Annotated in this window: 39 protein-coding genes and 1 pseudogene (1 of these 40 running past the window's edge); 32 read left to right on the top strand and 8 right to left on the bottom strand. The window is 50.5% G+C overall.

Annotated elements, in window-relative coordinates; genetic code table 11:
• A protein-coding gene (locus tag AB4Z33_RS15115; protein WP_442050691.1) for a carbohydrate-binding domain-containing protein crosses the window boundary here: on the bottom strand, window positions 1–567 show its start. It extends 1650 nt beyond the left edge of the window; only the first 567 of its 2217 coding nucleotides appear in the window; its start codon is at window positions 565–567; its stop codon lies off the left edge, out of view.
• A 255-nt stretch (window positions 568–822) separates the two neighbouring features.
• Here AB4Z33_RS15115 and AB4Z33_RS15110 point away from each other — a divergent pair, with 255 nt between their 5' ends.
• Together AB4Z33_RS15110 and AB4Z33_RS15105 are read left to right on the top strand one after the other, a co-directional pair.
• Complete coding sequence (locus AB4Z33_RS15110; protein WP_442050690.1) at window positions 823–1257, top strand: SRPBCC family protein; 435 nt, start codon at window positions 823–825, stop codon at window positions 1255–1257.
• Between the two features lie 150 nt (window positions 1258–1407).
• Entirely contained in the window at window positions 1408–2790 is a 1383-nt protein-coding gene (locus AB4Z33_RS15105) for a hypothetical protein (protein WP_442050689.1), read from the top strand.
• Window positions 2791–2878: 88 nt separating this feature from the next.
• Here AB4Z33_RS15105 and AB4Z33_RS15100 read toward each other — a convergent pair whose 3' ends face one another.
• Both AB4Z33_RS15100 and AB4Z33_RS15095 read right to left on the bottom strand, forming a co-directional pair.
• Window positions 2879–3460 (bottom strand): hypothetical protein, encoded by a 582-nt coding sequence (locus AB4Z33_RS15100; RefSeq protein ID WP_442050688.1) that lies wholly within the window; start codon window positions 3458–3460, stop codon window positions 2879–2881.
• Between the two features lie 2 nt (window positions 3461–3462).
• A complete protein-coding gene (locus tag AB4Z33_RS15095) occupies window positions 3463–3942 on the bottom strand; it encodes an RNA polymerase sigma factor (protein ID WP_442050687.1) in 480 nt (159 codons plus the stop codon).
• Window positions 3943–4215: 273 nt separating this feature from the next.
• Between AB4Z33_RS15095 and AB4Z33_RS15090 the strand changes: the two genes are divergently transcribed.
• The 4 genes from AB4Z33_RS15090 (at window position 4216) to AB4Z33_RS15075 (ending at window position 9221) form a co-directional block, all read left to right on the top strand.
• Window positions 4216–5169: a carbohydrate ABC transporter permease gene (locus tag AB4Z33_RS15090; RefSeq protein ID WP_442050686.1), complete on the top strand. Its 954-nt coding sequence runs from the start codon at window positions 4216–4218 to the stop codon at window positions 5167–5169.
• Window positions 5166–5993, top strand: a complete 828-nt coding sequence (locus tag AB4Z33_RS15085) for a carbohydrate ABC transporter permease (RefSeq protein ID WP_442050685.1) — start codon at window positions 5166–5168, stop codon at window positions 5991–5993. The genes AB4Z33_RS15090 and AB4Z33_RS15085 overlap by 4 nt, the downstream gene beginning before the upstream one ends.
• Before the next feature lie 78 nt (window positions 5994–6071).
• Window positions 6072–7481 (top strand): ABC transporter substrate-binding protein, encoded by a 1410-nt coding sequence (locus tag AB4Z33_RS15080; protein WP_442050684.1) that lies wholly within the window; start codon window positions 6072–6074, stop codon window positions 7479–7481.
• Between the two features lie 543 nt (window positions 7482–8024).
• A complete protein-coding gene (locus AB4Z33_RS15075) occupies window positions 8025–9221 on the top strand; it encodes a multidrug effflux MFS transporter (protein ID WP_442050704.1) in 1197 nt (398 codons plus the stop codon).
• Window positions 9222–9345: 124 nt separating this feature from the next.
• Here AB4Z33_RS15075 and AB4Z33_RS15070 read toward each other — a convergent pair whose 3' ends face one another.
• Window positions 9346–12852 carry an RCC1 domain-containing protein gene (locus AB4Z33_RS15070; protein WP_442050683.1) on the bottom strand — a complete coding sequence of 1169 codons (3507 nt, stop codon included), beginning with the start codon at window positions 12850–12852 and terminating at the stop codon, window positions 9346–9348.
• 278 nt (window positions 12853–13130) lie between these two features.
• On the opposite strand from AB4Z33_RS15070, the gene AB4Z33_RS15065 reads away from it, so the two are divergent.
• From AB4Z33_RS15065 to AB4Z33_RS15000, 14 genes are all read left to right on the top strand, one after another.
• A complete protein-coding gene (locus tag AB4Z33_RS15065; protein ID WP_442050682.1) occupies window positions 13131–13736 on the top strand; it encodes a TIGR00730 family Rossman fold protein in 606 nt (201 codons plus the stop codon).
• Between the two features lie 338 nt (window positions 13737–14074).
• Window positions 14075–16834, top strand: a complete 2760-nt coding sequence (locus AB4Z33_RS15060) for a beta-galactosidase (RefSeq protein WP_442050681.1) — start codon at window positions 14075–14077, stop codon at window positions 16832–16834.
• A 152-nt stretch (window positions 16835–16986) separates the two neighbouring features.
• A complete protein-coding gene (locus AB4Z33_RS15055; protein ID WP_442050680.1) occupies window positions 16987–18015 on the top strand; it encodes a LacI family DNA-binding transcriptional regulator in 1029 nt (342 codons plus the stop codon).
• A 758-nt stretch (window positions 18016–18773) separates the two neighbouring features.
• Window positions 18774–20174, top strand: coding sequence for an ABC transporter substrate-binding protein (locus AB4Z33_RS15050; protein WP_442050679.1), 1401 nt, complete (start codon window positions 18774–18776; stop codon window positions 20172–20174).
• A 135-nt stretch (window positions 20175–20309) separates the two neighbouring features.
• Window positions 20310–23216, top strand: a complete 2907-nt coding sequence (locus AB4Z33_RS15045) for an extracellular solute-binding protein (RefSeq protein WP_442050703.1) — start codon at window positions 20310–20312, stop codon at window positions 23214–23216.
• A gap of 45 nt (window positions 23217–23261) precedes the next feature.
• Window positions 23262–24194: a carbohydrate ABC transporter permease gene (locus AB4Z33_RS15040; RefSeq protein WP_337104418.1), complete on the top strand. Its 933-nt coding sequence runs from the start codon at window positions 23262–23264 to the stop codon at window positions 24192–24194.
• Between the two features lie 5 nt (window positions 24195–24199).
• Window positions 24200–25063: a carbohydrate ABC transporter permease gene (locus AB4Z33_RS15035; RefSeq protein WP_337104415.1), complete on the top strand. Its 864-nt coding sequence runs from the start codon at window positions 24200–24202 to the stop codon at window positions 25061–25063.
• A gap of 20 nt (window positions 25064–25083) precedes the next feature.
• Window positions 25084–26532, top strand: a complete 1449-nt coding sequence (locus AB4Z33_RS15030; RefSeq protein ID WP_442050678.1) for a gluconolactonase — start codon at window positions 25084–25086, stop codon at window positions 26530–26532.
• Entirely contained in the window at window positions 26510–27133 is a 624-nt protein-coding gene (locus tag AB4Z33_RS15025; protein ID WP_442050677.1) for a YIP1 family protein, read from the top strand. The genes AB4Z33_RS15030 and AB4Z33_RS15025 overlap by 23 nt, the downstream gene beginning before the upstream one ends.
• 19 nt (window positions 27134–27152) lie before the next feature.
• Window positions 27153–29744 (top strand): DUF5696 domain-containing protein, encoded by a 2592-nt coding sequence (locus tag AB4Z33_RS15020; RefSeq protein WP_442050676.1) that lies wholly within the window; start codon window positions 27153–27155, stop codon window positions 29742–29744.
• Window positions 29741–30640, top strand: a complete 900-nt coding sequence (locus AB4Z33_RS15015; RefSeq protein WP_337104411.1) for a carbohydrate ABC transporter permease — start codon at window positions 29741–29743, stop codon at window positions 30638–30640. Before AB4Z33_RS15020 ends, AB4Z33_RS15015 begins: the two co-directional genes overlap by 4 nt.
• A 59-nt stretch (window positions 30641–30699) precedes the next feature.
• Window positions 30700–31716, top strand: coding sequence for a carbohydrate ABC transporter permease (locus AB4Z33_RS15010; protein ID WP_442050675.1), 1017 nt, complete (start codon window positions 30700–30702; stop codon window positions 31714–31716).
• Between the two features lie 9 nt (window positions 31717–31725).
• Window positions 31726–34419, top strand: a complete 2694-nt coding sequence (locus tag AB4Z33_RS15005) for a glycoside hydrolase (RefSeq protein ID WP_442050674.1) — start codon at window positions 31726–31728, stop codon at window positions 34417–34419.
• 186 nt (window positions 34420–34605) lie between these two features.
• Window positions 34606–38508, top strand: a complete 3903-nt coding sequence (locus tag AB4Z33_RS15000; RefSeq protein WP_442050673.1) for a discoidin domain-containing protein — start codon at window positions 34606–34608, stop codon at window positions 38506–38508.
• A 51-nt stretch (window positions 38509–38559) separates the two neighbouring features.
• On the opposite strand, the gene AB4Z33_RS14995 is transcribed toward AB4Z33_RS15000, so the two are convergent.
• The gene (locus AB4Z33_RS14995) at window positions 38560–38778 is read right to left on the bottom strand and encodes a hypothetical protein (RefSeq protein WP_442050672.1); all 219 of its coding nucleotides are present in this window, start codon (window positions 38776–38778) and stop codon (window positions 38560–38562) included.
• A gap of 704 nt (window positions 38779–39482) precedes the next feature.
• On the opposite strand from AB4Z33_RS14995, the gene AB4Z33_RS14990 reads away from it, so the two are divergent.
• From AB4Z33_RS14990 to AB4Z33_RS14945, 10 genes are all read left to right on the top strand, one after another.
• Window positions 39483–40439 carry an ABC transporter permease gene (locus tag AB4Z33_RS14990; RefSeq protein WP_442050671.1) on the top strand — a complete coding sequence of 319 codons (957 nt, stop codon included), beginning with the start codon at window positions 39483–39485 and terminating at the stop codon, window positions 40437–40439.
• Window positions 40440–40449: 10 nt separating this feature from the next.
• Window positions 40450–41337 (top strand): carbohydrate ABC transporter permease, encoded by an 888-nt coding sequence (locus tag AB4Z33_RS14985; protein ID WP_442050670.1) that lies wholly within the window; start codon window positions 40450–40452, stop codon window positions 41335–41337.
• 92 nt (window positions 41338–41429) lie between these two features.
• Window positions 41430–43043 (top strand): extracellular solute-binding protein, encoded by a 1614-nt coding sequence (locus AB4Z33_RS14980; RefSeq protein WP_442050669.1) that lies wholly within the window; start codon window positions 41430–41432, stop codon window positions 43041–43043.
• Window positions 43044–43117: 74 nt separating this feature from the next.
• Window positions 43118–45346, top strand: coding sequence for a helix-turn-helix domain-containing protein (locus tag AB4Z33_RS14975; RefSeq protein ID WP_442050668.1), 2229 nt, complete (start codon window positions 43118–43120; stop codon window positions 45344–45346).
• Between the two features lie 27 nt (window positions 45347–45373).
• Window positions 45374–47458, top strand: a complete 2085-nt coding sequence (locus tag AB4Z33_RS14970; RefSeq protein ID WP_442050667.1) for a glycosyl hydrolase 115 family protein — start codon at window positions 45374–45376, stop codon at window positions 47456–47458.
• A 184-nt stretch (window positions 47459–47642) separates the two neighbouring features.
• A complete protein-coding gene (locus tag AB4Z33_RS14965; protein ID WP_442050666.1) occupies window positions 47643–48536 on the top strand; it encodes a helix-turn-helix domain-containing protein in 894 nt (297 codons plus the stop codon).
• A gap of 183 nt (window positions 48537–48719) precedes the next feature.
• Window positions 48720–49727: a zinc-dependent alcohol dehydrogenase gene (locus AB4Z33_RS14960; protein WP_442050665.1), complete on the top strand. Its 1008-nt coding sequence runs from the start codon at window positions 48720–48722 to the stop codon at window positions 49725–49727.
• Between the two features lie 16 nt (window positions 49728–49743).
• The gene (locus tag AB4Z33_RS14955) at window positions 49744–50580 is read left to right on the top strand and encodes a sugar phosphate isomerase/epimerase family protein (protein ID WP_442050664.1); all 837 of its coding nucleotides are present in this window, start codon (window positions 49744–49746) and stop codon (window positions 50578–50580) included.
• A 17-nt stretch (window positions 50581–50597) separates the two neighbouring features.
• Window positions 50598–51431, top strand: a complete 834-nt coding sequence (locus AB4Z33_RS14950) for a sugar phosphate isomerase/epimerase family protein (protein WP_442050663.1) — start codon at window positions 50598–50600, stop codon at window positions 51429–51431.
• A 36-nt stretch (window positions 51432–51467) separates the two neighbouring features.
• A complete protein-coding gene (locus AB4Z33_RS14945) occupies window positions 51468–51713 on the top strand; it encodes a DinB family protein (RefSeq protein ID WP_442050662.1) in 246 nt (81 codons plus the stop codon).
• Between the two features lie 70 nt (window positions 51714–51783).
• Here AB4Z33_RS14945 and AB4Z33_RS14940 read toward each other — a convergent pair whose 3' ends face one another.
• Window positions 51784–52866 carry a helix-turn-helix domain-containing protein gene (locus tag AB4Z33_RS14940; RefSeq protein ID WP_442050661.1) on the bottom strand — a complete coding sequence of 361 codons (1083 nt, stop codon included), beginning with the start codon at window positions 52864–52866 and terminating at the stop codon, window positions 51784–51786.
• A 276-nt stretch (window positions 52867–53142) separates the two neighbouring features.
• On the opposite strand from AB4Z33_RS14940, the gene AB4Z33_RS14935 reads away from it, so the two are divergent.
• Window positions 53143–54558 (top strand): MFS transporter, encoded by a 1416-nt coding sequence (locus AB4Z33_RS14935; protein WP_442050660.1) that lies wholly within the window; start codon window positions 53143–53145, stop codon window positions 54556–54558.
• Between the two features lie 17 nt (window positions 54559–54575).
• Window positions 54576–56600 (top strand): hypothetical protein, encoded by a 2025-nt coding sequence (locus tag AB4Z33_RS14930; protein ID WP_442050659.1) that lies wholly within the window; start codon window positions 54576–54578, stop codon window positions 56598–56600.
• A 73-nt stretch (window positions 56601–56673) separates the two neighbouring features.
• Here the strand turns inward: AB4Z33_RS14930 and AB4Z33_RS14925 are convergent, their stop codons facing one another.
• A complete protein-coding gene (locus tag AB4Z33_RS14925) occupies window positions 56674–57072 on the bottom strand; it encodes a VOC family protein (RefSeq protein ID WP_442050658.1) in 399 nt (132 codons plus the stop codon).
• 61 nt (window positions 57073–57133) lie between these two features.
• Window positions 57134–57671, bottom strand: a pseudogene (locus AB4Z33_RS14920) (hypothetical protein); the annotation flags it as partial.

Raw genomic sequence — 57671 nt, 5'->3', positions numbered from 1 at the left:
CGCCACATACGATCCGTTCACCGTGTTCACCGTACCGTCGGCGATAATGACCTGCGCGCCGGCCTTGCTAAGATCAACAACGCCTTTCGTATCCTCGGTGTCGCTGTAAGGCTCGTAGACGTTATAGAAAATGACCCCGGGCGCGACAGTGCTCGTAATGTCCGCTCCGTCCAAAATCAGAGTGACACGCGCGTCGGGATCGCTTGCCGCTTCCTTGCCTAGGTCGATCGCCAGCTGGCCCTTGGAGAGCTGGCCGGATACGCGATAGGTGCCCGGCTCCGTGATGGTAACGACCGTATGCGCGGAAGCCTCCTCCGCGCTATGCGCATCGGATTCGGTTCCTTCGCCATAGCTGCTGCCGCGTCCGGACTCGTAATAAACGATGTCCGCGCCTGTATACACTGCGCTTGAAGCATCGGTGGAAGCAGCTTGTCCGTCTACCGTTACTCCGGCATCGGAGAGCGTGATGACCGTCTGCTCGGCAGATTGGGCGGATACGGCTTGAATCATAGTCGTGAGTGCCAGCACGATTGCCAGCATCAACATCGTCGTTCGTTTCAATAACATAACTTCACTTCCTTTCGGTTGTTTATGACATTGCCAGATTACAGATGTTTCCTTAAGCGTACCTTAAACCGAATTGAAAGCTTGTTGAAAGCTGCTTGAACGAAAATTTATTTCGGCGATGTCGATTCATCCATTCCCTGTTCGTCGTTCCATATATCAGGTCATATGATAGCGCTTCAGACATATCGACTAGCGATGAATGATTATGGTATTATTTGAGAAAAATAGATTCATAGCATATGAGGAGGTTAAGTAATGGGAACAAGCAGTCCGGTAACGATAACGGTGGAAGCGATCGTTCATTCTCCCGTAGCAAGCGTATGGAAATTTTGGACGGAACCGAAGCATATCAAGCAATGGAACAATGCTTCCGATGACTGGCACACGCCGATCGCGGAGAACGATCTTAGGGTCGGCGGTGCATTCGTCTCGAGAATGGAAGCCAAGGACGGAAGCTTCGGATTTGATTTCGGCGGCGTTTACGACGAGGTGAGCCTTAACGAGAGCATCGCTTATACATTGGGCGACGACAGGAAGGTAAGCATCGCTTTTATTGCCCAAGGCGACGACACCAAAATCGTCGAATCGTTCGAGGCCGAAGAGACTAACGCCGTCGAGATGCAGCAAGCCGGATGGCAGGCGATTTTGGATAATTTCAAGAAATACGCCGAATCGGCGAAAGAAGAATAGCAGAATATTCGCAGCCTTAAGAGCGCATGCCGGCATTGGCATGCGCTTGTTATATTTTTTCGTTGACATCATTAACCAAGCGTTGCTATACTAGGTGAAATTACATACCCGATTATTTTTATCGGAATTATTATAATGGAGGTCAAGCCCATGAAACGAACAGCACTATTCAGCACCAAGATGCTTGCTGCCTTTTTGCTCTCATCATCTCTATTATTTACGCAAGCAACCGCATTTGCCGCAACGCCGGTGGCGGTGCAAGCCGTATCGACAGCTCCTTCTTCAGTCTCTGCAAAGGACGGAGCAGCACAATACAAGCAGTTTTTGCAGGAGAAATACGACGTTCAGCTTTCCGGTAAAGTAACGAAGGGACAGCTCATCGAAGCTGTCGCCGACATTTTCGATTATAAGCCTTCCGGCAAGGATGTAACCTTTACCGATTTGACTGCGGACGCGCCGGTGTTCAAAGCCGCTGCCGCTCTTTATGAGCAAGGCATTTTGGCTGGTCCGTCCATTCAGGCCGATCAGCAGCTTACGAACTACGTGGCGGTCGCGATCGCGCTGCGGGCGGCGGACTTGAAGGAGCTTGCCTCCACTTACCCGGCTGCGAAGGCGGATAACGTGCTCGCCAAGGTTCAAGTCAAGAAAGGCACGCTTGGCGTTAAGGCCTCCCAGGAGGTTGCTGCCGCAATCGACACGGGCTTGCTGCCGGCTTCGCTTGGCCAAGGCTTTAAACCGAACGCCCCTGCGAGCGACGAGCTGATCCAAACGCTGCTCGGCCAGGTTCTGATCACGAAAGGTCTATACAAGAAATACATCGGCTACACGAGCGATTCCGATATTTACGCAAAGCTTTCCACGGCTTACGAGACATCGGATTTGATCGACGCTCCGAAGCTGCAGAAGCTGGTGAACGCGGGGCTTGAGAAGGAGCTGTTCACGGGCTACAACATCAAGGACACCCGTTACGACGCCAACTTCATCGACTCCTTGTCGCTTATTTACGGTCATTCCGACTTTAAGCATGCCCAGCAGCTGATCGGCTTGCTGCGCAGCGAAGGCATCGACGCGAAGGTGCAATTCGAGCCGAAAACGTCCGCGTTTCTGTTCTTGGCCGACTGGGGCGACCCGGGTCCGAATGTCGTGCAAATCGCTAACGGCAACTATATCGCATTCGCGAAGGAATATGATCTTGCGTTCGAATTCGCGACGGCGGCCGACAAAGCGGCATTCGACGGCATTATCGAGAAGTTCGCGAAGAAAAACGTTGCCGATCAGCAAGGATTGATCTACGGTTCGTGGTGGCAGCCGTTGTACTACTCGAACACGGAGCTTGCCAATTACGAAGTCATTACGAACAATCTGATTTCCGATCCGGACAGCACGTACACGGTTAACCCGTTCTCGCTGAATGAGGATTCCGCGAAGGTTGTGGCAGGACTTAAAGCGATTGATCCTACCGCGGTCATCACGCCGTTCGAATTCTGGGTAGATAAGCCGTTCTTCCGTTACCTGCACGGAGAAGCGTCATAAGTCGCTCATACGGATAAATGAAAAAGGCTCTCCCGCTCAGCTGATTCATGCTGAGCAGGCGAGCCTTTTTTGATATGATGTTTAAAGCTTAGAAATTGTTGTAAATCACATTAGCCGTTACTTTGCCGCTCGCGACGTCTTCCGAAGTGAAGCCGGATACCGTGTTGCCGACTTTAAATTCCTTGCTCACCAGCTGCTCGGAAGCATCCGGTGCCGTCGTGTCCGATATGCCGTAAGTCGTGTCTTCGGTTACTGTCACCCAAAGCTCACCGATTCGGAAGCTTTGACCGTCAGCGCTTACCTCTTCAATAACGCCGTCAATGTTGACCCTTTGTTTTGCCGACGAGCCTGCCCCAGGACCGTTATTTTCGACGACGGCGCCATTATTTGGGTTGTTCGTGGCAGGATCAGGGGCAGTACTGCTTCCATTTTGGTTAACCGCATAGATGCTCAACGTTAAGACTGCGCATGCAGCAACGCTCGTTGCCCAGATGAATACCTTGTTTTTCTTTACTGCCGGATTAGCTGTTTTCATGTGATTATCTCCTTTTCGCTTATCAATATCGATTATGTTGCGGCTTTCCTTGCTTAGCCGTTCAAGCGTACGATGCTCAAAGTCTTCGCTTGTTTTCAATTTGGACATGGCCGATTTATAATCTATTTTCTTCATTTTCACAAATCACCGCCTATTACTTCTTTAAGCTGATTGCGCCCGCGGGCAAGCCAAGTCCCTACCGTTGCAGGTTTGGCGTTTATAAGGTCAGCTATTTCTTCCAATGTGTATCCCTCGTAATAATGCAGATGGATCGGAACGCGGTATTTCTTATCCAATGACAAAACAGCCTGCAAAACCATGTATTCATCCTTAGGAAGGTAAGATAAGTTGTCCGGTATCGGGTTCCGACTTCTAAACCAGCCCGTCTTGAGCAGGTTTTTGCATTTATTTATCGTCGTTCGAATTAACCATGCTTTCTCATGCTCGTCGCTGTCAAAAACGGGGGTTTTTTGGAGATAGGCGAGGAATACTTCCTGCGCGACTTCCTCCGCATCGGCAACGTTTTTGAGATAGGCGAACGCTATCTTGACCAGGCTGTCTGAATAGTTGACCACGGCTTTGCGAACGGATTCATTGAGCTCATATGAATCGTGCACCTGATGTCCCCCTTTCACTAGTAATACAATTGAGGAGGCCGTTATTTTTCACGTTGCCCAAAAAAAGTTTGGGACAATGGTTATAAAAGGGCAACGCCGTTCCTATCAGTATCACCAAAATAACCGAAATGGTCATGTAATTGTTTTAAACAGATATATTTTTCTTTTGTGTATTCTCTTCCCCCGCGGAACAAAATCTTAGCATCCCTCTTACATTCACCGAACAAAGTAYCCGTATAGTTCAACTATGTTATGAAGAGGGTTGGTGATGGAATGAGCACGACGCATCGAGAGGTTTACAACAGCGGCATTCGTACCAAAAAAACCGTTGTTCGCAAAGGAGCAAAACGTTTATCGATCTGGAAGGAAAATGCTGCAGGTTACGCATTTCTTGCCCCTTCCTTAGTCTTGTTTTCCGTTTTTTTGTTTTATCCGCTGCTGCAGTCCATCTATCTAAGCTTTCACCTGACAGATCCGCGAGGTCAGGTAGCCGCTTTCGTCGGCCTCGATAATTTCAACCAATTGTTTGCTTCGCCCGCTTTCTGGAATAGCCTTAGCGTAACCATGAAGTTTACGCTGCTGACGGTTCCGGCTGGCATCGCTGCCGGGCTGCTGCTCGCAGCGTTGACGCATGCGAAGCTAAGAGGGATGAGTGTATTCCGATTTGTTTTTTCCCTGCCGGTTGCGCTGTCCGTAAGTACGTCTTCTGTTATTTGGATGATGCTTTATCATCCGACAACGGGGATGTTTAATTATTTTCTCTCGAAGCTGGGTGTTTCTCCGATTGGATGGCTGGTCGACCCGACCTGGGCGCTGATCTCGATCTCGATCATGACCGTCTGGATGAATTCCGGATTTAATTACATCCTGCTGCTAAGCGGCCTGCAAGGAATTAGCGACGACATTCGAGATAGCGCGCGTATTGACGGTTCCGGCCCGTTCCGTACTTTCTTTCTAATATTATTGCCGTTGCTGTCGCCAACCGTTTTCTTTCTGACCGTCGTGTCTGTCATGAACGCCTTTCAATCTTTCGGTCAAATTCATATTTTGACCAAAGGCGGACCGGCTGGCTCGACAGAGGTATTCGTTTATTCCATTTATAAGGAAGCATTCGTTAATTATCAATTCGGGACGGGGAGTGCGCTGGCGCTCGTATTGTTCGTCATGATTCTGATTCTTACATGGATTCAATTCCGGTTTGTAGAGAAGAAGGTGCACTATCAATGACAGCTAATCGATTGCTGCGTTCGTCGCTCCTCTATTTCGTCCTTATCCTTGCGGCGTCCCTAGTATTATACCCGCTGGCGTATACTTTTCTCGCTTCATTGATGACGCCGGAAGAATCATCGGTGTATCCGCCCAAGTTGTTTCCGTCCAGCCTGCATCTCGGGACCTTACGTACGGTGCTTGATCTGGTGCCGCTTCAATCCTTTATTATGAACAGTTTTGTGATCTCTGCGTCCATTATGATCGGACAAGTCCTAACGGCAAGCATGGCTGCTTACGMATTCGTATACGTCGCTTTTCGCGGCAAAGCGCTCTTGTTTGCGATATTCCTCTCGACGATGATGATTCCTTGGGAAGTCACGATTATCCCGAATTACTTGACGATCAAGTCATGGGAGTGGCTGGACAGCTACCAGGGATTGACTGTTCCCTTCATCGCTTCTGCTTTCGGAATATTTTTGCTGCGCCAATTTTTCATGCAGCTGCCGCGGGAGTTGTTCGAAGCGGCGAAGATCGACGGCTGCGGCCATGTTAGACATTTTATAAGAATCGTGTTGCCGCTGTCCCGTCCTGCACTCGCTTCACTGGCCGTTTATGCGTTTCTGAACGCATGGAATATGTATCTGTGGCCGCTCCTCGTAACGAGCAGCGACAAAATGCGCACCGTTCAGATTGGCATCAGCATGCTTCAATTCGAGGAAATGACATCTTGGAATCTCGTATTGGCGGGGGTCTCGCTTGTCCTGCTGCCATCTCTTATTTTGCTTATACTTGGACTGAAACAGCTGGTCGGAGGTTTGACGGCCGGTGCGATCAAAGGGTAATCAGCAATCGATCGTTGTGGGTACGTGGATATTGTCTTAGGACATTCCAAATAAAAAAGAGATTAAGGGAGAGAAACGATGAAGACAAACCGGTTCAAAATAGCCATGCTAATGGCTACGACAGCGATGATGGTGTTAATGACGGCTTGCGGAGACGGCGTAACGAACGGTAATACGGGTAATGAGCAGCCGAACAATACGGCAGCAAGCGAAGGAAACGCTTCGGAACAGGCATCGACGGATGCTCCAAAAGAGCCGGTTAAAGTGATCTGGTGGCACTCCATGGGCGGCGAGCTCGGTAAAGTGGTCACGCATCTTGCGAGCGATTTCAATGCTTCTCATTCCGACATCCAAGTGGAGGAAGTGTTCCAAGGCACTTACGATGAGAGCTTGAACAAGATGAAGGCTTCCATGGATGCCAAATCAGGGCCGTCGCTGATCCAAGTGTACGAGATTGGCTCTAAATTCATGATCGACTCCAAGGCAGTGACGCCTGTTCAAAACTTCATCGATGCTGAAAGCTATGATATATCCAACCTGGAAGAGAACATTCTTGGCTACTATAAATTTGACGACAAGCTGTACTCGATGCCGTTCAACACGTCTAATCCCGTTCTATACTACAACAAAGATATGTTCAAGGCGGCAGGACTTGATGCGGAAAATCCGCCTAAGACGTACGAGGAAGTCACAGCTGCAGCTAAGGCTCTGACGAAAGACGGCCAGACCGGCGCATCCTTCGCCAKCTATGGCTGGTTCATGGAACAGCTGTTTGCAAACCAAGGCGCGGAGTATGTCAACAACGGCAATGGACGTACCGCGCCTGCAACGGAGTCGCAGTTGAACAGCGAAGCCGGCATTCAAACGATTAATTGGATGAAGGAGCTGCTGGATAGCAAAGCAGCGCTTAACCTCGGACGTAAAACAGACGATACGAAAAAAGCGTTCCTAGCTGGGCAAGTGGGTATGACGCTCGATTCTACTGGAAGCCTGCGCGGCATCGTAGACGGCGCAAAGGGCAAATTCGAGGTCGGAACAGCACCTCTGCCGAAGCCGGCTGGCGCAACAACGGACGGCGGCGTTATTGTCGGAGGAGCGAGCCTATGGGTTCTGAACAATAAGTCGGATGCCGAGCAACAGGCTACTTGGGAGTTCATTAAGTATTTGGCAGAGCCGAAGACGCAGGCACAGTGGCATATTAATACGGGCTATTTCCCGATCAACAAATTAGCGTATGACGAGCAGATCGTGAAGGACAACCTCGTCAACTACCCGCAATTCCAAACGGCAATCGACCAGTTGCATGGAACAAAATTATCCACGGCAACGCAAGGTGCGGTTATGGGCGTGTTCCCAGAAGCTCGTCAAATTGTCGAAGGGGCGATGGAAGAGGTATTCACAGGTGCCAAAGACGCAACGAAGGCGTTGGAAGACGCCTCCAAGGCGATTACCGATAAGATTGCAACTTACAATAAAACCGTTCAATAATGCAGAAGAGGGCAGCCGATCTAACGTGATCGGCTGCGTTCTGCTTAATGATGTGAATCGTTTGGGCGGGGCTAGGTAAACCTAATAGTTGGAAAATGAGGTGATGGAGGCCAAACCGATTATATCCGATGGACATATCGAACATGCGCTGCTGCGCGAGACAGGCAAGGATCGGACTTGCTAATCGTGCAGGTTCACGCGGTTCGCGAGCAGTAAACCTAATAAATCCATAGATTAGCAACAAAGCTGACCTGCAATCCGTTTATTTAGGAGCTAGAGTGATGAACGGAGGGTATAGATGAGGAGACAACTCAAGAACAAGGCCATTGTAATATCCATTTTTATCGTCTGCTGCATTCCGTTACTTTTGTTATGGTTGTGGTATGAAGTGTTCAGCTCTATATGATGGTTAAAAGGAAATAAACGAGCTAAGGTAGACAGAAATGCTTAATTACATTTATATTAATGATTAATCAGGTAAAGTTAAGCAAAGCTCACAAGGACTAGGTTTTGCCGCTTACACAATAGGAGACTCACATCATGATGACCAGCAACAACAAACAGAACGTGTTCAGACTAGCTTTGCTGCTTGGATTATTTTCGACACTCGGCCCTTTTACGATCGATAYGTATTTACCTGCATTCCCGGAAATCGTGAAGCAATTCGAAACGACGGCTTCCCTGGTGCAGCTAAGCTTGACGGCTTGTTTGCTCGGACTTGGTATCGGGCAGCTCGTCATGGGTTCGCTGAGCGACGTTCATGGCAGACGCAACCCTCTGCTTATCTCTATGGCCGTGTATCTGATCGCTTCGTTGGCTTGCGCATTCTCGCCCAATATCGGACTGTTGATCGCATTCCGCTTCGTACAAGGTTTTGCCGCTTCGGCGGGCATTGTCATTTCCCGCGCGATCGCACGCGACCTGTTTAATGGTCACGAGCTCACTAAATTTTTCTCGTTGCTCTTGCTTGTCGGAAATTTGGGTCCGCTCGTGGCCCCGGTTGCCGGCAGCGGGATTCTTTCTTTCACGGATTGGAAAGGCGTATTTATAGCGCTGACGCTGCTCGGAATCTACCTGTTAACGATGACAAAATGGAGACTGCGGGAGACTTTGCCGCCTGATCGCCGGACACCGAGCAATTTCATGCAGCAATTGCAGAACTACGGATCGCTCTTGCGGGATCGCCAATTTGTCGGCTACATGCTGGCACAGGGCATTATGATCGCGGGGGTTTTCGCGTATGTTTCGGGGACGCCATTTATTTATCAAAATATTTACGGGGTTTCGCCGACCGTCTTTGCTCTATTATTCGGAACGAACGGTATTAGTCTGATCCTCGGCTCCCAGCTGGTCGGACGAATGTCGCATCGCGTATCGGAACACACTTTCCTGCTGTTCGGACTCATACTGGCCGGTTTGGCTAGCGTCGTTGTCTTAGTGGTAGCCTTCGTACACGGACCGCTTTTTGCCTTGGTAATTCCATTATTTGTATTCGTAGCTGCAATCGGCATTACATCAACGGCGGCATTCCCGCTTGCAATGGAAAGTCAAGGCGAGAAGGCCGGCAGCGCTGCGGCTCTGCTTGGCGTCATACCATTCTTGCTCGGAGCGGTCGTTACTCCGCTAGTCGGCATAGCAGGTGAAGACACGGCCGTACCGCTCGGCGTCATCATTTTATTGACGAGTGTCGTGGCGATGCTGGCTTACTTCTTCTTGATAAGAAGAGGACTTGCGAAATAGAAGAAAAAGCGTTTGTACAGCTTGGGATCGCCCGATTGGCATGCGAAAAGACCTCAACTTCCACGGTAAAGTGGAAGTTGAGGTCTTTTTTGTAGTCGAGGGAGGAGGTGAATGGATGGTCTGCTCAACCATCAATGAGTCCGCTTTGCTGGAGCAGTCGTTGCACGACAGCTGCAGCTTCCGCTCTCGTCAGATTGCTGCTTGGCAGGAATGAGCCATAAGTTCCCTTGAACAGTCCTAATTGGACGGTCAAATCGACCGATTTCTTGGCCCAGCTCGCGATCTGCTCTTCATCGCGGAAAGACTCTGAACGCGGGCCGGAATTCGCATCGTTCCAAGCGGTTTCCCTCCCGGTACGGGCAAGCTGCCAAGCCCTCGACACGATGACTGCCGCTTCTTGCCGCGTGATGGGGGCGTTCGGGCGGAAATTGCCGTCAGGTTCACCTTCTATAATTCCATATTGCTGCGCAATAGAGGCTGTGCCTGCGAACCAATCGCTGGAGGCGACGTCCGTAAACGACGAGCCTGCTCCGTTCGCAGGCAATCCTAGCGCACGTATCATTATAGCGGCGAATTCTGCCCGGCTTACGGCCCCGTTCGGGTTGAAGGAGTCGTTATTCACGCCGCTGACGATCAGTCGCGAGGCCATATCGTTAATGGCAGACTCGGCCCAGTGGGAGACAACGTCGCTGAATGATCTCGAATGCCGAATAAGGGCATAGCTGCTATTCGTTAAGCTGCTGGCAATCGCCGCATACCGGCCGTCCCGAACGATGAACCGCGTCGGCACGTGACGGATGTCTCCGTTCGACTCCAATACGACGGCAGTTACCGTCCCGTCCGGACTTACTCCTTCTGGCATTGGCAGCTCTCTTTCCGCATAGGCATCGAAACGATCGGCTTCGATTGTTTTGCCGCCGTAAGAAACCAACAAGCGGAAATCGACCGGCGATGTCAGAATGGCAAAGCCTTTGAGCGTCGACGCGGTTTGAAGCTGCGCCCTCCGATTGTCGTTGCTTGCCGCGATAACCAACTGGAATGAAACATCCTGAAGCTGCACATCCGTTCCGAATTGGTCGGATAACCAATCCAGAGGCAGATGTTCCGCAAGCAGCCTGTAGCTGCCATTCGCGGTTACGATCTCAAGCACGGCTTGCTTGTTTCTAAGCAGGTTCACGGATTGTCCGCCCAGCAACACGGACGTTTGATCAACGTCTGTTTCTATCGTCAGTCGAATGACCGGTTTGTCGTCCTCCAAGGCCAATTGCGCTGCAAGCTTATCCGTATCTACCGTTACATTTGCGGTTGTGCGTCCGTCGTCCGATTGCAGCGTTCCGGACGCCATGACATTCATCTCTTGGCCATTGAAGGTTACGTTCGCCACAACGGGCTTCTCGCCCTCAGCGGGAGATGGCGTTGTTGCTGGAGCAGAGCTTCTCCTCACGGTTATTTGGTAGATGGCTACCGAATGATCTTCGGCGGTAACGGTCAGCTCGATCCTGTTTTTTCCCGTTCTGAGTGGCAGCGGATCGCTTGCTTCTCCATCTGTTAAAGCAAGTGGACCGAATACGACCCGGTCCGCGCTGTCATAGACGCTCGTGGTCACGGTAGCATGGCTATCGCTTGCGGCTGCCGTAATCGTAACGGAAGCAACCGAATGCGCAACGCTGCCCGTATATTCAATAACGTCCGGAGCAAAAGCAGGGGAGAGACGCAGCGCTTTCGCTCCCGCGTTCACGATTAACGACGTCAACGTTGCATCATCGCTAGGAATCGGAATGCCCGTGTCTTCCTCTACGGCGAAGCTCCAGGTCGAAGGATCGCTAATGCCGGCAAATGCATTGCCCGCTAAGTCCTCGAAAGCACCCGCATCAATAAGGACATAATAAGCCGCATCGGATGGAAGCGGGTCCTCCAGTCGGACGCTCACTATCGCGCCGGATATCGCTACCTGTGTCGCGTCTGCAACGTCGATAGTCGCTGCCACGGCATCGTCATCTGCACGATGAACGACGATTTCTTTGTCGGCGACCGCTGCAACAGGCTCATCGAACGTCAGCGACAGATCTGCAACCGGATGCGAGAGGGAGGAGCCGTTAGCCGGAAGAAGGGACTGAACGACCGGCGCTTCCGTATCCGGTACTGTTTCAGGAGCCGTATCTCCTTGCTGCATCGCATAAGCGCTTATATTCCCGGCTCTGTCCAACACGATTACGTTAAAATAATAGGTCTGATCGGGTTCAAGGCCCGTTACCTCGATCGAATCGATGTCCTCCAGCATTGGGCCGGCTTCTATGCCGTTCATAAGCATCTGATTCACGGTTCCGATATTGCCGGCATCGGAGAAGAATACTTGGTAGAGCAAGCCGACCTGCGGAGACATATTATCGGCCGCTTTCTGCCAACTCACCGTTAAGCCGCTCGTCCCCGCGTCCGATACGGCGAGCGCGCCGTCAACAACCGCCGGAGCCGTTACGTCCATCACCGCCGAGTTCTGTACGGGCAGCGGGCGATCCGTTCCCGTCCGATCGCCCAACAATCCGCCGCTATTATAACCCCATGCCCAGCCCATTCCGTCCCGGTCCATGGCTAGACTGTGAAATTGCCCTGCGGCAACCATCCGCATATCGCTTGCTCCGGGGACCTGAATCGGCGAGTTCGTTTTCTCGGTTGATCCATTGCCCAGTTGGTATTGAGCATTGTACCCCCAACCCCAGACTGTGCCGTCATTTTTAATGACCAGATTGTGAAAAAAGCCTGCGGAAATGGAGGCGACGTTGTCCAAAGAAACGACCTTCACCGGCGTCCGGCGTTCCGTGTAGGTTCCGTCACCTACGGCGCCGTTCGTATTTTGGCCCCATGCCCACACGTCCCCGTTCTCGTCAAGCGCGAGCGCGTGGTTGTAACCTGCCGACACGGCGACGATGTTGCTTAAGCCGGTTATTGGCATAGGTATAAGTCTATTCTGGTCGGCAGTGCCGTCACCAAGCTGGCCCTGCTTGTTCCATCCCCATGACCATACTTGTCCGTCCGAGTCCAGTGCCATGCTGAAGAAGCCGCCAACCGCAGCTTGGACGATAGGGGGAAGTCCGGCAACCTCTACGGGGGTAAGCCGCTGGTCGGTCGTACCGTCGCCTAGCTGTCCGTCTTCGTTGTTTCCCCATGCCCATAGCTTTCCGTCGTTGCCTACGGCGAGCGTATGCAAGCCCGGGCCGCTGGATACCGAAGCAATGCCGGCAAGCCCCGACACCGCAACCGGCGAGAGCCGATCGCTTACGGTGCCGTCGCCCAACTGGCCTTTCTCGTTCGCGCCCCAAGCACGTACCGTGCCGTCGCTCTTGACGGCAAACGAGCTGGCGTACGTGGCGGCTATCGTTCGCGCGTCGGACAGGCCCGAGGCTTTAACCGGGGACGAAGAATTGTTCGATCGTCCGTTGCCCAACTGCCCTCTGCCTCCCCTTCCCCAAGACCACACTGTTCCGTCGCTGACCAGACCTACGCTGGAGTATTCGTTCGCGTAGATTTGGGGAACGGCCGTCGCTGCCGCTGCTTCTGCAACTTGTCGCGCCGGAACATGTATGGCGCTTAGCAGAATGAACGCGCAGAGCAGCATATAACCCAATCTTTTCATTGTCATTTTCCTCCTAAACGATTGCGGATCATTTGATCTTTCCTGTCATTTTACTAACAAATAAGGGCGGAAGAAATTAACGAAAGTTATCAATATTTCTCGAATTTGTTGGAAGGCGAACGCAAATGAAAATCTGGAGGGCCCTCGCCGCTAACGAAATGATTTATTTGGATTTTTTTGATATGGAAAATAGTTAAGGCGAAGAGTAGTATAAAGAGACTTAAACACCATCTGTTGAATGGAATCAAAAATGCAGAAGCAGAGGAGCAACAAACAAAATGAAACGAATTTGCGTCTATTCGGGATCCAATCCGGGAAACCATGTCGATTATGAAAATTCCGCAATCGCTTTAGGCAAAGCCTTGGCGGCCCAAAATATAGAGCTAGTATACGGCGGCGGCAAGCTAGGCCTAATGGGGCGTATTGCGGGCTCGGTATTGGAATCCGGAGGCAAGGTAATCGGCGTTATGCCGCGGGGGCTATTTAGCGGTGAAGTGATGCATACCGAGCTGACGGAGTTTTACGAGGTTGCCAATATGCATGAACGCAAGGCGAAGATGTCCGAGCTGGGAGATGCGTATATCAGCATGCCAGGCGGACTTGGAACATTCGAGGAACTGTTCGAGATGGCGTGCTGGGCGCAGATTGGCATCCACAAGAAACCGATCGGCCTCCTGAATGTAAGAGAATTCTACAATCCGTTGATTGACCTTCTGAAGCATGCGGTAAATGAAGGATTCATGAGAGAATCGAACCTTGATCTGTTCATTGTCGAGAGCGACCCCGATGTTCTGCTCGAGCGTATCGCCAATTACAAGCCATCGGAGCAATCGTTCAAATGGAGCGAAATCAGCCCGGCGCAGTCGGCAGTAGAGTCCGTATAGCATTATATCAAAGTAACAGTTCGGGGCATCAGCCTTGGACTGTTTTTTTGTTATGAGTTGAGGAAAATAGTTACAATCCAATTGTTGACAACGCTTACAGAGTAGTTTTATAATTTATATGCCTTTAATGAAACCCATTTCATAAATGATAGCAGCCGCTATGAAAGACGATTTTTACCGCTTTTCAATATATAAGAATTTATAAGTTTTCACTTATTCAGGTTCTTATATATCTCCACGAAACGAGCTTCTGCCGCTAAAGGACGGCGACAGCCGTTTACGCTTGTGATGTTTTTAAGAGTGCGACATGGCGTTCAAAAAGGAAGGAAAGTGAATTTATGATTACGGATAGCTTAGACAACACTGGATTACAGGGAACGCAGCTTCGCTATGATGCGAAGAGCTTTATCATCGGGGAGAAGAGAGTGTTTCTGAACATCGCATCGATTCATTATTTTCGAATGCCTAGGCAGGAATGGCGGGAAGTGCTTGTCAAGGCGAAGCTAGCAGGCATGAATTGTATCGATACTTACTTTGCATGGAACGTGCATGAGCCGGAGGAGGGCAACTGGGACTTCAGCGGCGACAACGATTGCGGGGCGTTCCTTGATCTATGCGCGGAGCTGGGACTATGGGTCATCGCGCGGCCGGGTCCGTTCATATGCGCCGAATGGGATTTCGGCGGTTTTCCGTATTGGTTGAAACATAAATCTAATATACAGTTCCGAACGAACAATGAGGTTTACCTTCATTACGTTAATCTTTACTTTGACCAGATTGTTCCGGTTATCCGCTCTCGCCAAATGTCGCAAGGCGGTACCGTTATTATGGTCCAGGTCGAGAACGAATACGGTTATTTGGCCGATGACACGGCAGGTGCGGCTTACATGAGGGAGCTGCGCGACGGCTTGCTCGAGCGTGGAATTGATATGCCGTTAATAACTTGCGAGGGCGGCTTAGAAGGAACGATCGAAGGGGCGAACTTCTGGTCGGGTGCAGACGGACATTATGAGAAGCTGATGCTTAAGCAGCCAGACGTTCCGAAGCTCGTAACCGAGTTTTGGACAGGGTGGTTCGAGCATTGGGGAGCGCCTTCTGCCACGCAGAAGACGCCTGAATTGTACGAGAAGAGGATGATGGAGGCGATTCGCGCCGGGTTTGACGGCATTAGCCACTATATGTTTTTTGGCGGTACTAACTTTGGAGGTTACGGCGGCCGAACGGTAGGAAGCAGCGATATTTACATGGTTACCTCTTACGATTACGATGCTCCACTGTCCGAATATGGGAGAGTGACAGCCAAATATAGAATGGCCAAAAAGGTTTCCCTATTCACGGAAGCGCTCAGCGCGTTTTTGCTGGAAGCGGAGCCGATGGAATCATGCGAGGCCACTTGCCCAGACGGAATAAAACTCCAAGGCAGACAGTGGAACAGGCAAAAGCTTTGGTTCGCCGAAAGCGCCAAGCAGGAGAAGGAAATGTACCCGATTACGCTCGAAAGCGGCCGAACGCTTCAGGTTTCGATTAAACCGGGTCAGATCGTACCGATTCTTGACCGGTATGAAGTGAGTCCTGGTTTGAAACTTACTTGCGGAGGGTTCGTCATTGGGAACGACCGGATTGGCGAGGTCCAAACGATTATTGTGGCTGGAGAAGACGGCCAGCGTACGCATATCGTGTTCGAAGCCGATCACGTGATTCAGTATGATAATGAAGCACAAATCCGACATGAAATGAGCCCGGATGGCCGGACGCTGCATTTAGACGTCTTCCATTTCCAAACGCCGCAGCGTATTGCATTGACGGTTGGCGGGCAGCGTATCGCAGTGATTGCATTAAACGGCTATATGTCGGACCGAGCATGGAAGCTTCGGCAGCAAGGTGGAGAAGCATGCTGGGCATTCGGCTGGGAGGACATGGACATAGACGTTGATGGCAACGTGAGCGGAGTAAGGGGCGGCCCTGAGAGCGAACCCTTCCTTATTGGAGACTGGGTGCAATCAAGCAACACCGCTCAAGATAGCGAGCCGTGGCTTCTGCCGAGCTTATCGAATTGGACTCGCAAAGACTTGAACCTGCTTGCGCTCGGAGCGGGCGAGCTTGCCGATACTCCGCGCGGATTCGCAGAGCTAGATAAGGACTTTGGGTATCTTATTTACACGAGTGAAGCGGAGTGCGATCGGGATCAAGAAAGCACAATGGTGTTGTCAGCCATTCAAGATTCTGCGCGTCTGTTCGTCAATGGACAAGAGCAAGCGATGATCCGCCAAGTAGGCGCRGCGTCGGCGGTCGTACGCCTGAACAAAGGACGCAATAAGCTGCAACTGCTTGTACAGCATATGGGCAGTCTTAATTTCTCGCCGAATTTGGGCGAGGAGAAAGGCATATTCGGTCCAGTCTATATGGACGGCTCGGTCATCGACCTACGCAGAGATTGGCATTGCGGTATGGAGTCTGTCCACCTAGACGAGGTGCAAGGAAAACCGTTCGCCTCTGCGCTCACTCGAATTTTTGAAGTTAATGATCATAATGGGGCTATACTGGTCGGAGCGTTAAGCGGCGGACTCCGGATTAACGGCCGGGAAGTGCCTATGGACGACTATAAGGATTGGTTCGCTTATTATGCAGTCGACATTTCCTCCTATATCGTCAAAGGCAGCAACACCATTGAAATGCCGGTAGGCCGTACGCCGTTGAATCGGCTGGAGCTGCTGACCTATGACCGTTCACGGGAGCTGAGAGGCTGGTCGGCAGTATCGCTAGAAGATGCAGCGAAGCTTGCGGAGGGCTCAGCCACCTCTATTCATAGCGGGCCTTCATGGCATAGCAGCAATTTCGACCTTCCAGCCATTCCGGAAGGCGTTAATCCTAAGCTGAAGCTGAGATTGACGGGCTTAAGCAAAGGGTATTTGCAGTTGAACGGCCGTAATCTAGGCCGCTACTGGCAGATTGGGCCGCAGGAGGATTACAAGATTCCGATGGCGTGGCTTAAGGAGAAGGACAATGAACTGATTTTGTTCGACGAAGAGGGCAGAACTCCGGTTGCGGTAAGGCTCTTCTATGACGAGCAATCTTATAGACGCTGGGGCAATCTGTAGGCATCGCAATTAGGACTCTATAGCTAGAGCAGGAATGTTCGTTGACGAGACGAGCCTGCTCTATTTTCGCTGCAATAGGTGTAACGCATATCATTACATGTTTGATTTTGCTATAATATTCCGTGACATGAAGTAGGAAGGAAGCGTTAAGCTTGAGACAGGTCACTATATATGATATTGCCAAGGAGGCAAAAGTATCGATTTCGACCGTATCCCGTGTGTTGAACGATACCGCTCCGGTAAGAGGATCGACACGCGCCAAAATTGAAGAGCTTATCCAAAAATATAACTTCCAGCCTAACGCTATGGCCAGAGGGCTTCTCAAAAATGAAACCGGCATTATCGGCGTCATTGTGCCCGATCTGACTAATCCCTTCTTTCCGGAAGTATTCGCCGGAGCGGAGGAGGAGGCGATGCGGTCAGGCCTTACCTTCCTGCTTAGTAATACGATCGGCGATTATGTGAAAGAATCGGAATATCTGAGCATTATGCGGGAGAAACGTGTGGACGGCATTATATTTATGGGCGGAAGAATTAACTTGAAGCACTGTGAAGAGCATCTAGTTCAAGAGCTGGTGCAATGCGCTAGCATTATTCCGACCGTACTCGTCAATGGCGGTCTGCGGGGGACCGACTTGACTCGGGTTGCTACGGATGAGGCTGCGGGAACTGTTCTTGCCGTTCAACACCTTATCGAGCTAGGACATACGCAGATCGGCTTCATCGGCGGGGAAAGTCATATGACGACGACCTCTAATAAGCTGCGGGCATTCCGCAAGACGATGAAAGAAGCGAATCTGGACATTCGGGAAGAATGGCTGCTGCCGGACAGCTTCTCCATCGATTCCGGCAAACGCCAGATGCATAATCTGTTGGCCATGAAGGAGCGTCCGACTGCCGTGTTCTGCGTGAACGACTATACGGCGATCGGAGCGATCAAGGCGGCGGCAGAGGCTGGACTGACGATTCCGGATGATATGTCCATCGTCGGATTCGACGATATTCCGCTGGCGCATCACTTCATTCCCGAGCTGACCACCGTTTCCCAGCAGGCGCACGAGCTTGGGATGACGTCTGTCAAAGTGCTGAAAGCGATGATGAACAAAGAGAAAGTGAAGAAGCATACGTCGCTAGAGCCTAAGCTCATCGTGCGGCAAAGCACGCGAGCCCTAATGCCTTAACGCAATTATTCCTTCAAGAGCGCAGCCCGAGCAATCGGGGCTGCGCTCTTTTTTTTGCGATGGTCTGGGAAGCGGGCTGGGTTGAAGACAGAATAGGATGGGAAGCTCATCCTATTCGCACACCCTTGGGTTACTTGAGAGCAATAGGATGGGAAACGCAGCTTATGGTTGGTGAAAGCGACGACGATGAGGGTAGCGGGTTGGGTTGAAGACAGAATAGGATGGGAAGCTCATCCTATTCGCGCAAACCTGGGTTACTTGAGGGCAATAGGATGGGAAATGCAGCTTATGGTTGGTGAAAGCGACGACGATGAGGGTAGCGGGTTGGGTTGAAGACAGAATAGGATGGGAAGCTCATCCTATTCGCACAAACCTAGGTTACTTGAGGGCAATAGGATGGGAAACGCAGCTTATTGGTGGTGAGATCAACGATGGTGGATGGAGCTGTTTTAGCGTAATGTTCATTCTTGCCAAATAAGGCGCCGTAACAGGAGCTATGGAAAATATAAACTTTCGTATTGACCAAGAAAAGGAAGCGAGCTATAATGAAATGGGTTTCATGAAAACCCTTACATAAAAAATCGAGTCATCAAGATTGTTTTGTTTTCTGCAATAAAATGCTCGAAACGCTTATATAATGGCAGCCGCCACTATATATAATTTTTGATTTGAGGAGGGTAGAATCATTTCTCTGATTAATTAATCTGTCTATCTTGCTTTTATTTGATTAATCATTCATGAAGGGGATGTGTTAAACAATGAAACAAATCAAAAAGATGAAACCGATGTTGATGACTGTAACCGCCGCAATGATGATTATGTCCGGATGCAGCGGCAATAACGGAGGGAATACACCGGCGGCTACCGATGCGCCTGCAACGGAAGCTCCTGTTGCATCGGTCGCTCCGACTGAGGTACCTGAAGAGCCGGCTCCGGACCTCGGAGGCAGAGAGATTCGCATTTCCCATTGGTGGGACGCAACGCCTGTAGGGGACTCCGAAGCGGACGAATTGGCTCGCGAAAGAATCAAAAAGGTTGAAGAGAAATACAACGTCAAAATCAAGTACCTGAATACGGAATACTGGTCCACTTCAGAGAAGCTTTCCTCCTCTGTATTGGCAGGCGATCCTTTCGCAGAAATCGTCCGCTTGCCGGACGGATTCATCTGGGGACTTACGAACGGCGGTTTCTTAACGCCATTGAATGATTATCTCAACAACTCCCGCATCGCGCCGGACGTTATCGAATCAATGAAATTCGGCGGCGAGCAAGTATTCGGTCTTGAAGGCTGGTATAACGCGAACGACTCCGGTATGTATTACAATAAACGGATTTTCAAAGAAGCGGGCTTGCAAGATCCGCAGCAATTGATGGACGCGGACAACTGGAACTGGAACACGATGCTTGATGCTGCTAAGAAGCTGACTGTTGACAATAACGGTGACGGCAAAGTGGACCAATACGGTCTTGCCGGCGCACACTACATTTTCTCGGAGCAACTGATCGCAAGCAACGGCGGTTTGATCTACGAGGAAGCTACTAAGAAAGTATCGTTCGATTCTCCGGCAGCTATGGAAGCGCTTAACTTTGAATACGAGCTGTACAACACGCACAAAGTCGTGAAAGAGAACGAAGGCAACGACTGGGAAGATCCAGCCAAATATTTTGCGGAAGGCAACATTGCCATGTATCCGGGCGGATTGTGGGAAATCGAAGGACGTCTGACAGACAAGATGAAAGATGAGTGGGGCTACGTCTACTTCCCTAAAGCACCTAACGCGACAAGCTACTCCGATCCACTTGGACAAACGGCTGCTTATGTGATTCCAAAAGGCGTTAAGGACGCAGAAGCTATTGTGAAGATCTGGGAAGAATTGCAAGACTTCGACAACTGGGAAGGCAACCGCAAGCTGTGGCTCGAGAACGTGCTTCCGGATGATACGTCCATCGCTAACGCTATGAACGAAGCTGGCAAGGTACAACGTGTATTCGGCGGACGCTTCGGCGGTCTCGGCGTGAAAGAACAGCTCGACTCTGTGACAGGCAAGTTCGTCAAAGGCGAGGTTACGCCGTCCACAGGTGTTGCTCAAGTCATCGCGGCAGCGCAAGCGGCTGCAGACAAAGTATTGAGCGGCGAAGTGGAAGAGAAGAAAGAGTAAATAAAGCAACACTTATAGGTCAACAAGCAGACTGCCCGGTCTTCCGACTCTTGGAAGGCCGGGCGGTGCTCACAAAAACAAGATTCCGCTAGTTTGCGAAAAGGAGGGAATGAGGTGAAATTCGCCTTTTCCAGAATGACCGTCGCTTGGCTGATTATCATCGCTATGCTGCTCTCGATATTGGTTATCCCCCCTATATCTCAGTCCGATGCGGCCGGTACGGGGGCTGCGACAAATACAGAAGCCGATGCAAAGAGCGATCAGAACTCCTTGACGAACGCATCTGAGAACAGCTACGACGTTTATTTGCAGCAATACAAGGATGAAGAGCAGCCCGATGAGGAGATCGTGATTCGAGGAGCGGATTATACAGCCGCTCACGATATGACCCCCGAAATCGTAGGCGAGCTGGGCGGAGTAACAGGCGACTTCGTTAAGACAGGAGAGAGCGGCTCGATCGAGTGGGAGCTCGAGGTGCCGACATCCGGCTTATATCATATCGCTATGAACTATTTTCCAATCGAAGGCAAAAGCTCCACCATTGAAAGAGAGCTGCTGATTGACGGCAAGCTGCCTTTCGCAAGCGCTAGAAACTTGACTTTCCATCGTGTATGGAAAAACGAGAGCGAAGAAATCACGCAAGATAACAGGGGCAACGAGCTGAGGCCTCGCCAAGTCGAATCGCCTAAGTGGCAGCAATCGCTGTTCAGAGATACAGATGGGTATTTCGAAGACCCGTACGTTTTTTATTTTACAGCTGGTAAGCACAAGTTGACGCTGGTATCCTCGCGAGAGCCGATGGCCATCGACTACATTAAGCTGTTTCACTACGATGCGCCTTCCACTTATGAAGAAGTGAAGGCCGGTTATGAGTCAATGGGTTATAAAGAGACAAGCGGGCAGTTGATCAAGGTTCAGGGCGAAAGCGCATCTTACAAATCATCGCCGACATTGTATCCGATTACCGACCGCTCCAGTCCATCAACGGAGCCGTATGACGTATCGAAGGTCAGAATGAATACGGTCGGCGGCAACAACTGGCGGATACCGGGCCAATGGATCGCTTGGGAAGTCGAGGCGCCGGAGGACGGATTGTACCGGATCGCGATCAAGAACAGACAAGAATTGCTTCGGGGCATTTATTCTACACGCTCGCTCTGGATTGACGGGGAAATCCCGTTTAAGGAAATGGYGCAAATTCCGTTTTATTACGACTCGGATTGGCAGATGAATGTAATTGGCAACGAGGAAGAGCCCTATCTTTTCTATATGACGAAAGGCAAACACGAGCTGAAGCTTGAGGTCAGCCTCGGGTCAATCGCGCCGCTGATTCGCCAAGTAGAAGCAAGCGTGCTCGATATTAATGCTATGTATCGAAAAATCTTGATGATTACCGGTAACGTTCCAGATCCTTATCGGGATTATCAATTAGATAAACAAATTCCCGACATGGTAGACGTGTTCAAGAAGYAAAGCGACATCTTGTATTCCGTTTCGGAAGAACTGGTTCGCTTGACGGGTGAGAAAAGCGACAAAACCGCTGTCTTGAACAAAACCGCTTATCAGCTGGCCGATTTGGCTAAGAAACCGGAATCGGTTCAGAAGCGGTTAGGTCAATTCAAGATCAATGTTGGCAGCGTCGGCGCCTGGATTCTACAGGTTAGAGAGCAGCCGCTCGAGATTGATTACCTGCTTCTTGCTTCGCCTGATAAGAAGCTGCCTAAAGCAGGTGCTTCCTTCGGCAGAAAGATGGTTCACGAGGTATCGTCCTTCTTCCATTCGTTCTTCGAAAATTACGATACGATCGGCAACACGACGGAAGAAGGGGAGTCCATCACCGTATGGATCGGGACAGGGCGCGATCAGGCGCAAGTGCTGAAAGCGATGATCGACGATACGTTCACTCCGCAGACGGGCATCGGCGTTAATCTGAAGCTGGTCAATCAGGATGTGCTGCTTCGCGCTTCGCTCGCCGGGGAAGGCCCCGATGTGGCGATGCAGGTCGGCAATGACGTGCCGATGAACTTCGGTATGCGAAATGCAGCCGAGGATTTGTCTAAGTTCCCGGACTATGAGACGGTCGTGAAGCAGTTCAGAGACAGCGCGGTCGTTCCGTACAAGTCCGGAAGCCAAGTATTTGCGCTGCCTGAACAGCAAATATTCAATATGCTCTTCTACCGGAAGGATATATTGGAGGAGCTCAATATTGAGCCGCCGCAGACGTGGGAAGAGGTATATGCGATGATCCCGGTTCTGCAGAAGAACCATATGGATTTCGCGCTTCCGATTGCCCAATCGACGGGCGTTCCCGTCTTGGAGGCGAACCGTGCGTTCGCGATGCTGTTGTACCAAATGGACGGAGCGTTCTACTTGAACGATGGAGCGAAGAGCGGTTTGGCCACAGACGTAGGGCTTAGCGCATTCAAGAAGTGGACCGACTTCTATACGAGCTACAAGCTTCCGCTGATCTTCGATTTTCCAATGCGGTTCCGAACAGGCGAGATGCCGGTCGGTATTCAAGACTATACGTTCTACAACTACTTGACCGTATCCGCGCCGGAAATCAAAGGCTTATGGGAATTCATTCCGGTTCCGGGCATGAAGCAGACGGACGGCACGATTCGCCGGGACGTCGCCAGCGGCGGAACAGCCGCCATCATGTTGAAGCAGGCCAAGGATAAGGATGCGGCATGGGAGTTCATGAAGTGGTGGGTAAGCAAGGACTCGCAAGTACGGTTCGGAAGAGAGATGGAAGGGCTGATGGGCGCTGCGGCGCGTTATCCGACAGCCAATATGGAAGCGCTCAAGGAGTTGCCATGGCCGGCGCGGGATTATCGCAATCTCGAAGAGCAATGGCAATGGGTGCAAGGCGTGCCTGAGGTGCCGGGAGGATATTTCACGGGAAGACATCTCGACAACGCGCTTCGTGAAGTTATCAATAACGGTACGAATACGGCCGATGCGTTATACGACTATGTGCAGGAAATCGACTATGAGATCGCGGAGAAACGAGCCGAGTTCAAGTTGGACGTGAAGGACTAGGAGGGACTCTTTTTGCAAAAAACAAAAATCGCAACCGAGACGATCATGCAGCCGAAGGGAAGCTCTGCCGGCTTGCAAGGGAAATGGGAGCTGTTCACGAAGGACGTGAAGCGGGATAAGCACTTGTACGTCCTGCTGGCTCCATATGTTGTGCTGTTCCTAATGTTTACCGTGCTCCCGGTCGCCATTTCGATTTTCTTCAGCTTTACGAATTTCAATATGCTGGAGGCTCCGCAATGGGTCGGCTGGGAGAACTATTCCAAGCTGTTATGGAACGATGATGTGTTCCTGATCGGGCTCAAAAACACGATGATCTTCGCCGTTATTACCGGCCCGGTCAGCTATATTGCCTGCTTCGTCTTTGCATGGCTCATTAATGAGCTTAATTCAAAGGTAAGAGCCATCATGACGCTCGTGTTCTTCGCGCCATCGATATCGGGCAACGTTTTCTTTATTTGGCAAATTATTTTTTCTGGCGATTCATACGGCATTATGAACGGATTGCTGATGAAGCTCGGAATCATCTACGAGCCGATCCTTTGGCTGCAAAATCCGAAATACATGCTCGCGATCATTATCGTCGTCCAATTATGGCTCAGTCTGGGCACCAGCTTCCTGGCGTTCATTGCCGGCTTGCAGACGGTTGACCGTACGCTGTATGAGGCGGGAGCGGTGGACGGCGTGAGAAACCGTTGGCAGGAGCTTTGGTTTATTACCCTTCCATCGATGCGGCCTCAGCTTATGTTCGGTGCCGTCATCCAAATTACATCCTCCCTTGCAGTTGCGGATGTCGCAATGGCACTGGCGGGCTTCCCGAGCGTGCAGTACGGCGCTCATACGGTCGTTACCCACTTGGTGGATTACGGCACGATTCGGTTCGAGATGGGTTATGCTTCAGCCATTGCAACCGTTCTGTTCGTTCTCATGCTGGGCTCCAATCTGGCAGTTCAAAAGTTGCTGAAGAGGGTGGGGGAATAGGCGAGATGAAGCTAGCTATAGGTCTCAAGAAAAAAGTGAACCGCTCCTGGCAGGTGGATGTCCTGCTGTTCCTGCTGCTTGCCGCGTTCGGCGCCTTTATGGCGGTTCCGTTGATTTACGTCATTAACAATGCGCTCAAGCCGCTCGATGAGCTGTTCGTATTCCCGCCTACGCTGTTCGTGAGGAATGCGACGTTCGATAACTTTACGGATTTGTTCCAAGTTATGAAGAGCTCTTGGGTTCCGTTCTCTAGATATATCTTCAATACGTTCTTTATTACGGCGGCAGGCACCGCGGGCCATATTTTTCTCGCTTCGGCGGCGGCATACCCGCTGGCCAAGCACAAATTTCGCGGCCACAAAATATTGTTCACCGTCATTGTTCTTTCGCTCATGTTCTCGCCGCATGTAACGGCCATTCCAAACTATATGATCATGTCGGTCCTCGGATGGATCGATTCGTATCAGGCCATCATCATTCCGGCATTTGCTTATCCGCTCGGCCTGTATTTAATGAAGCAATTCATGGAGCAAATACCGGACGCGCTGCTGGAAGCCGCGAAGATCGACGGAGCAAGCGAATACCGTATTTTCTGGCAAGTCGTCATGCCGCTCGTTAAGCCAGCCTGGCTGACGCTGCTTATCCTCATGATGCAGATGCTGTGGGGAACGGATGGAGGCAGCTTTATTTACAGCGAGCAGCTTAAGACGATGCATTACGCCATGGGGCAGATCGTTCAGGGCGGTATTGCCCGCGCAGGGGTAGGTGCCGCAGTAGCAGTTATTATGATGACGGTGCCAATCGTAACGTTTGTATTGTCTCAGAGCAATGTAATTCAAACGATGGCAACGTCCGGCATGAAGGACTAAAGCGATGGAGGCGTATAGGTTTGATAATAAAGCGATCGATTCTGATCCTGGCGGCTGTGATGATCGTTGCCTTGCTAAGTCCGAAGTCGGCTCACGCATCGCCGTATGAGGGATATGTATATTCGTACTGGGGAGACGCCGTTAAATCGCCAATCGCTTATCTTCCTTCTAGGACGATAACGGGACAGGAAATGGGCATTGGACCGCTCGCGACGCCGACCGACATGTTCGCGGCTGCTGACGGCAATCTATATATTTTGGATTCCGGCAACGGGCGAGTTGTGGTGCTTAACAGCGAGTGGAAGGCGATCCGCCAATATCAAGGCTTCGACAATAACGGCAAGCAGGATACCTTCAATAAACCGGAGGGTATCTTCGTTACCGAGGCAGGTCATATTTACGTAGCAGATACCGAGAACAGGCGCGTTGTTGTACTCGACGAAAGCGGAGCGCTCATCAGAGAAATCGGGGCTCCGAAGTCCGAGGTGCTTAGCGACAAGTTCGAATACATTCCGCGCAAGGTCATCGTCGATAAAGCCGGCCGTATCTACGTTGTCGCTAGAGGCGTCTTCGACGGCATTATCGAATTCGACAGCGAAGGCGACTTTACCGGATTTATAGGCACGAACCCCGTGCAATTCGATCCGGTTGATTTATTCTGGAAGACGGTATCGACCAAAGAGCAACGGGAAAAAATGATCCGTTTCGTTCCGATTGAATTCAACAATGTGGACGTGGATGGGGACGGATTTATATTTACAACGACGGCTGACAAGCAAACCGCGGTCCCTGTCAAAAGGCTGAATCCGTCCGGCATCGATGTGCTGCGTATTAACGGGGATTGGGGACCGGTCGGCGACTTAACGAGAAATCCATCGGCTTTCATCGATATCGATGTCAGCGGCAATGGGGTGTATCGGACGCTTGATTCGACTCGGGGACGAATCTTCACGTATAACGAAGACGGAAGCTTGCTGTATGTAGTCGGTCAGGTCGGCAATCAGCGCGGTACGTTCAAAACCCCGATCGCGATTGAAAGCTTTGGCAATCGGATCTTTGCTCTAGATCGCGATCTGGGCATGATTACCGAGTTTACGGCGACCAAATTCGGAAGCTTGGTCAATGAAGCGAACGGATTATACAGTGCAGGCAAGCACGACGATGCCGCTAAGATATGGGAACAGGTGCTTAGGCTGGATGCGAATTACGAAATGGCCTATGTCGGAATCGGCAAGTCGATGCTGCGCCGGGGCGAATACAAGCAAGCGATGACTTATCTGAAGTTAGGCAACGACAGAGAATATTATTCCAAAGCGTTAACGAAGTACCGCAGGGAATATATGCGCGAGAACTTCGGAACCTACATGACGATTCTAATCGCGTTCATAGTGGTCGTGGTGGCCATTCGTCGAGGCCTGAGGTCAAGAAGAGGGGGCATGAAACAGAATGCAGTTTCTCAAGGACATTAAATATTCGCTGCATGTTGCTTTTCATCCCTTTGACGGTTTCTGGGATCTGAAGTACGAGAACAGAGGGAAGCTTAGAGTCGCGCTTGCCATCTTGCTCGGCGTGACGGTGATGATGATATTGAAACGCCAGTATTCCGGCTACGTCGTCAACTTTAATTATCCGCTTGATCTGAACAGCATTAACGAGCTGAAATACATTGTGTTCCCGTTTCTACTCTGGTGTATCGCGAACTGGTCGTTAACGACGTTAATGGACGGGGAAGGGAAGTTCAAAGAAATCGTTATCGCCACAGGGTATGCGATGCTCCCTTTGATTCTGCTCTACCTGCCCAATTTATTGCTCAGCAACGTCATTACGCTGCGCGAGGCTTCCTTCTATTATTTATTGGAATCCGTGGCTACGATATGGTTTGTTTGGCTGATGTTTATCGGAACGATGACGGTTCATCAGTATACGGTTATGAAGACGATTACGACCATGCTTTTAACGATCGTTGTCATGGGAGTCATCATCTTCTTGGGGCTGCTATTCTTCAGTCTCATTCAACAGATTGTTGGTTTTGTGTACACGATCTATCAGGAACTTTCATTGCGAGCATGAGGAGAAAGGGGGCCTAGCGGTGAAACGGAGGCTTGCGAGCATCATGTCGGCAGTCATAATCGGCTGCTTGCTTATATCCCAAGGCACCAACTTCGCAGAACCTGCATCCGAAGAGGCGTCGGATTCAGAGGCAGGGGCATCTACCGTATCCGAGTCCGCGTCTGGCGACAAGCCTGAGGCCGAGGTTACGGCTGCGAGCGTCGATCCGAGCAAGACGGCGAGTATAGCCGAGGGTATGGAGCAGGCGGCCGAAAATGAATTTTTGATCTTATACGTCAATAACGCAACGACGGAAATAGCGGTACAGGATAAGCGCAGCGGGGCGATCTGGTATTCCAATCCGCAAGATCGCGCAGACGACTCCATAGCTACCGGCTATAACAAAGAGAAGCTGAACGTACAGGTCGAGATCTCTTATTTGGACAATGCGGGTAATTCGTTGAAGTATGACAATTACACGCATAGCGTACAGAACGGCCAATTCGTTATCGAGAAGGTAGAGGGCGGCTTGAACATCTCTTACACGCTAGGGGAAGTGAAAAGCGATATCGACGCGATTCCTAAGTATATTAGCGAAGATAGATTCCAGACGCTCATCCTGGATAAGATCGAGGATGACGGAGATAAACGGGAAGTTGAGAAGCGGTTCAAGCATAACGAAGACGAGAAACGTTACGAAAGAAGGGACTCCTCCCTTAAGGGAGTCGGGCTCAAGAAAGTAACGGATGTATTCGCCAAAATCGGATACGACGCGGAGCAGATCGCGATCGATAACGCTGCTTCTGGCGAAGCGGCTGCAGGCGACCTTAATGTGAAGCTCCCACTCCAATATCGGCTTGACGGAGATCAGCTGAAGGTGACGGTCGATGCGGAGGGTGTCGAGTATCCGGAATCGATGAAGATTGAAAGACTGTCGCTGCTGCCGTTCTTTGGCGCGAGCGGGGTTAAGGATGTTGGTTACACGCTCGTTCCGGACGGTTCGGGTTCGCTCATCTACTTCAATAATGAAAAAACGTATGCAGCTCCATACCGTGTAGATCTATACGGGACAGATGCGACGATTTACCAGCCGATCAAAATCCAAAACGATGAAGCTGCGCGATTGCCTGTATTCGGGATGAAATACGAGGACCGGGCTTTTGTCGGCATCATTGAAGAGGGCGATGCGGTCGGCGCCGTCGAGGCCGACGTAAGCGGCAGGCTGAACGTCTACAACACGGTATCCCCGAGCTTTACGCTCCGCAATATTGCGGAGGTTACGCTGACGAACGGGTGGCGCTCCAGTACGGTAAAGAAATTCCAAGCGGAGCCTTTCGAGGGCGACATTACCGTTCGCTACGGATTTCTCGGCGCCGAAGACGCGAGCTACTCCGGCATGGCTAAGCATTACCGCGATTACTTAATCAAGCAGGCGGGTCTAACCAAGCTGAGCGATGAAGAAGGAGTTCCGTTCTATGCCGAGTTTATCGGCGGCATACCGAAAAAGAAGTTTTTCCTAGGCATTCCTTATAGCGCCTATGAACCGTTGACGACCTTCAATCAGGCTGAATCCGTATTGGCTGAGATGCTGGATAAGGGAATCGGCAATATCAAGCTGCGTTACACAGGCTGGTTCAACGGCGGTATCAACCATGACCTCCCGAAATCCATTAGCGTCGACAAGAAGCTTGGCGGCAGCAAAGGCTTGAAGGAACTGAAGGCTTATACCGATGAGAATCACATCTCGCTGTTCCCTGACGCAACCTTCCTTGAAGCGACTCGGAACGCGGACGATTTCAAAAAGTCGAAACAAGCTTCCCGCTTTATTACGGGTAAGCTGGCGAAGGTTTATCCGTATTATCCGGCCAACTTCGGCGAGAACGACTATCTGGACCCTGGTTATGTAATCAGTCCGAAGGTGCTGCCGAATATGGTAGACGGATTCATGGACGATTACGAGAAGCTTAAGCTCACCGGATTGTCGCTGCGCGATATGGGGAACAAGTTGAATTCCGATTACAATCGCTCCAATGTCATCGATCGCGAAGAAGCGAAAGGGATTGTGAATGAACAGTTGAAGCAAATAAGCGGCTCCGTCGAGGAATTATTGGTGGAAGGCGGTAATGCCTATGCGGCTATCTATGCGCGGCATATCGTGGGTGCGCCGATGACAAGCAGCCAATTCATTATTACCGATGAAACGGTTCCTTTCTTCCAGATGGTGTTCCATGGTTACGTTAATTACGCCGGAGAAGCCTGGAACATGGCAGACGAGCAGGATTCGACGCACAACTTCCTGAAGGCGCTMGAAACGGGCTCCGCTTTAAACTATACGTGGTTTAATGCCGATTCATCGGCGATTAAGATGACGGAATTCGCTGATTTGTACTCCGCGGATTACCGGCTATGGATCGAAGATGCGGCACAAAAATATCGCGAACTGAACGAGGTTCTCCAGGATGTGCAGTCCCAAACGATTATTGATCATCGGATGCTGGCGAAGGGCGTCTATCAAACGACGTTCGAACAAGGTAAAACGATTATTGTCAACTATAACGATACGGAATCGAATGTGGACGGAATTACAGTGGGGGCAAAGGATTACCTAGTTGGAGGTGAAACGGGACAATGAAGCTTAAGAAGCTGTCGCTGGAACAGAAAAACAGATATTACGGATTGTACTTCATCCTTCCTTGGTTTGTAGGCTTCTTGTTCCTGTTCATGATTCCGCTGCTGTCCTCGCTTAGGTACAGCTTAAGCAATCTGCAGGTTACGGATGAGGGCTTCAGCCTGGATTTTATCGGCTTCGATAACTACCGCGAAGCCTTGCTGTCGCATGAATCGTATGTCCGGATATTGACGGAATCCGTCATCAATATTGGCGTTAATACACCGCTTATTATTATTTTTAGTTTGTTTTTTGCGGTACTTCTTAATCAGAAGTTTAGAGGACGGGTGTTAGCGCGGGCGATCTTCTTCCTACCGGTTATTCTGGCATCGGGTATAATCGCCAGCATCGAGAACGGGGATTTGATGCAGTCCGTCGTTAAAAGCGCGAATGACACGACAGGCGGCGACTTATCTGTTATGGACAATTTGCAGCTCACGGTCATGCTCGTCCAATCCGGGATCGATATCCGATTTGTCGAATACCTGACCGGCGCTGTAAGCCGAATCTATGAGATTGTTAGTCAATCCGGCGTGCAAATATTAATATTCCTGGCCGGGCTCCAGTCGATATCTCCCTCCTTGTATGAGGCTGCCAAGATCGAAGGCTCGACCGGCTACGAGGCGTTCTGGAAAATTACTTTTCCAATGATCAGCCCGCTAATATTAACCAATCTGGTCTATACGATCATCGACAGCTTCATTAGCGATGAAACGAGCCGTTTAGTCGTAGATACGGCATTCAAAAGCTTCGATTTCGGCCTCAGCGCCGCGATGGCTTGGATGTATTTTGCCGTCATTGCGCTTGTGCTGTGGATTACGACATCGATCGTATCGCGCAAGGTCTTTTACCAAGATTAGTTGTTTAGCTACTGCTTACGAAGCTGTGTTTGCTCCGCAAACACTTAAGGAGGCATTCCATGAAGACGGAAACCGCAGTACATGGGCGGCAGGCGAGAGAAGAGCGGCTGCAACGGATGGCAACGGCTGCCTATTGGGTGGAATTCGCCAAGAAATGGTTATGGGTTATCATTCGATTCGTGCTGATATTCGGCATAGCGTTCGTCATCGTGTATCCGATTCTGCTCAAGCTGTCGATTGCATTCAAGAGCATGGACGATCTATACGATTCTACCGTCATTTGGGTGCCCAAAGCGTTTACGCTCGATAACTTCAAGCTCGTGTTCACGGCGATGAACTATCCGAAGGTTTTGACCAATACGTTCATGCTCTCTGCCGGAGTTATGATTCTGCAGACGATAACCTGCGTACTGGCCGGCTATGGCTTCGCGCGAATCAAGTTCAGGGGCAGCGGCTTATTGTTTGGGGCCGTTATTTTTACGATACTAGTGCCATCGCATACGATTATGATTCCGCTCTACTTGAACTTCAAAAACTTTGATCTATTCGGATTGATCGAGCTGATAAAGGGCAAGCCAGCCAATCTAATTAATACGTACTGGCCGTTTATTATTTCTGCCGTACTCGGCATGGGCGTGAAGACAGGCTTGTACGTTTATATTTTCCGCCAGTTTTTCAGAGGCATTCCGAGAGAAATTGAAGAAGCAGCTTATGTGGACGGTGCAGGCTACTTCTCGACCTTCAGCAGAGTTATTCTGCCTAATGCCATACCTTCGATGATAACGGTTATGCTGTTCTCCTTCGTATGGCAATGGAATGACTCCTTCTTCACGAACATGTATTTGAATGAGCCGAAGGTCATGTCCTCGATGATGTCGTCCTCCGGTTATGCCATTGCGACTTTCCTTAGCGGAGGCGAGCAAGCGGCAACGGCTTCCTACGTGCAGGATCCGTTCTTCATGTCCATGATGATGAACACGAGCGTCTTGATGGCCATACTACCGCTTATTATCTTATATGTGTTCGTCCAAAGGCACTTTGTAGAGAGCGTAGAACGCTCAGGTTTAGTAGGTTAGGAGAGGCGGATGAAGAGAAAATTGATAGTCATCACACTGGTTGCCTTTACCTCGGTTCTTGGCTTATATTTCGGACTAACATCAGGAGGGGAGGGCAATTCTGACAGCACCAACAACTCTAGCGAGGTAAAAGAGACGGAGACGCCTGAGGTGCAGCCGGCTCCTACTCCAGACGTTAGCGCAATCATCGACGGCTCGGTCCGTTACCAAACGATCGATAACTTCGGCGCATCCGATGCGTGGTCGATGGAGCCTCTAGGCAAGCACTGGACCGAAGAAAATAAAAACCAAGTGGCAGACCTGTTGTTTTCGCGGGAGAAAGGAATCGGGCTGTCGGCATGGCGCTTCAACATCGGGGCGGGCTCGAGTGAAACGGATCAATCGATTATTCCCGATCCATGGAGGCGTTCGGAAGCGTTCAAGTCATCGGAGACCGGCGATTACGATTGGAGCAAGCAAGCGGGCCAGCAATGGTTTCTGCAGGCAGCCAAGGATCGCGGCGTCAATACGTTAATCGCATTCGCGAACAGTCCGCCGGTTTGGATGACGAAGAACGGTCACGCTCAGCCGGATCCGGATGTCGGCTCGACCAATTTGAAAGACGACTATGAGGATGAATTCGCGACGTACCTCGTTGATGTATTGGAGCATTTCAAGCAGGAAGGGCTAGAGTTCCAATATATTAGTCCCATTAACGAGCCGACCTGGGATTGGAACCGTGCGCAACAGGAAGGGAACCGTTATAACAACGAGGACCTGAAACGCGTCATACTTGAATTGCACAAGCAACTGAAGGAAAGCGGTGTTGAAGCGCAGATCAGCGCGCCGGACGGCGTGGAAGTGACATCGCTATTGGACGACGAGTATTACCAAATGTTCGCTGGCGGCGGGCAATATTCGAGCGGGGCTAACAACCTTGGAACAGGCGAATATAAGGAGTATATCAAGGAATTGCTCGGAGATCCGGAATTGAAGGAAGCGATAGGCAACAAGATCGCCTCGCATTCCTATTGGTCGGATTACTACAAGCCGGGAGACGACCGGCTTAGCAGGCTCAGAGAGTTGCTCGACGAGAACTTGAAGAAATACGATCCGTTGGCTAAATACTGGATGACGGAATATTGCATTCTAGGCGATTACGGTCCCGGCCGCGATCTCGGCATCGATCCTGCCTTGTATGTTGCGAGAGTCATTCATTTCGATTTGACGAAAGCGAATGCGGCCGCATGGCAGTGGTGGACGGCGGTATCCAAGGTTGATTACAAGGACGGCTTGATCTATACCGACTTCAATAATGAAGGTGACGAGCAGAACATTCTGACCTCGAAGCTATTGTGGGCGCTCGGCAATTACAGCAAATTCATTCGTCCCGGCGCGGAGCGCATTGCGCTTACGGGGCTGGACGAAGGGGCGGAGAGCGAGCTGCTCGGCTCGGCTTATGTTCATGAAGGCGAACAGACGGTTACCGCTGTATTCGTCAACAACAGTAATGAAGATAAGCGCGTCCAGCTCTCGATTAAAGGGTTAGATCAATTTGTTTCCCTTAAGGCGCTGGAGTCGTATATCACATCGGCCGGCAGCGATCTTGCAAGAGGCGAGGATGTCGCGGTACGTGACGATCAAACCTTCGAGGCGATCATACCTGCGAAATCGATCGTCACTTTGACGGGGGGAGCACCGACAGACGGTTCGGTTGGTGCAGACGAAGACAAGGAAAGCGGAGTGACTACGGAAATGAATGCATCGGGCGGTACTAACAAGGAAGAGTATGCGGGCTACCTCTTTTCTTACTTTACGGGAGAAGGGTCACCGGATGGCGAGCAAGTGTACTTCGCGCTTAGCGAAGGGAATGATCCGCTGCACTGGAAAGAATTGAATGGCGGCAAGCCTGTGCTTACGTCAACGATGGGGGAGAAAGGGGTTCGAGATCCCTTTCTCATCCGTTCGCCCGAGGGCAATAAGTTCTATATGATAGCGACCGATCTGAAGATCAACGGCGACTGGAACTGGGATCGGGCGCAAAGAGCGGGCAGCCGATCGCTTATTGTATGGGAATCGGATGATTTGATCCATTGGTCCGAGCCGAGAATGGCTGAGGTGTCGCCGCCAGAGGCGGGCAACACATGGGCTCCCGAAGCGTTCTATGATGAAGCGAGTGAAGAGTATGTCGTCTTCTGGGCTTCCAAACTATTCGCGGATGAAACCCATACCGGCGACGGGTATCAGAAGATGATGTACAGCACGACCCGCGATTTCCGCGAGTTTTCGGAACCGAAGGTGTACATGGATTTCGGTTATTCCATTATCGACACGACGATGATCGCCCATAATGGCAAGATTTATCGGTTTACGAAGGACGAAAGAGACAGCGGGCCGTTATCTCTTTTCGGTAAAATGGTGTTTCAGGATGTGCTGGAAGGCTCTGTATTCGATAGCAAGCCTCGAACAATCAAAGAAGGCGTCGGCAGCTTGAAAGGCGTCGAGGGCCCAACCGTGTTCAAATCGAATACGGAGGACAAATGGTATTTGTTCGTCGACGAGTTTGGCTCCCGAGGATACGTGCCGCTCGAAACGACCGATCTCGACTCCGGCGAATGGATGGTTTCTACCGATTACGATCTGCCTAGCAGCCCGCGTCACGGTACGGTTATCCCGATAACGAAATCCGAATACGATGCGATTCATGCCAAATATTTTGGTTAATAGCTTCTAGAGCAGCCGTCTTGCCGATGTTCGGTAAGGCGGCTGCTTTTTGCTTTTATGTGGGGATTCATGGAATCGCATACAGTTAGCGTAGAAATACATCTATTGGCTTGAAAGCGCTATCCCTATAATGAGGGGGTATGGAAGCTTTATGGTTTCCATAACCGAAATTAAAGGAGGATATTGATGCGCAACAAGTATGTCGTATGGTCACTGGTCGTCGCTTTGTTCTTATCCAGCTTTTCCCTCACGCTTGGACCGATTGCCCCGGTGACAGCTGCGGGAGGGCCGAACCTGACGCTGGGCAAGAGCGTGACGGCAAGCGGCCAATCGCAAACGTATGCACCGGAGCATGTGAAGGACGGCAATCAAGGCACGTATTGGGAAAGCTCAAACCAGGCGTTCCCGCAATGGATTCAAGTCGATTTGGGGGCGAGTACAAGCATAGACCAGATCGTGCTGAAGATTCCCGCGACATGGGAAACACGTTCGCAGACGCTGTCCGTCGATGGAAGCACGAACGGTTCATCGTTCTCGAACATCGTAGGATCGGCGAGCTATACGTTTAACCCATCGGTGGCAAGCAATTCAGTTACGGTCAACTTCTCCGCGACGATCACCCGTTATGTCAGGCTCGTCGTAACGGCAAATACGGGCTGGCCGGCCGCGCAGCTATCGGAACTCGAAATTTACGGCTCGGGCATTACGCCGACGCCTACTCCGACCGTGTCGCCGACGCCGACGCCGACAAGCGGCGCGTATCAAGCGGAGTCAGCCTCCTTGACAGGAGGAGCCAAAGCGAATACGGATCATGTCGGCTACTCCGGAACGGGTTTTGTTGACGGTTACTGGACGCAAGGAGCAGCGACGACTTTTACGGTAGCAGCCGGGTCAGCGGGCAGTCACAACGTAACGCTGAAGTATGCTAACGCTTCCGGCAGCTCGAAGACGGTCAGCATCTACGTCAACGGGACGAAAATTCGCCAAACCTCGTTGCCGAATCTTGCGAACTGGGATACTTGGAGCAATAAAGAAGAAACGCTAACGCTGAATGCTGGAAACAATACGATCGCGTACATATACGACGCGGGCGATTCCGGCAATGTGAATCTGGATCAAATTACAGTAACGGCAACAACTTCCTCAACACCAACACCAACACCGACACCAACGCCAACACCGACACCGACACCGACACCGACACCGACACCGACACCGACACCGACACCAACACCGACACCAACACCAACACCGACACCGACACCAACAACGTCTCCAAGCAGTAACATCGCCATAGGTAAGCCGATCAATGCCTCTTCCAGCGTATTTACCTACGTGGCGGCCAACGCCAACGATAACAGCACCGACACCTATTGGGAGGGCGGCGGCAATCCGAGCACGTTGACGCTCGATCTTGGCACGAACCACAATCTGACATCGATCGTACTGAAGCTGAACCCGGCCTCGGTATGGGCAACGCGCACTCAGACCATTCAGGTACTAGGCCACGACCAGAGCACGACTGCCTTCAGCAATCTTGTTTCGTCCCAGACGTACACGTTTAATCCGGCAACCGGCAATACGGTCACGATCCCGGTAACGGCAACCGTGAAGCGGATCCAGCTGTCGATTACGGGCAACACGGGCGCGTCTGCTGGCCAAATCGCGGAGTTTCAAGTATTCGGAGCGCCTGGTCCGAATCCCGATCTGCTCGTAACGGGGATGACTTGGACGCCGTCCTCGCCGATCGAGACGAATGCCATCACGCTGAGCGCCACGGTCAAGAACACCGGCAACACCGGCTCTGCCGCGACGACGGTTAACTTCTACCTCGGCAACGAGCTGGCGGGTACGGCTCCGGTAGGTGCGCTGACAGCGGGTTCTTCGGCGACGGTAACCTTCAACGCAGGTGCCAAAACAGCCGCAAATTACCCTTTGAGCGCCAAAGTGGACGAGAACAACGCGGTCATCGAGCAGAACGAATCGAACAATAGCTATAACAATCCGACCGCTCTCGTCGTCGCGCCGGTAGCGAGCTCCGACCTCGTAGGAACGGTGTCTTGGACACCTAACACGCCGGTCGTAGGCAACTCGATCGCGTTCTCGGTCAACTTGAAAAACCTAGGCAGCATCGCTTCCGCAGGAGGCGCGCATGCCATAACGCTTTCCTTGAAAAATGCAGCGGGCTTTACGCTGCAAACGTTCAGCGGAACATACAACGGTACTCTGGCAGCTGGCGCATCCGTAAACGTGAATCTCACGGGTTCATGGACGGCAACAAGCGGCGCCTATACGGCTGCGTTGACGATTGCAGCCGACGCCAACGAATTGCCGGTGAAGCAAGCCAATAACAACAGCTCGTCTAGCCTGTCGGTTTATTCCGCGCGCGGAGCAAGCATGCCGTATACTCGGTATGACACCGACGATGCATCCCGCGGCGGCGGAGCAGCACTGCAGTCCGCACCGACGTTCGACCAAGCTCTGACAGCGTCGGAAGCTTCCGGACAAAAATACGTTTCCCTTCCTTCTAACGGCTCGTATGCGGAGTGGACGGTTAGACAAGGCGAAGGAGGAGCAGGCGTCACCATGCGGTTCACGATGCCGGACTCGTCAGACGGCATGGGATTGAACGGATCGCTCGATGTGTACGTGAACGGAGTCAAAGCCAAAACCGTTCCGCTCACTTCTTATTATAATTGGCAGTATTTCTCCAGCGATCACCCAGCCGACGCGCCGGGCGGGGGACGTCCGCTATTCCGCTTCGACGAAGTACATTGGAAGCTAGATACGCCGCTCGTGCCAGGCGACAAAATTCGCATTCAGAAGAGCAATGCCGACAGCCTGGAATACGGCGTCGACTTCCTGGAGATCGAACCCGTGCCGACTGCCATTGCCCGTCCTGCTGGCGCCGTTTCCGTAACGGATCACGGAGCCGTGGCGAACGACGGACTGGACGATCTGACAGCATTCAAAGCTGCGGTTACGGATGCTGTCAATTCCGGCAAAACGCTATACATTCCGGAAGGCACGTTCCATCTGGGCAACATGTGGGAAATCGGTTCCGCCAACAATATGATCAACGACATTACGATAGTGGGCGCAGGCATCTGGCATACGAACATCCAATTTACGAATCCAAATTCCTCGTCGGGAGGCATTTCGTTCCGCGTACAGGGCAAGCTGGATTTCAGCAACATCTATATGAATTCGAAGCTTCGCTCGCGGTACGGGCAGCAAGCGGTATATAAAGCGTTCATGGATAATTTCGGAACGAACTCCAAAGTGCACAACGTATGGGTGGAGCACTTCGAATGCGGATTCTGGGTAGGGGATTACGCGCATACGCCAGCCATAATCGCAAGCGGACTGCTCATCGAGAACAGCAGAATTCGGAATAACCTCGCCGACGGCGTGAACTTTGCCCAAGGAACGAGCAATTCGACCGTTCGCAACAGCAGCCTGCGTAATAACGGAGACGATGCACTGGCCGTATGGACGAGTAACGTTAACGGCGCTCCTGCAGGCGTTAACAACACCTTCTCCTACAACACGATCGAGAACAACTGGCGCGCGGCGGCCATCGCGTTCTTCGGCGGCAGCGGCCACAAGGCGACCCACAACATGATCATCGATACCGTCGGCGGTTCCGGCATACGGATGAATACCGTATTCCCAGGCTACGACTTCCAAAATAATACGGGCATCCTGTTCTCGGACACGACGATCATTAACAGCGGCACCAGCCAAGACCTGTACAATGGCGAACGCGGGGCAATTGACCTGGAAGCGTCCAACAGCTCGATCAAAAATGTCACTTTCACGAACATCGACATTCTGAACACCCAGCGCAGCGCAATCCAGTTCGGGTATGGAGGAGGTTTCCAGAACATCGTATTCAACAACATTAACATTAACGGAACGGGACTGGACGGCGTCACRACGTCGCGCTTCTCGTCGCCGCACCCTGGCGCTGCCATCTATACGTACACGGGCAACGGTTCAGCCACGTTTAACAACTTGACGACGAGCAATATCGCGCATCCGAATATTCATTTTATCCAGAACGGCTTCAATTTGACGTTTCAGTAATGGGTAAAAAAAAGATCCCTCCAAGCTTCTTGGAGGGATCCTGTTCGAAGTCTAAGGGGTCGTCGTTGAATCGTCTTCCGCGTCCAATGGATCATCGGTCATGATGGGTTCATCGCCGGCGGGCGAATCGGTAATCACTCCGTTAGAATCGTCATCGTTCGTTCCATCGGCATTATTGTTGCATGCCGCTGCTGAAAATACGAGCATGACGCTCAAAGCAGATACGAGCATGAATTTGGATAGTTTGTTTAATTTGCTTTCGTTTGACATCGTTATTAATCCCCTCTCGGCTTGTGGTAGTGGTATTGCTTAATGAGTTGTTAAACGCCTAGCCGAAAGTTGAAACGAAATACCCGGTGAGAAATTTCTCATTTGATTTTCAAGAGGAGTTAAGCGCATAACGTCCCGGAAATAAATAGAAATAACCAGCATGTAAAGCCGGCGTCTGCAATAGCGGACGCCGGTTTTTTTGCGTTTGATCACGGCATCTGTGCTCCTACGCGTCCTTCGAAAGTGGCTATGATGGATTTTCGCAGTAACTTTCCCGAAGGTTGGGGCGTGTTTGGGAGCTACACTGGATAATCGCATTAACTTTTACCATTTTGCTTTTTTGACAGCCGTTTTCACGCCAAGTTCGTGCAGAGATCCAACATAGCCCTCCAACTATGCTTTTATCGGAAGAAGTTACTGCAGATATCCATCATAGCTCTCCGAACTAGAGGGTTGTCTCTTAAGCTAAGCCTTAGGGCCAGCGGGGCATTGTCTGAGAGTCGATCAACTCTATTCCGCCGATGCACCGAATTCAGATAAACCCAATAGCAGCAACGGTTTCGGAATTCGGATAACAGTCGGAAATGTGTCTATTGTGCCTTACGATGCCGCCGCCGTATAGTGTGGTTAGTCGACCCGGGCAGGGCAAGCTTGCGAAGGGCGGATGCAACAACCGAAGCTAGTCACAGGGAGAAGGGATGCACATGAATCGAAGTTCCACGCAAAGCAGCACACCATTAATACATGCAGGCAAGCGTCGTCGAATAGTGACAGGAGCCTGGAAGGATTACCAGCTATATCTATTACTTATTCTCCCCATCGCGTATTTCGTTTTATTTAAGTACGTTCCGATGTACGGGGCAGCGATCGCTTTTCAGGACTACAGTATTTTTAAAGGCGTAACCGGAAGCGCTTGGGTCGGATTCGAAAATTTCCAGCAGCTGTTCGGAATGAGCCAGTTCTATCAGGTTGTCCGAAACACGCTGCTGCTTAACTTGCTTGATTTATTGTTTTCATTTCCGGCACCGATCCTGCTCGCTATTCTACTGCATGAGCTTAGGGTCGTCTGGTTCAAAAAAGCGGCTCAAACGATACTGTATCTGCCTCACTTTATTTCATGGATCATTATCGGCGGTCTCGTGTACCAAATGTTCGCTACAAACGGCGGTCTTGTCAACAATCTACTCGCTGCGATTGGGTTTGATCCGATTCCGTTTTTGACCGATAAAAACAATTGGCTGCTCGTATATCTCGGAACGGGCATATGGCAAAGCGCCGGCTGGGGAACGATTATTTATTTAGCTGCATTAACGGGTATTAACAAGGACTTGTATGAAGCGGCAGAGGTAGACGGGGCGGGTAGATTGAAAAAAATATGGCATATTACGCTGCCGGGCATCCGCTCAACGATTGTCGTTATGCTCATTATGCAGCTTGGCCATATTATGACAATAGGTTTCGAGCGTCCGTTCGTCATGAGCAATCCGCTCGTGATGGACTATGCGGAAGTAATAAGTACATTCGTGTACAAGGTTGGTTTGCAGTCGGCACAGTTTTCGCTAGCTACGGCAATGGGCTTGTTCCAGGCTTTAGTCGGACTGGTGTTCGTCGTCGGGGCGAATACGATTGCGAAGCGTTCCGGAGAACAAGGGCTATGGTAGGAGGTGCGGTATGAGAAATGTCATTCAACAGAAAGTATCCAAGCTGCGGCTCTCGGATGTCGTCATTATGTTGGTCGTCAGTGCGGCCTTGATCGTGTGCCTCTTGCCGTTCCTGCATATTATCGCGATATCGCTAAGCTCCAAACCTTTCGTGTTATCGGGTCAAGTGACGATTTTTCCCAGAGGCTGGGATTTCCATGCCTACGAGATTGTGTTCACCGATACGAGAATGTTATGGTCGATGGGGCTTACGATCGTCCTGACGGTAACGTATACAATCATCAGCATGTTGATGAGCATAAGCGCGGCGTATCCGCTGACGAAGGATCGACTGAGAGGAAAAGCGTTCTTCATGCTGCTCATCGTGTTCACGATGTTTTTCAGCGGCGGCTTGATTCCCGATTATTTGCTCGTCAAGGAGCTCGGGTTATTGGATAGCCTGCTCTCCCTCATCGTTCCGGGTATGATCAGTGCTTTTAATCTAATTATACTGCGGACGTTCTTTTTATCGATTCCGGCCAGCCTGGAGGAGTCGGCGCAGCTTGACGGCTGCTCTCACATTGGAACGTTAATCCGCATCATCCTGCCGCTATCACTGCCGGTTATTGCGACGCTCAGCTTGTTCTATGCGGTCTCTCGGTGGAACGGATATATGGATGCGCTCTTCTACATTACGGACTCGGAATTGTATCCGATCCAGCTGAAGCTGTACCAGATCGTCATGAACAGCATGGTAACAGACTTGACGGCACAGGAGGGGGCGGCTCAAATCGATGTCGTTCCAGAGGGCATCAAGGCGGCCAGCATCATGTTTGCTACGACGCCGATTCTAATCGTCTATCCTTGGCTGCAGCGGTATTTTGTATCCGGCGTCATGATCGGTGCCGTTAAAGGCTAGACGATGCCATAAAGACCGGTTATCCCTCTGCCAGCGGCAGAGCTGAATAACATAGAGGAATATCGAAACGATACGCAAAGGGGAGCTAGAACATGAAGGCAAAGCAAAGGAAATGGTTACTCTTATTGACCGTCGTAATGCTGCTTGCAAGTATGCTGTCCGCCTGCTCGAAGCCTGCTAATGAAGGCAATTCCGAACAGACAGGCAACGAAGGAAGCGGTGGAAGCAAAGAGCCCGTTACCCTGAAGGTGGAAGTGTTCGACCGCGGCAACGCTCCTGCTGGAGCGGGACCTGTCACCAATAACTTCTGGACGCAATGGATTCAGAAAAACTTCGGCGATCCGAACAATATTAAGCTGGAGTTCGTGCCGGTGCCGCGGAACCAAGAGGTAGATAAGCTGAACGTGCTCATGTCGACCGGCGACGCTCCCGATCTTGTGTTTACTTACGACATGAATACGATTTACAATTATGTGAAAGACGGCGGGTTGACAGAGCTTGACGGGCTCATCGCAGACAACGCCCCGAACCTGAAGAAGTTTCTCGGCGACGAGGTATTAAGCTACGGCATATTCGAAGGCAAGCAATATACGATTCCCGCTAAGCGAACACTTCAGTTCACGCAGTCATCCTATATTCGCAAAGACTGGCTCGACAAGCTGGGGCTGCCGGTTCCAACGACGACGGAGCAATTCTACGATACTATGAAAGCGTTTAAGGAACAGGACCCCGGCCAAACGGGCGGCAAAATTATTCCTTATTCCTTCAGCGCGATGAACGGTACGACCATAACGAGCCCAGGCGTCCTGATCAGCTCGTTCGTAAAGGATCTGACGGAAGAAGACTTCTACGCGTTGTCATCGGCGAACTACATCCCCGAACTGACGAAGCCCGGCTACAAAGAGGGCGTGCAGTTCATGAACAAAATGTATACAGAGGGCCTTATCAATCCGGACTTCGCGCTCGACAAGGACGGCAAGCAATTCGAAAGCGACGTGTCGAACGGCTATGTCGGCGCCTTCACCGCGCTGGCCGCCCATCCGACCTTAATGCAGAGCGGCAACGTATTCGATACGCTTAAGAAGAACGTACCAGGTGCGGAATATATCGCAATCGATCCATTCACGAATGAAGCGGGCAAGTCGCCGAAAGCGATCTACGACCCGACGGGTATTCATATCATGATTCCGAAGACGAGCAAGCATGCGGCGGAAGCGATCAAATATTTGGACTGGATGTCGCAGCCGGACGTATTGTTCGCGCTCACGAACGGGCTTGAAGGACAGCATTATACGTTAGAGAACGATATTCCGAAAGCCATTACGACGGACGAAGCGAAGCAAACGTTCTACAATAACAGCGATTTGGCGATCGTCATTAACGGTAAAGATTTCGGCTCACAGGAAAAAAATATCGAAGTCGTGTCGCTATCCTTCCCGGATTATACCGAGCTGGCTAAGCAAACGATCATCAACGCGCTCAAAGACGGCTATACGCTGCCGCGATTCGATCGCCCGATCGAAGCCGAGATCAAATACGCCAAGACGTTGAAGGACAAGGGAGAAGAGACGCTGGTGAAGAGCATTTTGGCTAAACCGGATCAATTCGACAAGGTGTTCGAGTCCAACGTCGAGGAGTTTCTGAAGCTGGGCGGTCAGGCGGTTATCGATGAACGCAGAACGGCTTACAAGGAAATGAACAACTAAACGCGAAAGCCGGACAAACCCCATCCATATCATGGGGTTTGTCCATATTTGCAACGGGAGAAGGATGGGGTCTTATGAAAGTCAACAACAACTACATTAAACGGATGCTGCTCTCATACCTCCCCATTCTGCTCGTCACGATCAGCATGCTCATCTTTGTTTTTTTCTCCGTTATTAACCAGCTGCATGTCCGCAATGCGATTCAGGCGAATGATCTAACGGCCGACTACGTCGCCAATATGGTGGACAGCTCGCTCAAGGGCATTTCCTTCGACGCGCAGAAGATGATCGAGGACGGCGGAGATATGCAGCGTTTTCTCGACGGTCCTTCGGACCGGGCAACGGACTTCGACGCATCCAACTTGCTTAGCAGTCTCATGGTTCGCTACGGGCTGATCGACTCCGTCTATCTGTACCGCGCGAAGGACGGCAAGGTGCTCGACCAGAGCACGATTCGCCCGCTGGCGCAATTCCCCGACCAGGCTTATTTCCGCAGCGTGCTGGAGCAGCCTTATACAGGTGTATGGTCCTCGCCTAGGGTGAAGGAGAGCGAAGGGCGCAATGAGGTTCGCGTCAGCTCCTTGGGCTTCAAGATTCCGCGCGATTCCGGAAGCCTCGGTTATGTGATCGTTAATGTCAAAATTTCTTCGCTTGAATCGTTCATTGGACAGATGATCGACCCTGCTATTACGGAAGCGGAATTGTTCGACGCCGGGGGGCAGTCTTTCTTCGAAGGCGAGCGGCAGGCGCCGTCGCATAACAGGCTTAGCGCCGACATCGTCTCTGATTATACGGGCTGGACGTACCGTATCGGCATTAAAGGCGGACAGCTATTCGATTTTCTGTTTCACGGCAGTACGGTATGGATCCTTCTTGGTCTTAGCGCAATCGTGTTTGCAATTGGATCGACCCTCTATGTGACGCGAAGGAATTATAAGCCGATCGAATCGATCATGCATCGAATCGAGCGTTTCTCGTCATCCGTTAAGGCAGGCGATCCCAAAGAGAGAGAAAATGAATTTTCCTTTATCGATCAGGCGATCGAGCGTTTAATTACGAACAATATGGTCTTTCAAGAACAACAGCAGGAGCACCTGGTTATTCGAAGACAGCAGTTTCTGCAGCTTTTGCTCAAAGGGGAATATGAAGGCGAACGCGAGGAGTGGGAACAGGAGTGGGAGTTCTACGGACTCGCTGCGGGCAAATTCATCGTCTCGCTCGTAGAGCTCGATCATTACGGACAATTCGCCATGAAATACAGTCCGAACGATCAATCGTTGTTCAAGTTTATCGTCAGCAGCGTTGCGGTCGAGATCGCCGAGCAGAACGGCCTTCGCATCGTGGCGGAGTGGATCGCGAAAAACCAACTTGTCGTTCTGCTAATATCGAATGAAAGCGGAGCGTTGGAACACAAAATGCTGCAGCTATCCGAGCAGATCCGTACATGGGTGGAGAGCCATCTTGACTTCACGGTCACGATCGGAGTCGGATCGCCTGTCGAGGACGAATCAGGCATAGGCGGCTCGTTCGACGACGCAATGGCGGCTGTGAGCCGCAAAGTGTCCTTCGGCGTGAACCAAATTATCGATTCGGTCGAGGTGAAGGGCAAGTCGGACAGCGAGTGGTTTGCTTATTTGGAAATGATCCGGACGATCGTTCGGCAGCTTCGCATGTCGGAGGAAGAATGGCATAACGAGCTGAAGAGACTGTTCGGCGAAATGGCGGTCCATCGACTGCGCAAGGATGACGTCGATCGTCTGCTGGATTATCTTGTTTTTCATCTGGAATACGAACTGGAAGGCGCGCTTCCCGAAGTGGTTAAGCTATGGCTGCAAGAAACGAAGCCGGCAATACTCGCCGATATGGCGCAGTTCGATACGCTAAAGCAGCTTGAAGACGGCTTTGTTGCAACGCTAACCGGGCTCTCGCAGCATATTGAGGAGCTTTCGCAGAGCAGGCGCCACAATGTCCTCATGAGAGAAATTCGCGATTACGTCGCGGAGCATTTCATGGACCCGAACCTTTCGCTTACGCTGCTAAGCGACAGGTTCCAGATCAGTTCCAAATACTTGAGCCAGCTGTTCAAAGAAAGCATTGGCCAGAACTTCAGCGATTTTCTCATCGGACTTCGAATCGATTACGCCAAGCGGCTGCTGAGGGACTCGGACGTTACGGTGCAGGACATCTCGGACATGTTGGGGTATGCCAATCCAACGTCATTCATAAGAGTATTCAAGAAAGTGGTCGGTTTGTCGCCGGGACAATATCGCGATTCGCAAATGAAGGGCACGGAACTAAACTAGGGCGATGGACGAAAGGGAGTTGAAAAAGTGAATCAACATGCAGTTGGCCAGATCACGTTCAAGGGGAAGGTGCGCATTCAGGCTCCTTCCTTGCTGACTCCGCCGGTCCGGCATGCGCTCCGGATGCTGGTCAGAGACTTCGAAGCGGTATTGGGCGAGAAACCCGAGATGGCAGAAGCGGTTAATAGCAGCGATACAGCGACTCTTACGATTAGATATGCAGAGGAGCGGGACGGCTGCGCGCAGCGGGCCGAAGCATTCTGTTTCCGAGTTCACGAGGATAACGGCACAACCGGGCTAAGCATTATCGGCTATGACGAACTTGGAATCGTATACGGCATTTTAGAGTTTAGCCGAATCTATCTCGGAATAGAGCCATTCTGGTATTGGGTCGATCAACCTATCAATCAGAAGGATGAAATCGCTATTCCGTGCAGCGACTATGACTCCCCAGAGCCAAAGGTTCGTTATCGCGGCTGGTTCGTGAACGACGAAGTATGCTTGATCGGATGGAAAGACGCGTATCCGCCTTCGAGCGAAGTATGGGAGCCCGTCTTCGAAGCGCTGCTCCGCTGCGGAGGCAATATGGTCATTCCGGGTACGGACTTGCCGCGGGACGGCATCCATTACAAGCTTGCCGCCGAGATGGGGCTATGGGTCACGCATCATCATGCCGAGCCGCTGGGCTCCCAGATGTTCCTGCGCGCATTCCCTGGGAGAACGGCAAGTTACAAGGAGGCGCCGGAGCTGTTCGAACGCTTATGGCAGGAAGCCATCGATGAGCAGAAGGATAGGAGGGTTTTATGGGTGTTGTCGTTCCGGGGCCAAGGCGACGCACCTTTCTGGATGAACGATCCCACCTTCGATACTTCGGAGAAACGCGGCGCCATGATCAGCAAAGTGATTCGTAAGCAGTATGACATGATTAGAGAAGCGATCCAGAATCCGCCTTGCTGCGTTGCCTTGTACGGGGAAATAGCCGAGCTGTACAAGGGCGGGTACGTACAGCTTCCCGATGATGTCATCAAAATATGGGCCGACAACGGTTACGGCAAGATGGTGTCCCGCAGGCATAACAATCAGAACCATCGCGTCGACGCTCTCCCTGCGGAAGATGACGGGGGCAAGCATGGTCTGTATTATCACGTGACGTTCCACGATTTGCAAGCGTCCAATCATTTGACGATGTATCCGGGCTCGGCGAGCTTCCTCAAGGGAGAGATCGAGAAGGCTTTCGCAGCAGGGGCGGACGAATGTTTGCTGCTCAACTGCGGCAATATCCGGCCTCATGTCTACTCCCTGGATATGATAAGAGAGCTGTGGAGCACAGGAACRATTGATGCCCGGCAGCATTTGAGCCAATTCGTGAGCCGCTACTATGCCGGACATCACGAAGAGCTGGCAGAGCTGTACTTGCGCTATGCGGAAGCGGCTATTCCATATGGTCCGCACGGGGACGACTTGGCCGGGGACGAATATTATCATCATCCGGCTAGGCAAATCATCGGCCATTGGCTGCAAGGGAAAGACAAACAATCGGATACGAGACAGTTCTGGGCCGTTGGCGACGTTCCTTTTGCGGAGCAGGTGAAGCGCTTCGAAGAGAAGCTGGAGCTCGGGATGAAGACGTGGGGAGCGTGGCTTAAGCGCTGCGATGAGGTTCTGGCACAGCTGGAGCCAGCCGATCAGCGCAGGGCGCGCGACCAGCTTCGGTTTCATGGAGCGCTGCATTTGTCAGGCTGCGAAGGCTTCTATTGGTTATGCCGATCCTACAGAGCTTTCAGCGAGCAACATTATCCGCAAGCRTTCGTCTACGCCTCGGAATCGATGTGGCGTTATGCCGAAGGGCTTGATGCATTGCGAGATTCCGAGCATGGGAAGTGGGCGCGCTTCTACGAGGCGGACTGGCTGACAAACATTCAGAGCACGGTGCAAAATGTAGATACGCTGCGGCGCTTCATCCGCATGCACGGCGACAGCCCGGATTTCTTCCTCTGGTACAAGGAATATTTGATGCCGGAAACGGAGAAATACATTTACTTGGAAAATACGCATCGCAATCCATTGTCCGACGACGAGCTGGCACAACGGCTAAAGTCATATTTCGCGTAATCAACGTTTGTAACTGTTTGCCGTAAAAGCGTGAGGAGATTGTGCCTCTTTCATATTTAGGACTTTTTCAGGGGCCTCCTATAACGGGCCTCTCTTTATTTATTGCTTTACTTTTATTCCCCGCATGGTGCTATGCTTAATACGAAAGCTCAACGTATACTGCATTTTGCCAGGAGGATTACAATTGAATCATCATTTATGGTTGAATAACATTTCCCCCTTTGTTCGAACAGGAAGAATGATGAAGTCGCATTCTTTAACTGGAGAGTGGATGGATCATGATCATGTCTATACGTACATCGAGCAAGGAGAAGCGGAATTCATTATTAGTGGCGTTAAATATGAAGTAGGTGAAGGAGATGTGATCGTCATGCATCCGATGATGTCTCATCTTATCCGTTCTACGTCCGACCTTCCCCTTATTCAATATATTTTTCATTTTGATTTGTTTTATGACGAGAATAGAAGTCAAATAAAGAGCACAAGCGCCGTTCATTTTCGAAGGGAAGATATTTTAGCTAAGGAAATGGGTTTGGCTGATATACATCCGGTAGCTCATTTGAAACTTGCGGATCGAATGGAGTGCAAGAAGCGGTTTTTACAATTGCAACAAGAAATAACTAGCCCCGTCCAACAAAATATACTGCTAGTCAAATCGCTTTGTCTGGAGCTGCTGCATTTATTTTTCAAAAACCAGTCTGAACATAATCAAAGTAAAGGGAAAATGACCAAAGGCTGGCCGGCGATTGAGAAAGCCATCGTGTGTATGAATCAACGTTATCATGATCCTCAGCTAAATAATGAGGATGTGAGCAACTATGCAGGCGTAACGCCTAACCACTTGTCGTATTTGTTTAAAAACCAGCTTGGCATAACCGTATATAATTATTTGAAGCATGTCAGGATCGAACAGGCAAAGCTCCATATTTTATCGGGTAATAAGTCGATTACGGAGATTGCGGAAGAGGTCGGCTTCTCTAGCGTTCACCTATTTAGCCGCTCCTTCAAGGAGCATGTTGGAATCACGCCAAGCAAGTATGCCGCATCACAGTCAACAAACATGAAGACCGCGCATTAAGCTTGCATTGCAACAAAAGGTGTCTGTATCTTCCTTCGTTTAAGGGGGTGCAGGCACCTTTTTTGTATTTGGAAGCGAATCTCGGATTCGTAGTCACAGACAAAAAATCATTTTTGCAGGCAAAGACATTCTGCTTGCAAGGGTTTACATTAATAGGGAAATAACGATGAGGAGTGAACGTGAATGAATAATAGAAAAATTATGTTCGTAAGTCCTTGGCAAGTAGACACGATAGAGGAACCATTCGAAGCAAGAAAACCAGGAAAAGGCGAAGCTCTTGTTCAATTAATTTATTCGTTAATTAGCCCCGGCACAGAGCTTGCGATGTTGTCTGGCAAGGAGAGCTGGGCACCGCATCCTGTATGTCCCGGTTACGCCAGCGTCAGCCGTATCGTGGAGGTAGGGGAGGATGTAACCRATTTCCGCAAGGGTGATACCGTGTTCCATTATGGAAGCCATCAGGAATACCAATATGTAGGCACGAAAGATGTGTTTATAAAAGTGCCTGAGGGTCTCGATCTAAGATGGGTTCCTTTTACCCGTATGGCAACGGTAGCTATGACCTCCGTGCGGGTTTCCAATATTGAGCTGGGCGATTATATAAGCGTATCCGGATTGGGCCTTGTCGGTAATCTGGCGGCACAGCTGGCTCGCTTGCAAGGGGCGACGGTTATCGGTGTTGATCTTGCTAAGGAACGACTAAATACAGCTCGTGCATGTGGATTAGATTATCCGCTAAACGGGTCAGAAGAAAATGCTAGAGATCGAATTATGGAGATTACCGGCGGTAAAGGCGTGTCCACGCATATTGAGGCAACCGGCGTACCAAAGGTTGCTGTAGATAGCTTGAGTTATATCGGCTCCTTAGGGGAAATCGTATTTTTAGGCAGTCCGCGAGGAGAGTACAACGCAGATGTCACGCATGTGCTGAACCATTGCCACTTGTACAACCTTGGCTGTATTACGTTCAAGGGCGCTCATGAGTGGCGTTACCCGACGGGACCGAATCCGTTTGTTAAGCATTCCCTAGTAAGAAATTCGCATATTGTCTTTAATCTTATGAAGCAGAATCGATTGAAAATTGAACCACTAATTAGTCATGTTATTAAGCCGGATCAAGCGCCAGATGCTTATGAGGGATTGAGAAATAATAAAGATCAGTATAATGGCGTATTATTTGACTGGTCATAAGGAGGGAGAAGCAGATATGCTTAGAGGCTTAACCCGCGCGGGTGTTGGATTGATTGGATCGGATGAGGATTACATTCGTAAGGCTGCAAAGTATGGCTTTCAGTCTGTAGACCTTAACCCTGTAGATTTGATTAAAGTGTATKGTCTAGAAGGGGCCGTTCAATTACTAGAGAGCAATGGAGTAGTCATTGGGTCCTTTGATCTCCATGTGGATTGGCGTTCATCCGAGGAGCAATTTGTAGAAGGACTGCCTTCATTAGTGGAAGCGGCGGCGGCAGCGGCTTCATTGCGCTGTTTTACCTGCTGCACCTACATTTTGCCTGCAACCAATGAGCCGGCGGCATCCTTTATGATTGCGGCAACAAGGAGACTGCGAATCGTAGCCGATATTTTAGGGGCTTACGGAATTTCATTAGGATTAGAGTTTGTAGGCAGTCATCACTTGCGCACCCAATGGACGAATCCGACGATTTGGAGCATGAAGGATACGCTTAGCTGGACCCAGGCGATTGGGTCTCAAAATGTGGGGTTGCTGCTCGATTCCTACCATTGGCATACGAATGGCCTAACGACCGGTGATCTATTGAAACTAAAGCCGCAACAAATTGTTCATGTCCATATTAATGATGCGAAGGACTTGCCTATCGAACAGGTAATCGACAACGATCGTGTATATCCGGGAGAAGGAGTAATTGATCTGAGAGGGTTCATCTCTAGCCTGCAAAGCATTGGTTACCGGGGAATCATTGCGCAGGAGGTCATATCTCCATCCGTAGATCAAAGCTCAGATGTTTTGCTTGCTAGATCTCAGGCGGGATTTGATAAGGTGTTTGGTGAGGTAAGCGTAATTTAGGACAAGGAGATTGGTATATGTCTGATTTTAAAGGAAAGATAGCCGTGCACGCCATTACATGGGGAGAAAATCATCTTCAAGCGATGAAAGATATTTCAGAGCTTGGCTATCGGGCGATTGAACCGTGGGCGTCGTTTGTATATCGCTATGAGGATAATATTGAAGCTTATCACGAGCTATTAGATCAGCATAATCTTGTGTTAACAGGTTTGTATGGTGGGGCTTCATTTGGCACGGACAAACGCTTTGGCAATGTAAGTGTTCGACAAGAGCTTATTGACGATAATGTTCGATTGGCAAAGCTCATTGCCAAATGCAACGCGGATATATTAGTACTGGGACCGGGGGGAACGGGAGAGCTTCCTTCTACTACAGAGGAGCTTAAGATCATGGCCGATACGATTAACGAAACGGCTAAGGCAACGTATCAGCTGGGTATCAAATCCGCTCTTCATCCACATTTATGGACCGAAATTCAGTATGAGAAAGATATAGATGCGTTAATGGAGCTATTCGTGCCTGAAGTGTTTTTTGCTCCCGATACCGCGCAGCTGCTTGGAGCGGGAATGGATCCTGCAGCGGTCATTCGCCGTTATCAAGATAGAGTAGCTTATCTGCATCTAAAGGATTTGACGATTCAAACTCAGAATACAGAAGGAATAGATGCAGAGAGCAATCAGCAGCCCTTCTTCTGTGAGCTTGGTCTAGGTTCTGTTGATTTCGATAGCGTGTTCAAGGCGCTTAATGACATTCATTATGAGGGCTGGGTAACCGTTGAGGTTGACCAATCTCGCCATACACCAAGGCAAAGCTTAGAAATTTGTCGTCAGTATCTGGAAGAGAAGCTGTAAACGAGCGCGAGAAGGGTAGGCCGACCTAATTTGTAATTGTCCTCTGTAGAGAAATACGAAGCGGTTATTGAAGCTTATAATCGTGAAGCGAAGGCTCTGTCCGACGAGCAAATGGCGGAAGAAATCAACGGCTTCGGACGAATGACGCCGCGCGGCAAGTTCCTGCGTAAGCTCCTTGACCATGAAACGCATCACCGCGGCCAAATGACCGTGTTGCTTCGTCAAGCGGGCCTCGCGGTACCGGGTGTGCTCGGGCCAACGAGAGAAATGCAATTGAAATAAGGACGACATCATGAGGGGGTCCCAAGAGCCGATGGCTTTTGAGGCTCCCTCTTTATCATTTGCTGTTCAATTACCTCGAACGGTTTCGGTTCCGATATTGCTTAGGCGTTACTCCCGCATGTTTCTTAAAGATCTTAATGAAATGGGTCTGATCATAGAAGGTGAGCCTTGCGCCAATGGTGGATATCATGTCTTTGGAATGGTCGAGCAGCTTCTTGGCCTCTTCCACTCGCTCCCTTTGGATATAGTTCATCAAAGGTAAACCGGTTTCTTTCTTGAATAGCTGGGACAAATAGTTAGGGTTGAGTCCGGACACATCCGAAAGCTGCTGTAGCGTAATTTCTTCGAATAGATGAAGGTAAATATATTCTTTGCTGTCTTGGACTGGTTTGGAACAGCTGTTTTTGCGATTCTGGTCTACGCGGTCAGCAAAATCTACAATAGCTCCGATAACGGCAGCCTCTACCAATGCCAGTTCGTTCAATTCTTCGACGTGCTGCATGTGCAATTCGAACAGCTTGCTGGCTAATTCCTCATTGAGCCCTCCCTCCACGGCAGCATTGCTGCTTAAGGCTAAACCGCATATGGAAAAGTTTTTCACATTTCGAAGGTAACTTCGTTTAGAGAGCATCCCGTTTTGGCTGCTGCTGTTGGTAGCCTTGGCCAACATCTTCATCAGTTCGATTTTATTGCCGCTTCGAATGAGGGCAAGCATCTGATGCGAACTTGAGCTTCCGACCTGAAAGACGGAAAATTCTCGGTGATCGGCAAGCGCAAGTTCACTCTCCTTCAATTGATCCGATCCATATGGAAAACTGGACTGAAGCACATCCGTAATGTCCAGCGCCTCTTGATTAATCATCCAATTCGCCGACACGCATATATGCAATAATCGCAGACGGTTCATGATCGGCAGGTTGTGCCAATATTCCATCCATTTCGAACGCTCCTCAATCGGAATTCCATAATCGTTCAACAGTTGGTTAAAGATCTCGCCGTTCGGTTCTTGCCGGGTGGTGGGACCGATAACGATAATGGTCTGGGAGTGATCGTTCCGTCTTACGGGCACAACGACAAACTGCTCCATGTAATTCGTTTCGTGAATAACTGGACCAATCAGGTTCCTTGCTTGTCTAACTACTGAACGGAACATTTCATGTGGATCGGAAAAGAAGGGATGCGTTGGCAGGCTGGAGCTCCAGATGTATTCCACCTGTGAGTCATCATTCGATTTACAGAAAACCGGCAGCTGCAAACTTTCATGAATCAGTTTACCCAAATAGCCTATATCGGGAAAATCACCAGTTATGAACATAGCAAGGCCTCGATTTCATACCGTTTTTCTACATATCATACCATCTTCCGACGCTGATGTATGTCATAATGCATTTGTAAGTGCTTTCAAGACGATAGAGCGGAGGCTAAGATTATGGCAGCTGAAGAGGCGGTGCCCCATGAAGCCATTGGGGAAGGCGAACATTCAAAGTTGAAACGAGGGGAAAAGATCGCTCTCGTCATCGGGAACGCGCCTAATACGTTTCATTATCAAATCATTCAAATGTATTTGTTATTTTTCTATACGGATTTTATGAAAATTAATCCGGCCTTTATTGCCGCGTTATTTCTCGTTGTTCGTATTGTGGATGCTTTAGTTGCTCCTCTATTTGGCGCCTTCATGGATAAAGTAAAGACACCATGGGGGAAGTACACGCCGTGGTTTATGATCTTAGGCGTCCCCTTTGGTATTTGCGGTTGGTTAACCTTCACCATTCCTGACTTAAGCGACACAGGTAAGGTCGTCTATGCTGCTATCACCTATACGGTCTATAGTGTTTTTGCCTCTATTATTACAATCCCGGGCAATGCGGCTGTACCAACCGTTACCAAAAGAATTGATGAACGAATAACGATCGGTCAACTTAGCTTCCTGTTTATTTTGATTGGGGCTTTGATTGTTCAAGTAGGTACCGTGCCTTTGTACAAAGCATTCGGCGGAGGCGACGATGCTAGAGGTTTCTCCCTATTAATGGCGGCGGCAGCTGTCTTTACCGTTTTAATAGCCATCTATCAATCCATGAAAATTAAAGAAAGATATGTAGTAGCAGCTAATCGCGAGGAAAAGTCTCCCTCATTCAAAAAGATGCTTACGGCTACTTTTACGAACAAATACGCGGTCATCTTATATGTGTTTCTGTTCGCAAACGCGATATCGTCCGGTATTCGGTCAGGCGTTCAAATCCATTTTTACAAATACTTTTTCCACAACGAAGGCTTAATGGCGATCATGGGGATTATTATTCTCATTCCAACCCTTATTGGGGTAGCCTTCAGCCAGCGGGTAATACGGCGTTTTGGTTTGAGAAATACAGTATTGGCTGGCGTTATCGTAAATGTAGCAGCATGTCCCGTTATGTTATTCATTCCAGCTAATAATACCGGGCTTATTATTCATATTGTTGCATCCGTTATTACCGGTTTAATTAGTGCATGCGGCAGTCCCGCCCAAGGCGCCATGATGCCAGCTGCAATTGATTATACGGAATGGAAAAGCGGGCTGAATATTAATGCATTTATGAGCTCTTTCAATGGATTTATACAAACCTTTGCAACTGCTTTATCAGGTGCAATAGCAGCCGGTGCACTAATGGTTATCGGTTATGTGCCGGGAGCGGAACAAAGCAGTTCAACACTGTTTGGGCTCAGGATATTAGTAGGCGTACTGCCTGCTCTGTTCCTTATCCTTCAATTAAGCATGTTATGGTTCGATCTAACCGAGGAGAAGCAGGCTCAAATAACGAGAGACCTTGCAAAAAGAAGGAAAGATGCCAATGGCGTCACACGATGAATCAGGAGGAAAATAAGATGACTAATCAATCGCTTTACAACGGGTTGCAAGACCCGCAGTTCCAACATCCCTATGTGGATATCGATGAATGGCGGGATGAGCCTGTGCGCCATCGTTACATTCATGGCGGATTCGAGGGGAATGATACAAGGTTTTCGTTCTACTTCCCGCCTACGGAAAGTTATGAGAAACGTTTCTTTCAACCCGTCTACCCGGTTCAGGGCAGTGAGAACGCAGCCCAAAGCCATATTGACGGCGTGGACAATAAAATTGGTTTTGCCATTTCCCGCGGCGCCTATTTGGTAGAAACCAATATGGGCGGAGCGTCCGATGACTTTAGCCTTGTGTATCGCGCAAGCGCCGCAGTCGCGCTATATTCCCGGGTCAAGGCGGCTGAGTTGTTCGGCACTCACCGCCCTTACGGTTATATTTACGGCGGCAGCGGCGGCGGGTTCAAAACGATGAGCTTCATAGAAAATACGACAGGCGTTTGGGACGGCGCAGTGCCGTTCGTCATTGGAACACCAATGGCGATTCCGAATGTGTTCACGGTACGCGTACACGCGATGCGAATTCTGGGGGATAAGTTCCCAGCGATTATTGATGCGCTTGAGCCTGGCGGCAGCGGGGATATGTATGCCGGATTAAATGAGGAAGAGAGACAAGCACTTGAAGAAGTGACGAGAATGGGTTTCCCTCCCAAGGCGTGGTTTGCCTACAAAGAAATTGGCGATGGAGCGCTCACGGTACTGTCTCCCGCCGTTATGAAGATGGACCCGTCATACTTTGAGGACTTCTGGACCGTTCCCGGATACCTTGGCTATGATCCCGAAAGTTCAGCTTCCAGAGCGCGTCTTCAACATAAGACAGTTGTGTCGGAGGTCATTCGACCGCGGCAGACAGAGGTTACGGATTCCGACGCCGCTGTGAAGATGGGCGTCGACGACGCGTGGAAAATGCTTACGGAAGGTCAGGAGTCCATACCTTCCTTTAAGCTGGCAGATGTGCCAGCGGGGGATGTCTATTTGGATGGAGCTTATATCCGCATTACGAGCGGCGAGGCTGCCGGTCTGAAAATTCCTCTTGGCGGAATCAACGGAAACATCGTCACGGTTGGAGCGGCATTCGGATTTTTCACATCCGTTCAAACCTTGGAGCTAGTGAAGCCAGGCGACGAGATCGTGCTCGATAACTCGGATTATATCGCTCTTCAAACGTACCACCGTCACCAGGTTCCGACCAGCGATTATTCGGTGTGGGATCAGTATCGGGACGACAACGGCGAGACGTTGTTTCCGCAGCGTCCATTCCATGTCGGGCCGGCTGTTGCCTTCGGCGGGGCAGGTTCTGTTCAAAGCGGCCGTTTCGAAGGAAAAATGATTGTCGTGCAAACGTTAATGGACGAGAGTGCGTTCCCTTGGCAAGCCGACTGGTATAGAACGAAGGTTACAGAATCACTAGGGGAAAAGCTGGATGATCATTTTAGACTTTGGTTTGTTGACCACGCTTTGCATGCCGATACGAGCTCGAACCATGTTTTAGACGGACTCCATATTGTCACGTACATCCCAGCTCTGCATCAGGCGCTTCTCGATTTGAGCGCATGGGTAGAAAGAGGTGTTACCCCTCCTGCCAGCACGAACTACCATGTTGAAGAAGGACAGGTTATCGTTCCGTCCACAGCCGCAGAGCGCAGAGGCATTCAACCGGTCATTTCTCTCAAAGCCAATGATGGCGAGCGGGCGGAGGTTTCGGTGGGAGAAACGGTCAACTTCAAGGCAGAGATCGAGGTTCCGCCGAATACGGGTAAAGTCGTCTATGCGGAATGGGATTTTGAAGGGGAAGCCACCTTTCCGATCCATGCGCAGATTAGCCGCGTTAATGAAGAAGAATCACAAGCGGTGGTAGAGGCAGCCTACGCCTTCAACAAACCTGGAACCTATTTCCCGGTATTGCGCGCTGCGTCAGACAGGGAAGGCAATAGCGGTGACTTGTATACGCAAGTGTTGAATCTAGCTCGAGTTCGAGTCGTCGTGAAATAAATTCGGATTTGAACAACATGAACAGGGGAGCTGCTCCCGAAGCAGCTCCCCGTTTTTGTCTGATTTCACACAACTACAACGCAGCCGTAATCATCCACGAAACGCCGTATTTGTCCGTGAGTTCTCCATAATAGATACCGAAGGGTTGACGCTCAATTGGATGTTTGACGTGGCCGCCGACTGCAAGCTTGCCGAAAGCGTCGCCCGCGTCCTGTTCGGAGTCGAACTCGAGCGCGAGCGAGAGACCTGTTCCCCGAGTAAACGATTCAATAGCATCGGCCATGAAGATGGCATGTCCGCCTGCAACCATGACGCATAGGTGCATCACTTTATCCTTCAGCTCATGTTCTGCGCCCATTAGATCTCCGTGCGTGGCGACGGACACGATCTCTCCTCCAAGCGACTGCGCGTAGAATGCCGCTTGGCTTCTCGCATCCTCCGAAATGATATACGGCTTCAAGCTTCCCATCATTTAATCATCCTTTCTAAGGACTCTCGAAGCTCCTTATCATCTAATTCCCTACCTCAAAGGTTTAACCTTCTACAATATCGTTATACTTCTCGGAAATTTTCGTCCAGTCCGGATGCTGCCTGTCGCTGCTATCGAGCAGTTCCAACAGCCTGCCATCGATCGCCGGATCAACGGAGGCATTGCGATGAATCCCGATATCCAGTGCAACGAGCAGCAGCTTCGCGAGATCGAGCCCTTCAAGTCCCGTGGAAACCAGATCCGCCGGGAAAAACTTTACCAGCATATTGTGCGCGGCCCCGGTATCCTCCTTGGAGTACATCAGATCGTACAGAATCGCAAAATGTTCCGCATTTTCCGCACTCTCTATGGTTCTTAAGAAGGTGGGGGCATTGACTTCTGCATTCGGCGTTCCGATAAAGAGCGTATTGCCGCCCATATCCGTCACCATAAATCGTCTGTCTTCCTTCAAATCTTTCAATTTCGATATACGTGGGACACCCGTACGAGGGATTTTACCAAGCGCTTGTTTCAATCCGGTAGAGAACGCTTCGTGTACCGCATTTACATCATCCACACTCATATAGCACATACTTGGATTT

This window comes from Paenibacillus sp. 2TAB19 (assembly GCF_052115185.1).
Lineage (GTDB): Bacteria > Bacillota > Bacilli > Paenibacillales > Paenibacillaceae > Pristimantibacillus.
The sequence above is the reverse complement of the archived record's forward strand: the minus strand, read 5'-3'. Positions and strand labels throughout refer to the sequence as shown.

What these genes read in the sequence shown, in the direction of transcription:
- AB4Z33_RS15110 (WP_442050690.1), top strand. Translation starts at nt 823, where the DNA reads ATGGGAACAAGCAGTCCGGTAACGATAACGGTGGAAGCGATCGTTCAT.
- AB4Z33_RS15105 (WP_442050689.1), top strand. Translation starts at nt 1,408, where the DNA reads ATGAAACGAACAGCACTATTCAGCACCAAGATGCTTGCTGCCTTTTTG.
- AB4Z33_RS15100 (WP_442050688.1), bottom strand. Translation starts at nt 3,460, where the DNA reads ATGAAGAAAATAGATTATAAATCGGCCATGTCCAAATTGAAAACAAGC.
- AB4Z33_RS15090 (WP_442050686.1), top strand. Translation starts at nt 4,216, where the DNA reads ATGAGCACGACGCATCGAGAGGTTTACAACAGCGGCATTCGTACCAAA.
- AB4Z33_RS15070 (WP_442050683.1), bottom strand. Translation starts at nt 12,852, where the DNA reads ATGAAAAGATTGGGTTATATGCTGCTCTGCGCGTTCATTCTGCTAAGC.
- AB4Z33_RS15065 (WP_442050682.1), top strand. Translation starts at nt 13,131, where the DNA reads ATGAAACGAATTTGCGTCTATTCGGGATCCAATCCGGGAAACCATGTC.
- AB4Z33_RS15050 (WP_442050679.1), top strand. Translation starts at nt 18,774, where the DNA reads ATGAAACAAATCAAAAAGATGAAACCGATGTTGATGACTGTAACCGCC.
- AB4Z33_RS15040 (WP_337104418.1), top strand. Translation starts at nt 23,262, where the DNA reads ATGCAGCCGAAGGGAAGCTCTGCCGGCTTGCAAGGGAAATGGGAGCTG.
- AB4Z33_RS15035 (WP_337104415.1), top strand. Translation starts at nt 24,200, where the DNA reads ATGAAGCTAGCTATAGGTCTCAAGAAAAAAGTGAACCGCTCCTGGCAG.
- AB4Z33_RS15025 (WP_442050677.1), top strand. Translation starts at nt 26,510, where the DNA reads ATGCAGTTTCTCAAGGACATTAAATATTCGCTGCATGTTGCTTTTCAT.
- AB4Z33_RS15015 (WP_337104411.1), top strand. Translation starts at nt 29,741, where the DNA reads ATGAAGCTTAAGAAGCTGTCGCTGGAACAGAAAAACAGATATTACGGA.
- AB4Z33_RS15010 (WP_442050675.1), top strand. Translation starts at nt 30,700, where the DNA reads ATGAAGACGGAAACCGCAGTACATGGGCGGCAGGCGAGAGAAGAGCGG.
- AB4Z33_RS15005 (WP_442050674.1), top strand. Translation starts at nt 31,726, where the DNA reads ATGAAGAGAAAATTGATAGTCATCACACTGGTTGCCTTTACCTCGGTT.
- AB4Z33_RS14995 (WP_442050672.1), bottom strand. Translation starts at nt 38,778, where the DNA reads ATGTCAAACGAAAGCAAATTAAACAAACTATCCAAATTCATGCTCGTA.
- AB4Z33_RS14990 (WP_442050671.1), top strand. Translation starts at nt 39,483, where the DNA reads ATGAATCGAAGTTCCACGCAAAGCAGCACACCATTAATACATGCAGGC.
- AB4Z33_RS14985 (WP_442050670.1), top strand. Translation starts at nt 40,450, where the DNA reads ATGAGAAATGTCATTCAACAGAAAGTATCCAAGCTGCGGCTCTCGGAT.
- AB4Z33_RS14980 (WP_442050669.1), top strand. Translation starts at nt 41,430, where the DNA reads ATGAAGGCAAAGCAAAGGAAATGGTTACTCTTATTGACCGTCGTAATG.
- AB4Z33_RS14975 (WP_442050668.1), top strand. Translation starts at nt 43,118, where the DNA reads ATGAAAGTCAACAACAACTACATTAAACGGATGCTGCTCTCATACCTC.
- AB4Z33_RS14950 (WP_442050663.1), top strand. Translation starts at nt 50,598, where the DNA reads ATGTCTGATTTTAAAGGAAAGATAGCCGTGCACGCCATTACATGGGGA.
- AB4Z33_RS14940 (WP_442050661.1), bottom strand. Translation starts at nt 52,866, where the DNA reads ATGTTCCGTTCAGTAGTTAGACAAGCAAGGAACCTGATTGGTCCAGTT.
- AB4Z33_RS14935 (WP_442050660.1), top strand. Translation starts at nt 53,143, where the DNA reads ATGGCAGCTGAAGAGGCGGTGCCCCATGAAGCCATTGGGGAAGGCGAA.
- AB4Z33_RS14930 (WP_442050659.1), top strand. Translation starts at nt 54,576, where the DNA reads ATGACTAATCAATCGCTTTACAACGGGTTGCAAGACCCGCAGTTCCAA.
- AB4Z33_RS14925 (WP_442050658.1), bottom strand. Translation starts at nt 57,072, where the DNA reads ATGATGGGAAGCTTGAAGCCGTATATCATTTCGGAGGATGCGAGAAGC.